The organism is Prevotella sp. Sow4_E9_plate, assembly GCF_052116205.1.
Lineage (GTDB): Bacteria > Bacteroidota > Bacteroidia > Bacteroidales > Bacteroidaceae > Prevotella.
Genome location: NZ_JBQKLN010000002.1, coordinates 115,344 through 173,014, shown reverse-complemented (window position 1 = coordinate 173,014; position 57,671 = coordinate 115,344). Strand labels below are relative to the sequence as shown.

General features: G+C 47.2%; 46 protein-coding genes, 1 tRNA gene and 1 pseudogene (2 of these 48 cut by a window edge). 26 read left to right on the top strand and 22 right to left on the bottom strand.

The window, feature by feature from the left end:
- The 3 genes from ACTQ53_RS01605 to ACTQ53_RS01595 form a co-directional block, all read right to left on the bottom strand.
- Window positions 1-395: the beginning of a TonB-dependent receptor gene (locus tag ACTQ53_RS01605; protein WP_441931775.1), read on the bottom strand. 1,660 nt of this gene lie to the left of the window's left edge; the window shows 395 of its 2,055 coding nt (coding positions 1-395); it begins with the start codon at window positions 393-395; its stop codon lies off the left edge, out of view.
- Window positions 396-507: 112 nt separating this feature from the next.
- Complete coding sequence (locus ACTQ53_RS01600; RefSeq protein ID WP_441931773.1) at window positions 508-894, bottom strand: LytTR family DNA-binding domain-containing protein; 387 nt, start codon at window positions 892-894, stop codon at window positions 508-510.
- Window positions 895-1,567: 673 nt separating this feature from the next.
- Entirely contained in the window at window positions 1,568-1,720 is a 153-nt protein-coding gene (locus ACTQ53_RS01595) for a hypothetical protein (RefSeq protein WP_294967932.1), read from the bottom strand.
- A gap of 161 nt (window positions 1,721-1,881) precedes the next feature.
- On the opposite strand from ACTQ53_RS01595, the gene ACTQ53_RS01590 reads away from it, so the two are divergent.
- The 9 genes from ACTQ53_RS01590 to ACTQ53_RS01550 all read left to right on the top strand — a co-directional run bounded on the left by ACTQ53_RS01590 (window position 1,882) and on the right by ACTQ53_RS01550 (window position 16,464).
- The gene (locus ACTQ53_RS01590; protein ID WP_441931800.1) at window positions 1,882-3,648 is read left to right on the top strand and encodes an ATP-binding protein; all 1,767 of its coding nucleotides are present in this window, start codon (window positions 1,882-1,884) and stop codon (window positions 3,646-3,648) included.
- 5 nt (window positions 3,649-3,653) lie between these two features.
- On the top strand, window positions 3,654-5,153 hold the full coding sequence (locus ACTQ53_RS01585; RefSeq protein WP_441931772.1) for an AraC family transcriptional regulator: 1,500 nt from the start codon (window positions 3,654-3,656) through the stop codon (window positions 5,151-5,153).
- A 185-nt stretch (window positions 5,154-5,338) separates the two neighbouring features.
- A complete protein-coding gene (locus ACTQ53_RS01580; protein WP_441931770.1) occupies window positions 5,339-8,452 on the top strand; it encodes a SusC/RagA family TonB-linked outer membrane protein in 3,114 nt (1,037 codons plus the stop codon).
- Between the two features lie 31 nt (window positions 8,453-8,483).
- Window positions 8,484-10,220, top strand: coding sequence for a RagB/SusD family nutrient uptake outer membrane protein (locus tag ACTQ53_RS01575; RefSeq protein ID WP_294967926.1), 1,737 nt, complete (start codon window positions 8,484-8,486; stop codon window positions 10,218-10,220).
- Between the two features lie 44 nt (window positions 10,221-10,264).
- Window positions 10,265-11,983 carry a DUF4980 domain-containing protein gene (locus tag ACTQ53_RS01570; RefSeq protein WP_441931768.1) on the top strand — a complete coding sequence of 573 codons (1,719 nt, stop codon included), beginning with the start codon at window positions 10,265-10,267 and terminating at the stop codon, window positions 11,981-11,983.
- A gap of 165 nt (window positions 11,984-12,148) precedes the next feature.
- Window positions 12,149-13,300: an MFS transporter gene (locus tag ACTQ53_RS01565; protein WP_294967923.1), complete on the top strand. Its 1,152-nt coding sequence runs from the start codon at window positions 12,149-12,151 to the stop codon at window positions 13,298-13,300.
- A gap of 50 nt (window positions 13,301-13,350) precedes the next feature.
- Window positions 13,351-14,241 carry a carbohydrate kinase family protein gene (locus tag ACTQ53_RS01560; protein WP_294967922.1) on the top strand — a complete coding sequence of 297 codons (891 nt, stop codon included), beginning with the start codon at window positions 13,351-13,353 and terminating at the stop codon, window positions 14,239-14,241.
- A 403-nt stretch (window positions 14,242-14,644) separates the two neighbouring features.
- Entirely contained in the window at window positions 14,645-16,018 is a 1,374-nt protein-coding gene (locus tag ACTQ53_RS01555) for a hypothetical protein (RefSeq protein ID WP_441931766.1), read from the top strand.
- Window positions 16,012-16,464 (top strand): HD-GYP domain-containing protein, encoded by a 453-nt coding sequence (locus ACTQ53_RS01550; protein ID WP_441931765.1) that lies wholly within the window; start codon window positions 16,012-16,014, stop codon window positions 16,462-16,464. Before ACTQ53_RS01555 ends, ACTQ53_RS01550 begins: the two co-directional genes overlap by 7 nt.
- A gap of 669 nt (window positions 16,465-17,133) precedes the next feature.
- Here the strand turns inward: ACTQ53_RS01550 and ACTQ53_RS01545 are convergent.
- The 5 genes and pseudogenes from ACTQ53_RS01545 to hflX all read right to left on the bottom strand — a co-directional run bounded on the left by ACTQ53_RS01545 (window position 17,134) and on the right by hflX (window position 25,289).
- Window positions 17,134-18,786, bottom strand: a complete 1,653-nt coding sequence (locus ACTQ53_RS01545; protein ID WP_441931764.1) for a fumarate hydratase — start codon at window positions 18,784-18,786, stop codon at window positions 17,134-17,136.
- A 13-nt stretch (window positions 18,787-18,799) separates the two neighbouring features.
- Window positions 18,800-19,171: pseudogene (locus ACTQ53_RS01540) on the bottom strand (four helix bundle protein).
- Window positions 19,172-19,220: 49 nt separating this feature from the next.
- The gene (locus ACTQ53_RS01535) at window positions 19,221-22,127 is read right to left on the bottom strand and encodes a M16 family metallopeptidase (protein ID WP_441931763.1); all 2,907 of its coding nucleotides are present in this window, start codon (window positions 22,125-22,127) and stop codon (window positions 19,221-19,223) included.
- Between the two features lie 35 nt (window positions 22,128-22,162).
- Window positions 22,163-24,019, bottom strand: coding sequence for a DUF4954 family protein (locus tag ACTQ53_RS01530; RefSeq protein WP_441931761.1), 1,857 nt, complete (start codon window positions 24,017-24,019; stop codon window positions 22,163-22,165).
- Between the two features lie 22 nt (window positions 24,020-24,041).
- Window positions 24,042-25,289, bottom strand: coding sequence for a GTPase HflX (hflX, locus tag ACTQ53_RS01525; RefSeq protein WP_217760787.1), 1,248 nt, complete (start codon window positions 25,287-25,289; stop codon window positions 24,042-24,044).
- Window positions 25,290-25,835: 546 nt separating this feature from the next.
- Between hflX and ACTQ53_RS01520 the strand changes: the two genes are divergently transcribed.
- Entirely contained in the window at window positions 25,836-26,012 is a 177-nt protein-coding gene (locus ACTQ53_RS01520; protein ID WP_294967911.1) for a hypothetical protein, read from the top strand.
- A 74-nt stretch (window positions 26,013-26,086) separates the two neighbouring features.
- Here ACTQ53_RS01520 and clpB read toward each other — a convergent pair whose 3' ends face one another.
- Window positions 26,087-28,603 (bottom strand): ATP-dependent chaperone ClpB, encoded by a 2,517-nt coding sequence (gene clpB / locus ACTQ53_RS01515; RefSeq protein ID WP_294967909.1) that lies wholly within the window; start codon window positions 28,601-28,603, stop codon window positions 26,087-26,089.
- A gap of 407 nt (window positions 28,604-29,010) precedes the next feature.
- Between clpB and ACTQ53_RS01510 the strand changes: the two genes are divergently transcribed.
- The 6 genes from ACTQ53_RS01510 (at window position 29,011) to rodA (ending at window position 35,651) form a co-directional block, all read left to right on the top strand.
- Window positions 29,011-29,604 (top strand): IMP cyclohydrolase, encoded by a 594-nt coding sequence (locus ACTQ53_RS01510; protein ID WP_153124553.1) that lies wholly within the window; start codon window positions 29,011-29,013, stop codon window positions 29,602-29,604.
- A 129-nt stretch (window positions 29,605-29,733) separates the two neighbouring features.
- Complete coding sequence (locus ACTQ53_RS01505; protein ID WP_006847875.1) at window positions 29,734-30,756, top strand: rod shape-determining protein; 1,023 nt, start codon at window positions 29,734-29,736, stop codon at window positions 30,754-30,756.
- 85 nt (window positions 30,757-30,841) lie between these two features.
- A complete protein-coding gene (gene mreC, locus ACTQ53_RS01500) occupies window positions 30,842-31,720 on the top strand; it encodes a rod shape-determining protein MreC (protein WP_294967904.1) in 879 nt (292 codons plus the stop codon).
- Between the two features lie 54 nt (window positions 31,721-31,774).
- On the top strand, window positions 31,775-32,272 hold the full coding sequence (gene mreD, locus ACTQ53_RS01495; RefSeq protein WP_294713812.1) for a rod shape-determining protein MreD: 498 nt from the start codon (window positions 31,775-31,777) through the stop codon (window positions 32,270-32,272).
- Between the two features lie 17 nt (window positions 32,273-32,289).
- On the top strand, window positions 32,290-34,140 hold the full coding sequence (mrdA, locus tag ACTQ53_RS01490) for a penicillin-binding protein 2 (RefSeq protein ID WP_294967902.1): 1,851 nt from the start codon (window positions 32,290-32,292) through the stop codon (window positions 34,138-34,140).
- A gap of 47 nt (window positions 34,141-34,187) precedes the next feature.
- Window positions 34,188-35,651, top strand: coding sequence for a rod shape-determining protein RodA (gene rodA / locus ACTQ53_RS01485; RefSeq protein WP_441931759.1), 1,464 nt, complete (start codon window positions 34,188-34,190; stop codon window positions 35,649-35,651).
- Window positions 35,652-35,718: 67 nt separating this feature from the next.
- On the opposite strand, the gene ACTQ53_RS01480 is transcribed toward rodA, so the two are convergent.
- The 4 genes from ACTQ53_RS01480 to ACTQ53_RS01465 all read right to left on the bottom strand — a co-directional run bounded on the left by ACTQ53_RS01480 (window position 35,719) and on the right by ACTQ53_RS01465 (window position 39,825).
- Window positions 35,719-36,204: a gliding motility lipoprotein GldH gene (locus tag ACTQ53_RS01480; protein ID WP_217760783.1), complete on the bottom strand. Its 486-nt coding sequence runs from the start codon at window positions 36,202-36,204 to the stop codon at window positions 35,719-35,721.
- Window positions 36,201-37,550, bottom strand: coding sequence for a regulatory iron-sulfur-containing complex subunit RicT (locus ACTQ53_RS01475; protein ID WP_294967898.1), 1,350 nt, complete (start codon window positions 37,548-37,550; stop codon window positions 36,201-36,203). Before ACTQ53_RS01475 ends, ACTQ53_RS01480 begins: the two co-directional genes overlap by 4 nt.
- 91 nt (window positions 37,551-37,641) lie before the next feature.
- A complete protein-coding gene (locus tag ACTQ53_RS01470; RefSeq protein WP_295346781.1) occupies window positions 37,642-38,829 on the bottom strand; it encodes a DNA polymerase III subunit delta in 1,188 nt (395 codons plus the stop codon).
- A gap of 39 nt (window positions 38,830-38,868) precedes the next feature.
- Window positions 38,869-39,825 (bottom strand): methylenetetrahydrofolate reductase, encoded by a 957-nt coding sequence (locus ACTQ53_RS01465; protein ID WP_441931758.1) that lies wholly within the window; start codon window positions 39,823-39,825, stop codon window positions 38,869-38,871.
- Between the two features lie 159 nt (window positions 39,826-39,984).
- Here ACTQ53_RS01465 and xylE point away from each other — a divergent pair, with 159 nt between their 5' ends.
- Window positions 39,985-41,436, top strand: coding sequence for a D-xylose transporter XylE (gene xylE / locus ACTQ53_RS01460; protein ID WP_441931757.1), 1,452 nt, complete (start codon window positions 39,985-39,987; stop codon window positions 41,434-41,436).
- Between the two features lie 172 nt (window positions 41,437-41,608).
- Here the strand turns inward: xylE and ACTQ53_RS01455 are convergent, their stop codons facing one another.
- The 4 genes from ACTQ53_RS01455 to ACTQ53_RS01440 all read right to left on the bottom strand — a co-directional run bounded on the left by ACTQ53_RS01455 (window position 41,609) and on the right by ACTQ53_RS01440 (window position 44,508).
- Entirely contained in the window at window positions 41,609-42,259 is a 651-nt protein-coding gene (locus tag ACTQ53_RS01455; protein ID WP_294967892.1) for a DUF4840 domain-containing protein, read from the bottom strand.
- Between the two features lie 250 nt (window positions 42,260-42,509).
- A tRNA-Lys gene (locus ACTQ53_RS01450) sits at window positions 42,510-42,582 on the bottom strand.
- Between the two features lie 66 nt (window positions 42,583-42,648).
- Window positions 42,649-43,857, bottom strand: coding sequence for an AI-2E family transporter (locus ACTQ53_RS01445; protein WP_294967890.1), 1,209 nt, complete (start codon window positions 43,855-43,857; stop codon window positions 42,649-42,651).
- 69 nt (window positions 43,858-43,926) lie between these two features.
- A complete protein-coding gene (locus ACTQ53_RS01440; RefSeq protein WP_153124531.1) occupies window positions 43,927-44,508 on the bottom strand; it encodes a thymidine kinase in 582 nt (193 codons plus the stop codon).
- Window positions 44,509-44,603: 95 nt separating this feature from the next.
- Here ACTQ53_RS01440 and rsmI point away from each other — a divergent pair, with 95 nt between their 5' ends.
- Together rsmI and ACTQ53_RS01430 are read left to right on the top strand one after the other, a co-directional pair.
- Entirely contained in the window at window positions 44,604-45,341 is a 738-nt protein-coding gene (gene rsmI / locus ACTQ53_RS01435) for a 16S rRNA (cytidine(1402)-2'-O)-methyltransferase (protein WP_153124529.1), read from the top strand.
- A 148-nt stretch (window positions 45,342-45,489) separates the two neighbouring features.
- Window positions 45,490-46,341, top strand: a complete 852-nt coding sequence (locus ACTQ53_RS01430) for a Cbp1 family collagen-binding glycoprotein adhesin (protein ID WP_294967889.1) — start codon at window positions 45,490-45,492, stop codon at window positions 46,339-46,341.
- 92 nt (window positions 46,342-46,433) lie between these two features.
- Here the strand turns inward: ACTQ53_RS01430 and ACTQ53_RS01425 are convergent, their stop codons facing one another.
- Window positions 46,434-46,880: a nucleoside deaminase gene (locus tag ACTQ53_RS01425; protein ID WP_153124525.1), complete on the bottom strand. Its 447-nt coding sequence runs from the start codon at window positions 46,878-46,880 to the stop codon at window positions 46,434-46,436.
- 103 nt (window positions 46,881-46,983) lie between these two features.
- Here ACTQ53_RS01425 and ACTQ53_RS01420 point away from each other — a divergent pair, with 103 nt between their 5' ends.
- The 3 genes from ACTQ53_RS01420 to pyrH all read left to right on the top strand — a co-directional run bounded on the left by ACTQ53_RS01420 (window position 46,984) and on the right by pyrH (window position 48,925).
- Window positions 46,984-47,361, top strand: coding sequence for a YraN family protein (locus ACTQ53_RS01420; RefSeq protein WP_441931756.1), 378 nt, complete (start codon window positions 46,984-46,986; stop codon window positions 47,359-47,361).
- Window positions 47,362-47,432: 71 nt separating this feature from the next.
- On the top strand, window positions 47,433-48,170 hold the full coding sequence (locus tag ACTQ53_RS01415; protein ID WP_218416917.1) for a biotin--[acetyl-CoA-carboxylase] ligase: 738 nt from the start codon (window positions 47,433-47,435) through the stop codon (window positions 48,168-48,170).
- A 44-nt stretch (window positions 48,171-48,214) separates the two neighbouring features.
- Window positions 48,215-48,925, top strand: coding sequence for a UMP kinase (gene pyrH / locus ACTQ53_RS01410; RefSeq protein ID WP_153124519.1), 711 nt, complete (start codon window positions 48,215-48,217; stop codon window positions 48,923-48,925).
- 79 nt (window positions 48,926-49,004) lie between these two features.
- Here pyrH and pssA read toward each other — a convergent pair whose 3' ends face one another.
- Together pssA and ACTQ53_RS01400 are read right to left on the bottom strand one after the other, a co-directional pair.
- Complete coding sequence (pssA, locus tag ACTQ53_RS01405; RefSeq protein ID WP_441931755.1) at window positions 49,005-49,733, bottom strand: CDP-diacylglycerol--serine O-phosphatidyltransferase; 729 nt, start codon at window positions 49,731-49,733, stop codon at window positions 49,005-49,007.
- Window positions 49,734-49,736: 3 nt separating this feature from the next.
- Window positions 49,737-50,429: a phosphatidylserine decarboxylase family protein gene (locus tag ACTQ53_RS01400; protein ID WP_153124515.1), complete on the bottom strand. Its 693-nt coding sequence runs from the start codon at window positions 50,427-50,429 to the stop codon at window positions 49,737-49,739.
- 165 nt (window positions 50,430-50,594) lie between these two features.
- Between ACTQ53_RS01400 and dnaE the strand changes: the two genes are divergently transcribed.
- On the top strand, window positions 50,595-54,305 hold the full coding sequence (gene dnaE, locus ACTQ53_RS01395) for a DNA polymerase III subunit alpha (RefSeq protein WP_295346764.1): 3,711 nt from the start codon (window positions 50,595-50,597) through the stop codon (window positions 54,303-54,305).
- Window positions 54,306-54,355: 50 nt separating this feature from the next.
- Window positions 54,356-54,670, top strand: a complete 315-nt coding sequence (gene trxA / locus ACTQ53_RS01390) for a thioredoxin (RefSeq protein WP_441931754.1) — start codon at window positions 54,356-54,358, stop codon at window positions 54,668-54,670.
- Window positions 54,671-54,941: 271 nt separating this feature from the next.
- Here trxA and tsaE read toward each other — a convergent pair whose 3' ends face one another.
- Complete coding sequence (gene tsaE, locus ACTQ53_RS01385; RefSeq protein ID WP_293629680.1) at window positions 54,942-55,352, bottom strand: tRNA (adenosine(37)-N6)-threonylcarbamoyltransferase complex ATPase subunit type 1 TsaE; 411 nt, start codon at window positions 55,350-55,352, stop codon at window positions 54,942-54,944.
- A gap of 69 nt (window positions 55,353-55,421) precedes the next feature.
- Entirely contained in the window at window positions 55,422-56,990 is a 1,569-nt protein-coding gene (locus ACTQ53_RS01380; protein WP_218417755.1) for a T9SS response regulator signal transducer PorX, read from the bottom strand.
- Between the two features lie 189 nt (window positions 56,991-57,179).
- Here ACTQ53_RS01380 and ACTQ53_RS01375 point away from each other — a divergent pair, with 189 nt between their 5' ends.
- Both ACTQ53_RS01375 and ACTQ53_RS01370 read left to right on the top strand, forming a co-directional pair.
- Window positions 57,180-57,455 carry a LysO family transporter gene (locus ACTQ53_RS01375; RefSeq protein ID WP_217760773.1) on the top strand — a complete coding sequence of 92 codons (276 nt, stop codon included), beginning with the start codon at window positions 57,180-57,182 and terminating at the stop codon, window positions 57,453-57,455.
- On the top strand, window positions 57,452-57,671 hold the beginning of the coding sequence (locus ACTQ53_RS01370) for a lysine exporter LysO family protein (protein WP_441931753.1). It continues 383 nt past the right edge of the window; the window shows 220 of its 603 coding nt (coding positions 1-220); it begins with the start codon at window positions 57,452-57,454; its stop codon lies beyond the right edge, outside the window. The genes ACTQ53_RS01375 and ACTQ53_RS01370 overlap by 4 nt, the downstream gene beginning before the upstream one ends.

Here is a 57,671-nt window from a genome sequence, read left to right as displayed (position 1 = left end):
CCTGCCATCACAACATCTAAGGCATCCATAGTCTTGAAGTTGTCACTTTTCCCGAAACTGTAAGTGCTGGCAGATATTACAACTTCTTGGATTGCCGTAGCTTTTTCTTTCATTTGGATAGAAAGATTATGTAACTTGCAGGCATCTGTAGTCTGTATATATTCTTCAAAACCAATCATGGTAATCTTGATAGACGCTTCTCCGGTTTTTGATGTGGAAAAGGAAAACCTGCCCAGAGAATCTGTCAGGCATCCATCAATTGTGCCCATGATGAAAACATTGGCACCAGCAAGCGGTTCCTGACCGCTTTTTACCATGCCTGATATGATGGTCTGTGCAGCCAGGTTGCAGACTGAAGTCAGCAGCAATGCGATATGTATTATTCGATGTTTCATGCCGCAAAGATACTGCATGAAACTGGAGTTACCAAATTCTTAGGATATACAACTAAAACTTATGATAGAAAGCTAGTTAAGATGCCGAATAACTAAGTTGAAGGACAAATAACTATGTAAGATAAGTCTTTAACTTGGGCACAAATCTTCGGGAAACGGGTATGATGTTTGTGCAATTTCCGAGAGTCAGTTGATAACCATTTGAGTTGCCTCGTGCCGAAGTGATATTATTCACATTGACAGCAAAAGAACGGTGACATTGGAAAATGTTCTCAAACTCTTTCAACTCTTCAAGAGCATGGGTTAGTGTTGTATGGATATCAACAGCAACAACATTACCTTCTTTTAGAAAACAGACGGATACATTGTTTTTCTGTGCTTCCATATAAAGTAGATCGTTGATGGCAATCGACAGATCGTTTCCTCTTACGTTAGTATCATGGATGGTAATAGATACTTTTTCCTGTTCCTTTGTTGTATTGCGCAACAACTCTTCCATTCTCTCTCGTAATGTTCTGTTGTATTGCATTCCGATAGATAATGTCGTAAGGAATATGCCTATGATAATAGTCCAATTTAGAAACAAGAGAAACAGACTGAATGTAATCGTATAATGAAACAAGTATGAGAATAGGAGGAAATTACCGAAGGCAATGATGAAAATCAGTCCGAGTATAGCTACTCCTTCATGCCAGATACGCCAGGGCTTGATAGTTTGATGCAAATACTTCAATATCGTTGCAGCGTATGTTATGTGGCATCCAAAAGTTACCAGTCCGAATAATGTAGCAACAAAGCATTTGTTACCTTGATATAAGCAGAGTCCAAATGGCTGCAGAAAATATAAAATTACCCAAATGATGAAGCCAAAGATGCTACTATCTTTTAGCAAGTGTTTACTCTGTTTAAAAGGATATGTTCGAGTTAGAAACGACATGTTGAATCTGATTTATTTAATTAACGCAGCACTATCATTTATCTTCTTTATCAGGGTGTACCTAAGCTACTCTGTTGGTGCACCGGGATGCTTGCCATATCCAGACATTTTGTTTATTATCGTGCTGTAAAAATAAAACAAAGTTCTGAATGACACTGCAAAAGTACAAATAAAATTTGAGAAACGCACTTTTGGAGACGTTTATTTTGGCAATGAAGCATTTTCTTATGATGTCTCAGGACTTTTTTTTCTTGATGACATCTGTAACTTTCTGCGCCTTCCCTGGTCCGAAGGTGTAATAGATAGCCTCTTCCTCATCACATACCTCGCCTTGCGAATTGGCAAGGGTGAGATGGATGATAACAATAACGCAACTTATATGATGCAAGGAAGCAATTTTATATTATGGGCAACAAGAAAGTCGTATGGTAGGAACGTGTGTTTCGGATAAAATATAATAAACGCCGCAATTTGTAAACGCAAACTGTGGCTTTTTCGTTTTTTTATGCTATCTTTGCACACAGATAGTGTTTTTAAGGATAGATCATGATGGAACAGCAAGTTAAACAAGTACCTTATGGGGTGGCAGATTTTGCTACGGTAATAGAGCAGAATCTATATTATGTGGATAAGACGATGTTTATCCCAGAGCTGGAGAAGCAGCCTCGCAATCTCTTCTTCATCCGCCCTTGTCGTTTTGGTAAGAGCATATTCTTGAGTATGCTCTATTCTTACTATGACTGTACGCAGAGCCATAAGTTCCAGAGTCTTTTTGGAAATCTGTGGATAGGCCAGCATCCTACTCCTTTGCAGGGAAAGTATCAGGTGCTGTTCCTCGATTTCTCCCAGATTACGGGTAATATCGATAAGCTTGAGACTAAGTTTAATTCTTATCTCAGCATCAACCTTGATGCTTTTGTCCGTCAATACTCAGAATATTATCGGGCAGAGATGGAAGAAATCCTGGCGCAGGAAGATTTTGAGGAAAAGATGGAACTGATATTCAAGGCTGCCAAGGCGCACCAGTATCATCTGTATCTCATCATAGATGAGTATGACAACTTCACGAATGTCATACTCAACGAACGTGGTGAGAATGTGTATCATGCGATTACCCATGCCGACGGCTTTTATCGTGATGTCTTCAAGAAGTTCAAGGGTAATTTTGAGCGTATCTTCATGATGGGTGTGAGCCCTGTAACCCTGGATGATGTGACGAGTGGATTCAATATAGGTTGGAACATTTCTATCAAGCCGGAGTTTGATGAGATGCTGGGCTTCTCTACCACTGATGTGGTGGAGATGTTTACCTATTATAAGGAGCATGGTAGTATTCCTGCCGATAGTGATATTGATGCCATCGTCAATGATATGAAGCCATGGTATGACAATTATTGCTTTGCAGAAGAAGCATTGAAGAAGAAAACTCGTATGTTTAATTGTGATATGGTTCTTTATTACCTTCGTAATTACATGGATAACGGATGTTCTCCTCGTCAGATGATAGACCCGAATACCCGTACCGATTACGGCAAGATGAAGAAACTCTTGCAGTTTGACAAGCTGGATGGAGAGCGTAAGGGCATTATCCGCAAGATAGCAGAAGAGGAGCAGATTGTTACCCAGCTTTATGAGTCGTTTTCTGCGTATCAGATTCCAAAGGCAGAGATATTCCCAAGTCTTCTGTTCTATTATGGCATGTTGACCATCAAGGGAACTCGTGGATCCAAGCTCATTCTGGGCATTCCGAACAATAATGTCCGCAAGCAGTATTATGGTTATCTGGAAGAGGAGTATCAGGCAAAGGCTTATGTGGATGTCAACCAGCTCACCGATTACTATTATGATATGGCATACGATGGTAAGTGGGAAGAAGGATTGCGCTTTATGGCGGATGCCTATGCCAAGGTTTCTTCGGTGCGTGATGGCATTGAGGCTGAGCGAAACCTGCAGGGATTCTTTATGGCTTATCTGAATCTGAATGATTATTATATCACGGCTCCAGAGTTGGAGTTGAATCATGGCTATTGTGATTTCTTCCTTTTGCCAGACCTTACCCATTATGCCAGTCAGCATAGCTACATTCTGGAGTTGAAGGTTCTTTCGAAGAAAGATTTCTCTGCGATAGTTGAAGGTGAGTTCACGGAAGATGGCAAGCCTATGACCAAGGCAGAGAAACAGTGGCGTGAGGCTCTAGATCAGATTCATCGATATGCCGAGGCTCCAAGGGTTGAAGCTTTGCGCCAAGGTACAAAACTCCATCTCATCATCATGCAGTTTGAGGGGTGGGAACTTAAACGGATGGAAGAAGTATAAATTCAATGAAAAGAATCAATATTATCTTAATAGTACTATCTTTTAGTATGCTCTTTCTTCTTGGTGCTTGCACCCAGAAGAATGTGGTGATAGGTGTGTCGCAATGTTGTAGCGGCGTTTGGCGCGAGAAGGTGAATAATGAGATGCGACTGGCGCAGTATCAATATAAGAATGTGGATTTGCTGTTTACTACTGCAGAGAATGACGGGCAACGTCAGGCTCGTCAGATAGACAGTATGATAGCCAGGAAGGTAGATTTGATCGTTGTTGCCCCTGATAACGTGAATGATGTAACACCTGCCATCGAGCGAGCTTATCGTGCGCATATCCCGGTTATTCTCTTCGACAGAAAGGTAAAGACACCCCATTATACAGCTTCCATCGGTGGCGATAATGTAGAAGCGGGTAGGGAAGTAGCCCGCTTTCTTGCCAGTAAACTGGATGGAAAAGGTACCATTGTTGAGATTACGGGCTTGAAAGATGCTTCTCCTGTCATTGAGCGCCATCGTGGTTTCCACGAGGTGATGAAGAATTGTCCGGGAATCAAGGTGGTTACCCTGGACAGTAACTGGAAGTTGGAGCGAGCCCAGGAGTTGATGAAGCAATATCTGGATAAGGGCGGACATGCGGATGGCGTGTTTGGACATAGCGACCTGGGAGCCATAGGAGCCTTTCTGGAAGCAGAGAGACGAGGCATTGATAAGCAGATGCTGATAGTAGGCATTGATGGATTGCCTGGAGAATGGGAAGGAGTGGATAGAGTGAAGAGAGGGCAGTTTGCTGCTTCTTATGTCTATCCTACCCAGGGCGAAAAGATTATGGAATTGGCGATGAATATCCTTCAGGGTAAACCCTATAGGAAGGATAATGTGATGAAATCATTCCTTGCTACCCCTGAAAACTGCGATGCCATCGCCCTACAATATCAGGATCTGGAAGCCAAGATGAAGAATCTGGATCAGATTTCTGACAGTCTTGATTCTTATTCAGAGGTATCCCGCATCCAGAAATGGATGCTTGTGGTCGCCTTTATTGTAGTTCTGATTCTGTTCTTTGTCATCTACTATATGTATAAGGTATATAGAAAGAAGCTGCAGAAACAGAAAGTTGTGGCTCGTGGCTTCATCGAGAACAAGGAGGGCTGGGCTGCTGAACTGAATCACCTGGATGAGAGTGATCGTTACTTCATGGACCGTTTCAAGAAGAAGATACTTGAGAATATGGGCAATGCTGATATGAAGATGGATGATTTGGGAGCCCAGATGCAGTTGAGCAAGGTGCAGCTCTATCGCAAGGTGAAGGCTATGACAGGAAAAACGCCTGCCGAGCTCCTGAAAGAGATGCGCCTGCAGAGAGCCTATACTCTCTTGCAGCAAACAGACAAGACAATCTCTGAAGTTTCGGCAGAAGTAGGCTTTGCTGCTCCTGGCTATTTTTCATCATGCTTCAAGAAGCAGTTTGGTGTTCTTCCTACCGATTTTAGAAATGAACAGGCATTTAATTAGGAATAGTTTTCTAACTCCTTTAAAATAAGTACTTTAAAATCTTGACGAAAGATTCGAAAATCGTTTCATGTAACATAATTACTGTTACAGGAACGATTTTTTCTATTTATATAACAGTCTTTTCTCTAATTTTGCGGCAGAAATCAAGCAATAACAATTTTTGAAACTTAAAACGTTATAATAGTATGAACAATCTTTCAAAATTACTAATGAGCTCTGCGCTCTGTGCTGTTTGCACCGTAGCTAGTGCACAACAGGTAAATGTAAATGGCATCGTAAAGGATGCTGCCGGTGAGACAGTCATTGGAGCGTCTGTTATGGTGAAAGGCACAAAGACTGGTACTGTTACCGACTTTGATGGTAACTTTCATGTAGAATGTGCTCCTGGTTCCACACTTGTTATATCTTATATTGGATATAAGACGCAAGAAGTAAAGGCTTCAGACAATATGGAGGTAACACTTCAGGAAGATGCCAACGACTTGCAGGAAGTAGTTGTAACAGGTTATACCACTCAGAAGAAGGCAGACTTGACCGGTTCCGTGGCTGTGGTTTCAACCAAGAACCTGAAGACAAGTTCAGAGACAGACCCGATGCGTGCTTTGCAGGGTCGTGTTCCTGGTATGACTGTTACTACTGATGGTTCTCCTATTGGTTCTGGAACCGTGCGTATTCGTGGTATCGGTTCTTTCAACTCTTCTCAGGATCCTCTTTATATCATAGATGGTGTGCCTACCAATATGGCATTGAATACCCTCAATACGAATGATATCGAGAGTATGCAGGTTTTAAAGGATGCCGCTTCGGCTTCTATCTATGGTTCCCGTGCATCGAATGGTGTCATCATCATCACCACCAAGAAAGGTAAGAAGGGTAGCAAGGTGGCTGTTGACTTCTCTGCCAACCTGACTGCACAGTTCTATTCCAACCAGTCGAAGATGAAGCTGATGAACTCCAGCCAGTATGCTACTGCGATGGCTCAGGCAGCCTTGAACGATGGACTCGATCCTGTGGCTTATGCAGCCAACTACGGTATCGACTTGAATGCGGCCTCTGGAACTCCAATCACCGTTTGGAATCCATCTACCAACCAGTATCAGAACTATACTATCAATGGTCGATACGACGGCTTCATCAATGCCAAGAAGACCATGCGATTCTCCGATACCGACTGGCTCGATGAAATCTCTCGCACAGGTTTCTCGCAGAACTACGACCTCTCTGTATCTCATGCCAATGACAAGCATAGCGCTATGTTCTCCTTGGGATACAAGAACAATGAGGGTGTCTTGAAATATACCAATTTCGAGAATATCTCAGCTCGTTTGAACACCTCTTGGAATTTAAACAAGATCGTAACCGTAGGTGAGAATTTGACATTGACTTATACCTCTCAGGTAGATTGCCATCCGATGGAGAATGCCTTGAAGATGCCTTCTATCGTTCCGGTTTACGAAGAAGATGGCAAGACCTTCGCAGGTCCTGTGGGTAGTATGGCCGACCGTCAGAACCCTTGTCGTGAGCAGTATCAGAACCGCAACAATCACCTCGACTACTGGCGCATCTTCGGTAATGCTTTCGTAGAATTGAAGCCTGTCAAGGGATTGACCCTGCGCTCTAACTTCGGTTTGGATTTCAAGACATCGTTTATCAATGCGATGACGAATACTTATCATTCCGATATCGTCAACAACGACATCGCGAAGACAACCTTGTCAAACAACAATGAGACTAACTGGACATGGTCTAACACAGCCCAGTACGTTGCCCAGATTGGTAAGCACAACATCGATGTACTCGGTGGTATGGAAGTTTCCAAGCAGTCGTGTATCGATTTCTCTGCCTATTCAGAAGGTTATGCGCTGGAAGATAAAGATTATATGTGGCCAAATGCTGCCACGGGAACGATGCGTAACTCGGGTGCAAAGTTTGGTTATCGCCTGGCTTCTTTCTTTGGAAAGGTGAACTACAACTGGGATGATCTCCTCCTGGCTTCCTTTACTATCCGTCATGATGGTTCATCCCGATTTGGTAAGGCACATCGCTGGGGTACTTTCCCTGCTGCATCACTCGGCTTCAGATTCTCTAATCTCCTGAAGAAGGATTGGTTGGATGATGCCAAGCTGCGTCTTTCCTGGGGTCAGACAGGTAACCAGGCTATCGACAACAATGCACAGTTTGGTCTTTATGTAGTGGATTACGGATTAGACCGTGTAACCTCTACTGCATACGATCTCTTCCTGCAAGGTTCAGGTACCTTCCCTTCTGGCTATCGTGCCACACAGTTGGCTAACTCTAACTTGAAATGGGAGGCTGCTACCCAGTATAACGTAGGTTTGGATTACACCCTGTTTGGCAACACCCTCTATGGTACAGTGGATGCCTATATTAAGAATGTAAAGGATATGTTGATTAATCCTGCTTATCTGGGTGCAACAGGTGAAGGTGGAAATTCATGGCAGAATGGTCCTTCGCTCCGCAACTGGGGTATGGAGTTCACCGTGGGTTATCGCAAGACCTTGGCTAATGGACTTGGCATCGATGTGAACGGCAATCTGGATTTCTTCCGCAACAAGGTTACTTATTTGCCAGAAACAACAACAGGTGCTTACGCTCACACATCTAAGGAAAACCTGGTGCAGAGTGGCAAGTCATATGGTTCTATCGTAGGTTATGTAGCCGATGGAATTTTCCAGACTCAGGAAGAAGTAGATAAGTCTGGACAGCCAAACGCACGTGTCGGTGGATTGAAATACAAGGACTTAGATGGTAAAAATGGAATTACTTCAGATGACCAGACTTGGATTTTCGACCCAGTGCCAGCCTTCTCTTATGGTTTGAATATTGCTCTCAACTACAAGGGCTTTGATTTCAGTATGTTCTGGCAGGGTGTCTATGACCAGGATGTGTATAACAACCAAAAGTTCCAGACCGACTTCTGGGCTATTACTGATGGTGGTTCTAACAAGGGAACCCGTTTGCTCGATGCCTGGAATACCAACAATACCGGTTCTTCTATCCCACGTCTGAGCACCATGAACACAGCCGATGAGGGTCGTGCTTCCTCTTACTACGTTGAGAATGGATCTTACTTGAAGTTGCGCACCTTGCAGGTGGGTTACACCATCCCAAGCAGCATCCTCTCTAAGTTGAAGATGACCAGTGCCCGTGTCTATCTCTCAGGTCAGAATCTTTTGACCATCAAGAGCAATAGCCTGACCTGTTCAGACCCAGAGAATCCAAACTGGAACTATCCACTTTCAACATCCGTATCATTCGGACTTCAGGTAGGTTTCTAAAATGTTTCATATTTTTAAAGAGAATTTTAAGATGAAAAAGTTATATACAATGGTGCTTGCAGCAGCACTGGTAGGAACATTCACCAGTTGTGATGATTTCCTGGATTACACCCCAACAGCTGTGGTTGATGAAGACAAGGCTTTCAGCGAGCCAGACAAGATGGTAAACAGTGCCTATGCGATGTTGGGCGACTGTTGGTATTCTTACCCATTCAACCTTTGGCCATACGGTGACCTTTCTTCAGACGATTGCTTGAAAGGCGGTGGTGGTACCGGTGACACCGGTTATCACGATGTGGAAATCTGGAGTACCTTAACCTCTACTAAGGGCGAACTCGACGAGTTATGGTATCGACTCTATTGTGCCGTTTCCCGTTGCAACCGTGCCTTGGTTTCTTTACAGCAGAATGGTGAGAGCACACTGGGTGCTGAGGTAACCAAGCAGCGTGAGGCTGAGGTTCGCTTTCTCCGTGCTCATTTCTATTTCAAGTTACTTACCATGTATCGCCAGATTCCTTGGATAGACGAGAAGGTTTATGAGGATAAAGCAACAGAAAGCACATCAAACACTCAGTTTACTTACGAGGAATTGTGGCAAAAGGTGATTGCTGACTTCCAGACAGCATACGATGTACTTCCTGCTAAGCAGAAGGATGGCGGTCGTGTCAACAAGATTGCAGCCGCAGGTTATCTGGCTAAGTGTTATCTTACCATTGCCTGGGGTGATGGCTATGAGGCAACCGATGGTGTTGACCATATTAATAAGGAGTATATGCAGAAGGTTGTCGACTATACTGATGTGGTGAAGAATTCAGACTATGGTTACATGGCAGACTTTGGCGATATCTTCCTGCCTGACAATAAGAACAGCAAGGAGTCAGTTTTTGCTGTCCAGACTTCCGACTATAGCGAGGACCATACCAACTTCGGACGTGCCAACTGGTCTAATATGCTGAATGGCTGTTGGGGTATTTGGTCTTGCGGATGGGATTTCCACAAGCCTTCACAGGACCTGGTGAATGCCTTCAAGACCAAGAACGGACTTCCTGAGTTTGATGACTACAACAAGACTTGTGATTATCCTGTAAACGGTGAGCCTAATAGTCAGAAATGGGATCCACGTTTGTTCCACACCGTTGGAATGCCTACCTTCCCATATAAATATGAGTCAGAATACACGATGACTACAGCCAACTCTCGTACGCCAAACGTTTACGGTTACTATACCTCTCTGAAGGAAGTACCACAGCGTTCAAAGGGTGAAACTTACAATGGCTCTTGGCAGGCGTTTGCGATGAACGACTATGTGCTCCGTTATAGCGACATTATGCTGATGCGCGCTGAGGCTTTGATAGAGTTGGGCCGTCTGGCTGAGGCTCGTACCATCATCAACGATATCCGTCAGAGAGCCAAGAATTCTGTGGATAAGCATATTGAATATGCCAAGGATCAATGTGATATAGCCCTCTATCCGGAGTCTTATTTCCAGGATAAGGAGACGGCAAGAAAGTGCCTGCGCTGGGAACGTCGTCTGGAAATGGCTATGGAGAACGGCCGCTTCTTCGACCTGCGCCGCTGGGGCATTGCTTCTGAGACATTGAACAAGTATTTTGCATCAGAGCAGAACGATAAGTATGGAGAGCAGACATACGCTCAATACCTGAAGGATGCCAAGTTTACTCCAGGCAAGAACGAGTTCTATCCGGTTCCATATAACCAGCTGTATTACATTCCTGGTCTGTATAAGCAGAATAAGGGATACGAGTAATTACCTATCGGTATTTTTAGATAATAATTTCAGACACTTAGACAATGAAAAAGATATTTATTTCGGCGCTTGTTGCTCTTTGCGGTTTCACCGCCAGTTATGCCCAGCAGGCTTCCTTCTTGAGCAATAACCACTGTCTCTACCGCATCAGCCAGGAGAGTCAGAACCAGAAGTGTCTCTTGCTTCCTGTGCAGGAAAATGCAGAGATGGCCAATATTAAGGTGATAGCTGACAACAAGCAGGTGAAAGCCATCAATGTGAAGTTGGCTAAAGACCACGTAGATTATTTCGTACCTCTCTATATGGATGAGTTTGCTGGCTTGAAAGGCCTGGCTCTCGATATCCATGTCAATGGCGATTATAGCAAGGAAGGACTGAATGCCCTCGCTTGCTGGAAGGAGATGAAGTTCTCTGATGCTTTCGATATGAAGAATCGCGAGCAGTATCGTCTGGATTTCCATCACACTCCTGCTTACGGATGGATGAACGACCCTAATGGTATGTTCTATAAGGATGGTGTATGGAATCTCTATTTCCAGTATAATCCTTACGGATCACAGTGGGAGAATATGACCTGGGGACATTCTACATCTACCGACTTGGTACATTGGAAGTTCCAGGGTGCCCCTATCCAGCCAGATGCAATTGGTACCATTTTCAGCGGTTCTGCCGTTGTGGATAAGAATAATACCGCTGGTTTGGGCAAGGGTGCTGTTGTGGCTCTCTACACTTCGGCTGGTGAGAACCAGACACAGAGCATGGCTTACAGCACAGATGGTGGCAAAACCTTTACCAAATATGAAGGAAATCCTATTCTTACCAGCAATGTGCCAGACTTCCGTGACCCACACATGTTCTGGAACGAGGACATCAAGAAGTGGAATATGATTCTGGCTGCCGGTCAGCACATGGAAATCTATACTTCTGATAATTTGAAGGACTGGAAACTTGAAAGCTCTTTCGGTGAGAAGTATGGCAACCATGGCGGTGTTTGGGAATGCCCAGACCTGATGAAGTTGAAGGTTCGTGGCACCGATAAGGAGAAGTGGATGCTCATCTGCAACATCAATCCTGGTGGTCCGTTCGGAGGTTCTGCTACCCAGTATTTTATCGGTGATTTCGACGGTCATAAGTTTACTTGCGACAGCAAGCCTGAGGTAACCAAGTGGATGGATTACGGAAAGGATCATTATGCTACAGTTACTTTTGATAACGCCCCGGAAGGTCGCCGTGTGGCTATCGCCTGGATGAGCAACTGGCAGTATGCCAACCAGGTTCCTACCCAGCAGTACCGTTCAGGCAACTCTATTCCTCGCGACTTAGGTCTCTTCGAGTATAAGGGTGAAACGTATTGCAGTGTGGTTCCATCTCCAGAGATGACAGCTGCAAGAAGCAAGAAGGCTGGCAAGAAACTCACAGAATCTTGCGAGATGGTAGTAAACCTGAAGGGAAATGCCACTATCACCTTGAGCAACGACAAGGGCGAGAAGGTAGTGATGAACTACGATGCCAAGGCAGAAACCTTCTCAATGGATAGAACCAAGAGCGGTAAGATGGATTTCAGCAAGGACTTCGCTGCAGTCACCAAGGCTCCAACCTATGGCAATATCAGCCAGCTGCGCATCTTCATCGACAAGAGCAGCATCGAGGCACTGGATGCTGACGGCAAGATGTCCATGACCAATCTCGTGTTCCCAAGCAAGCCTTACAACAAGGTTACTGTAAAGGGAAAGGGTAAGTATCAGATTTACGACATCAAGTAACCTCATCTGTTAAGAACTGAATCTATAAGATAATTGTTTCTTAGCGTGTTACTGATGTAACAATGCAACATAAATGGTAGCCGATGAACGATATTTTATGATATATAGTATCGTTTATCGCTACCTTTGCACCAGCAAAATATAGAAACAATAACGCTAACAATTATGAATAAATCATCAAAATTGACAATCATCCCGGTGATGCTCTGTTTCTTCGCCATGGGATTTGTAGATTTGGTAGGTATCGCCTCCAACTACGTAAAGGAAGATCTCAACCTCAATGATTCGACAGCCAATCTGTTCCCTTCATTGGTATTCTTCTGGTTTTTGATATTTTCGGTTCCAACAGGAATACTGATGAATAAGATCGGTAGGAAGAAGACTGTAGTCCTGTCTTTGCTCGTTACCGTCATCTCACTCCTTTTGCCCATTTTCGGCGAAAACTTTGAGCTGATGCTCGTGTCGTTCTCATTGCTCGGCATCGGAAATGCCTTGATGCAGACCTCCCTGAACCCTCTGGTTTCAGTGGTTACATCAGGTCAGAACCTGGCATCCACATTGACCTTCGGTCAGTTTGTCAAGGCGATAGCTTCCTTCCTGGCTCCATACATCGCTATGTGGGGCGCCATGGCAAGCATTCCAACCTTCGGTCTGGGCTGGCGCATTCTCTTCCCAATCTATATGATTATCGGTATTGCTGCCACCTTCTTCCTGGCTGGCACACCCATCACCGAAGAGAAGCAGGATGGAGGAGCTTCGGGCTTCATGGATTGCCTGAAATTGCTTGGTAAGCCAATCGTATTACTTTCTTTCATAGGTATCATGTGCCATGTGGGTATTGATGTAGGTACCAATACCACAGCTCCTAAGATTCTGATGGAGCGTTTGGGATGGAGTCTTAATGATGCAGCTTTCGCCACATCGCTCTATTTCATCTTCCGTACCATCGGATGTTTCACCGGTACAGCCTTCCTCCGTATGATGAAGACCCGCACTTTCTTCATCATCAGCGTTGTGATGATGGCTTTGAGTATGATAGGCATGTGGGTAGGAACAAGCCATTATGTGCTCTACATCGCTATTGCCCTCGTGGGATACGGCAACTCTAACGTCTTCTCCATGATTTTCTCTCAGGCGCTGCTTGCTTTGCCTGATAAGAAGAACGAGGTGAGCGGATTGATGATCATGGGACTCTTTGGTGGTACCATCTTCCCATTGTTCATGGGATTCGCCAGCGATGCTATCGGTCAGACTGGTGCTGTGGCTGTCATGGCAGTAGGTGTAGTTTATCTCTTCACTTATATCCGCAAGTTATAATCATCTTCATTCGCAATCTTTTATACTATATCTAATAATAAGGTGTAATTATGGAAACAAAGAATTTAAATACAAAATATTGTGTAGGTTTGGGTGAGATACTTTTTGATGTTCTCCCTAGTGGTTCTCAACTCGGCGGTGCTCCTGCCAACTTCGCTTACCACGCTGGTCAGCACGGCTTGCATTCTGTAGCCGTCAGTGCGATAGGTAAGGATGTCTTGGGCGATACAGCCCTTCGTATTCTCGATGAGAAGAAGTTGAAGTATGTGATGCCAGTGGTAGATTATCCTACCGGTACCGTTCAGGTGCAGCTTGACAAGGAGGGTGTTCCTACATACGATATCAAGAAGGGTGTGGCTTGGGACAATATCCCATTCACTGATGATATCAAGGAGATTGCTGCCAATGCCGGTGCTGTTTGCTGGGGCTCTCTGGCTCAGCGCAGTGAGGTTAGCCGCAAGACCATCTATACATTCCTTGATCATACTCCAGAAGATTGTCTGAAGATCTTCGATATCAATCTCCGTCAGAACTTCTATACTCCTGAGGTGATTACCGAGAGCTTGAAGCGCTGCAATGTTTTGAAGATTAACGATGAGGAGTTGATTACCATCGGTCGCCTCTTCGGTTATCCAGGTTTGGATATCGAGAACAAGTGCTGGTTGATTCTCGGCAAGTACAATCTCGATATGCTCGTATTGACCTGCGGTGTGAACGGCAGCTATGTCTTTGCCCCAGGCGTGAAGTCATTCCAGGAGACTCCAAAGGTAGAGGTGGCTGATACTGTAGGTGCAGGCGATAGCTTCACCGGTACTTTCTGCGCCAGCATCCTGAAGGGCAAGACCATCCAGGAGGCACACGAATTGGCTGTAAAGGTGAGTGCATACGTTTGTACCCAGAATGGTGCAATGCCTCAGATTCCTGAGGAGTATATCAAGTAAGCCCCCGTGTTGGTCAAAACATAATAATATATAGGTAGAGTTAGTAATGAATAGTTGATAACAGTTAGTTAACTACAGCTGCAACCTGCTCGCGAAGAGTAGGTTGCAGTTTTTTATTATGGTGTGTGAGCATGATGGCGAAGTTTGTTTTGCCAAGGCATGAATAGCAACGGATATAGTTTAAAAAAGATAAATAAACCGAAAAATTTGGTGTTCTGAAAGAAAATCGATATATTTGCACTTTCTAAGATAGCATAATAAACTTAAGTAAAAGTATTTTTTGATTTTGAGGCAGTTGTTTTTTGTAATGATATTCTGGTTGGTTGGCATCCCCGTTTTCTGCCAGACCCCAGTGCGTTCCGATAGTACTGAAATCCCTGATTTCGAGAGGTGTTTCAGACTGTTGGAAGAGAATCGCAGTGTCTATAACCGATACAATGACAGCATCTTCCTGTTCAAGGACCATGTGGCATGGACCAATTTCTTCAAGCGCCGTGCCCTGAAGAATACGCATCTCTTCCTGGTTAACAGGGAGATTATCAACATCGTTTTCGATTACTTCAAGCAAGACCGTAAGCAGATTCCCCATGAAGCTTACCAGCAGTTGTGCGACGGCTTGCAGCGTCTGTATATGGAGGAAAAGGTAGACCCGTTCCTGGGCAATCAACTCTGTGATATTCTTCTGGAATATTATGGAAGCGGAAGATGTCCAGAGGCATCGAACTTTGCCGGATTGGTGGATAACTTCAAGGGCGAATTCCTTTATGAAATCCATACTCTGGGTAAGGAACCTGATGCCTTGAAGAAATCCTACGAGTATCTGAAGCGTGCCGTGGCGGAAGACCGGTATCGATCGCCTAATCCTGTGGAGTCTTCCCTGATGGCGCTTGAAAATCTGACGGTTACCAACTGGCTGATTTACAAGATGCAGACCGTGAAAGAACGTCGTGCCTATGTGCTTGAACTCAGGAGATTGCTCAGCTTGCCCCATACCTGCCAGCTGATGAGTGAGGAGGATTACGGTCGCCTGAACGAAAAGGCGAAAAATACTGAGGAAAGTCTGGTCCGTAATGTTTATCTGGCTGATTCTACCGTCCTGGAAAAGCAGTTTGCCGACTCCCTGATGCAGGTGATTGTTGCACGGAATCTTGCCAATCCTCATCTGTCGGAGCTCTCCTATTCCCGTACCCTGGTGATGCAGGTGAAGATGGGACAGATCACGGCGACGGAAGCGATGGGAAAGGCTGTCAGGAGAAACCGTAATGGTATGAAGAAGAAATTCAGTACTGCCCGTTATGACTACCGTCAGCTTCAGACCGCCCTGCAGCCTTTCATGAACTATTTCTATCTGAACGACCTGTCTGATGTTTCCTACCGCAGGAAGCGTGCTGCCGTCAAGCGGATGTATCGGGACATCATCACCATCTATCACCATCGTCTGGACCAGCAGATGGAGAATTCGTATGTGAAATATCTGAATGTCCTTGCTACCTATCCCCGTGCCATCAAGTACCTGAAGGAAGTGGAGCGCATCCGCAACTTCAATGAGTTGAATGTGGCTACCCAGGTCACCACCTATGCCCATTCCGTACATGTGGCGATGATAGCCAAGAAGCTGATGGAGGGCATTCTGGCCTATCAGCCCAATTTGTTGGGAGGAGCGCTTGGTGAGCGCCATCATGGTAAAGTCTTCCTGGATCCTAAGGAGTGTCTCAACTTCATCTATCAGGCAGCCCTCTATCATGACATTGGCAAGAATGCATCATCTCGGTGGTGAACAACGACTACCGTCCGTTGACGGATGAGGAGTTCTCCATCATCAAGACCCATCCTTCTTTGGGAGCCGAGTTGCTGAAGATTGCTCCTTCGCTCTATGAGAAGTTTCGTGATACCACCTTGGGTCATCATAAGTGGTATAATGGCAAGGGCGGCTATCCTGAGGATTTCGACAACACGAAGTCGCCTAAGCGCATCCTGATAGACATCATCACTCTGAGCGACTGCATGCAGGCTGCTACCGAGCGCGTAGGCAGGAATTACAAGGATGGCAAGACCTTCGACATGGTGATGGAGGAGTTCCGCAGGGATGCCGGTACGAAGTATAATCCCGACCTGGTGAAGTTCATCGATTCCCATGAGGACGTGGCCCGTGATCTGGCAGTTCTCGTCGGTGATGCCTGGGTGGATATCTACTTCAACATCTATAGTAAGTATATGAGATAATGTCCATTTAGCTTCACTCCTCAGATTGGCGCCTTGTCCTCCGAATGATGGTGCAGGAAAAAATCCCGTGCTTTCTCTAAAACACAGTGCAAAGATACGACTTTTTCCCGGTACTGCCAAAAAACGGCCTGCAGGATTTTGTTAAACGGATTTAACATTTCTGGAGAATCCTGTTAATAAAAACAAGTCGTAATTTTTGAGATAAGAAAACTATATTCTGTAAATAGTTTCTCTATGTTTTGTACATCCCAACTCTACGTTTGTCCTTTGCGCCCTCTTCCCCGATTTTCCCCCAAAAGTGGTTACGGTTACAGAAGTTACAGTTTTTCATGAGTCAGTTTCCTTTCCCCTCTTTAGAAGAAGATAATAATAATATATATTATATATTATTATTATCTATTATTATTACTTACAATCTGTAAGTACTCGAAATCCCTTGTACCCCCTCCGCTGAAAACTGTAACTTCTGTAACCGTAACCACTATAACCGTCTTCGCCCACTTCCGAAAATGACGTAGAAATTTATTAATTATGACAAATTCAAAAAGTCAGAAGGTGGGGGGCAGCAAGGCTGCTTGCCCTGCCAAGTGTGGTGCGCAGTCTTATCATAAAAAAAGCTCAGGGCAAAACACCCTGAGCTTACTATTGTCATGATTTTTCTTAAATCATTTACTTCTGGCATTCCTTGCATGGAGTCCAAGGCTTCAACTGCTTGAAGAAGTCGTTGCCCTTGTCGTCTACGAGGATGAATGCTGGGAAGTCCTCTACGGTAATCTTCCAGATAGCCTCCATACCGAGCTCTGGATACTCTACGCACTCGATGCTCTTGATAGAGCTCTGAGAGAGAACGGCAGCTACACCACCGATAGTACCGAGGTAGAAACCACCGTGCTTCTTGCAAGCCTCTGTAACAACATCGCCGCGGTTACCCTTGGCAATCATTACCAAGCTAGCGCCGTGATCCTGGAACTCATCTACGTATGGGTCCATACGGTTGGCTGTAGTAGGTCCCATAGAGCCACATGGATAACCCTCTGGAGTCTTGGCTGGACCAGCATAGAGGATAGGGTGGTTCTTGAAGTACTCTGGCATCTCCTCGCCAGCATCCAAGCGAGCCTTGAGCTTAGCGTGAGCGATGTCACGAGCCACGATGATGGTACCCTTCAGGTTGACACGGGTGCTTACAGGATACTTGCTCAACTCAGCACGAACTGCGTCGATACCCTTGTCGAGGTCGATTTCGATACCCTTGGTACCCTCACCTGGGTTGCGGAGCTCCTCAGGAATCAGCTCTGTTGGATTCTCATCCATCTTCTCCAACCAGATACCGTCCTTGTTGATCTTAGCCTTGATGTTGCGGTCGGCAGAGCAGCTTACACCCATACCGATAGGGCAGCTTGCACCGTGGCGTGGCAAACGGATGACACGGATATCGTGAGCCAGATACTTACCGCCGAACTGTGCACCCAGACCAATCTTGTGAGCCTCTTTGAGGAGCTTGTTTTCCAGGTCGATGTCGCGGAAAGCACGACCGGTCTCATCACCTGTTGTAGGCAATTCGTCGTAATATTTGATAGAAGCCAACTTCACGGTAAGGAGGTTCTTCTCTGCTGAAGTACCACCGATAACGAAGGCGATGTGGTAAGGAGGACATGCAGCTGTACCCAGGCTCTTCATCTTCTCTACGAGGAATGGGAGGAGTGTGCCCTCATTCTGGATAGTAGCCTTGGTCATAGGGTAGAAGTAGGTCTTGTTGGCAGAGCCACCACCCTTAGCTACCATCACGAAGCGGTACTCGTCGCCCTCTGTAGCCTCGATATCAATCTGAGCAGGCAGGTTGCAACGGGTGTTTACCTCATCATACATGTTGAGAGGAGCGTTCTGAGAATAGCGGAGGTTGTCCTGTGTAAAGGTGTTGTATACACCCAGGCTCAAAGCCTCTTCGTCCTCGAAGTCAGTCCATACGCGCTGACCCTTCTCACCGTGGATGATAGCAGTACCTGTATCCTGGCAGAATGGGAGAATGCCCTTAACGGCAGTCTCAGCATTGCGGAGGAACTGGAGTGCTACGTACTTGTCGTTCTCTGAAGCCTCTGGGTCGCTGAGGATCTTAGCCACCTGGAGGTTGTGCTCACGACGGAGCTTGAACTCTACGTCGTGGAAACCCTGCTGTGCCAGCAAGGTAAGAGCTTCCTTAGAAACCTTGAGGATAGTCTTACCCTCGAACTCTGCTGTGCTTACGCCTTCCTTAGAGATAAGGCGATACTCTGTCTTGTCCTCTCCAATCTGGAACATTGGAGCATACTTAAAATCTGGAGTCATATTAATTTATAATTTATAATTTATAATGAATAATTATTTTTTCTCTTGTTTTTAAAATACTTGTAAGTATTTTTAATAATTCTGTACAATCGGCATTGATGCTTTCGAATTGTTTGTCGTCAATATATTCACTTTCGTGAAGAGTCTCTAACTAAAATTCGGTTTCTGCTGCTTCTTTAAGTGAGATACTTAATTTTGCGTAAAAATCAGCTTTGGATTGAGCTACGCTAGCTTCTTTCGCATTGGCACCGATACTGGTGCCGCTGCGAACAATCTGTTTTGAAAGAATATATTCTTTCTTTTGTTCACATAAATATTTATACAGTTTTATGATTCTTAGGGCAAACTGCTTTGATTTTATGAGAATTAAATTATACTCTTTCATAACTGCTGAATTTATACATTATTAATTGTACATTATTAATTATACATTATCAATATCCAAAGATTTCTTCCTGGCTCAATCTCTTGATAGGAGCAATCTTCTCCAGACTCTTCATGTCAAGATTCTTCTCATCACCGAGGATCACCATGCGGTATGGCTTGCCTACGATATTCTGCTTCTCGAAGTTCGTGATGTCCTGGAGAGTCAGAGAAGGGAGCTGCTCGTAGTAGAGCTTGGTTACATCATAGTCGATACCCATCAGCTTGGCATTGAAGTAGGCATTGATGACGCCAGCCTTGGTAACGCGACGGCTCTGGATAGACTTCATCAGGTTCTGTTTGGCAAGATTGAAGGAAGCCTCGTTCTGTGGGAGATTGTCGGTAATCTCATCGAAGACGTGGATGCAGTCCATCATCTTGTCATTCTGGGTGATGACGTGACGCATGAAGTAATCCTTCTCGTCCTTGCGAACTGGAGTGTAGTAGGCAGCACCGGCATTGTAAGCCAGACCGCGGGTCTCACGAAGCTCCTGGAAGACGATGGTATTCATGCCGCCACCATAATATTCATTGAAGAGAGAAATCAGGGCACCGTCCTTCACATCGCTCTTCTTTCCGGTGTTCTGGTAAGAACGCAGATAGATGTTCTTGGCATCGTAAGGAGCGATATAAATCTCGTTCTGCTTGATTTCCTCCATCTTGTACTCCTTGCCCTCAGGAACGGCAGCAAGCTTCTTGGCTGTCTTGTGCTCCTTGGCGAGCAGGGCTTTGAGCTGCTTCTCGCTGTAAGGACCGTAGTAAGCCACGGTGTGCTCGATGTTGTTCAGTCCACCCAGAAGATTGACGAGTTCCTGAGGATCCATCTTGCGCAGGTCTGCAGTCTTGATGGCGTTGCGGATTGGGTTGTAGGCACCGTAGGTGCTGTAGCTCCAGAGATGGCTGAAGTTTGACTGCTGGTTGGTCTTGGCATCCTGCTGTTGCTTCTCGATGAGGTCGATGAACTGGTTCCATGAGGTCTTGTCTGCCTTGGCATGGTGCAGGATTTCCTCCGTCAGCTGGAGAGCTGCAGGAAGGTTCTCGTTCAAACCGTTGAGGCTGATCTGCAGAGTCTTGGAACCCTGGGAGACGCTGAAGTTGCAAGCTAGCTTGTAGAAAGCCTGCTTGATGGCAGAAACGCTCTTCTTGTCGGTTCCGATATAGTCGAGATACTGGGCTGCATAGCTGTAGCGGATATCATCCTCATCGCCGAACTCGTAGCGGAATACGAGGTTGAAGAGGTCGTCCTGGGTGTTCTGCTTGTATACGAGAGGCAGCTTTCTGCTGGTCTTGCCTACGGTAAGATCCTTCTTGAAATCGAGGAACTGAGGCTGGATTTCAGGCACCTGGGCGTTCTTGATTTCCTTGACGAAAGCACTCTCATACTCGCGGTTTGCCGGAATAGGAGTGATGGCTGGCTTCTCAATCTTCTTCAAGGTTGTATCCTCGCCCATGCGCTTGTAGACGCATACGAAGTTGTCGTCGCGCAGATATTTGTTGGCGAAATCCACGATGTCCTGCTTGGTCAGCTTGCTCTGACGTTCCAGCTTGCCGGCTACGTCTTCCCATTTCTCGTCGTTGATGAAGGCGTCTACCATGATGCTGGCACGGTTGTCGTTGCTGTCGAGACCTCTGTAGAAGTTCAGCTTCTTGTTGGCGATGACCGAAGGCAGGAGGTCGTTGTCGAATTCTCCACGGCGCAGCTTCGCCATCTCCTGGAGCATGAGACTGCGTACCTCTTCCAGCTTCTGACCCTTGTTAGGATTACCGGCAAGGATGAAGGCAGAATAGTCGTGCAGACCGTAGACGAAGGCTCCGGCAGAAGCCAGCTTCATCTGCTGCTCCAGGTCAACCTCCATCAGTCCAGCCTTACCGTTGGAAAGCATGTCTTCGATGACATCGAGCACATCGCTCTCCTTGTCGTTGGCGCCCTTGAATTTCCATGCGAGCATCACGTTCTCAGCCTCCTTGCCCACTACGGCTGTATCCTTGACGGCAGTAATGTCCGGCTGCAGGCTGAACTCAGGACGGGAGAGATTCTCGTTCTTCTTCCATGAACCGAAGTACTTGTCGATGATGGCGATGGTCTGGTCTGGGTCGAAATCACCTGCCAGGCATATAGCCACATTGTTCGGTGCATAGTAGCGATGGAAATAGTTCTGGATATTGATGATGCTAGGGTTCTTGAGATGCTCCTGCTCACCGATGGTGGTCTGGGTACCGTAAGGATGGGTAGGGGTGAGAAGCTTCCAGAGGGCAGCAAACTCCTTGGTGTTGTCGCTAGCCATGGAGATGTTCTTCTCCTCGTATACAGCCTCCAGCTCGGTATGGAAACCGCGGATCACCATGTTCTGGAATCGGTCGCTCTGTACCTTAGCCCAATTCTCTATCTCGTTGTTCGGGATGTTCTCTACATAGCAGGTCACATCGTTGGAAGTATAGGCGTTGGTGCCCTGGCTTCCGATGCTCGCCATCAGCTTGTCGTACTCGTTCGGGATGTTGTACTTGGCTGCCAGCTGCGAAACCGAGTCGATTTCGTGATAAGCCTGCTTGCGCTGTGCAGGGTCGGTCAGCTTGCGGTAGCTCTCATATCGGCGAGTGATTTCGTCGAGATAAGGCTTTTCCTTGGCATGGTCTGTGGTTCCGAACTTCTGGGTTCCCTTGAACATCAGGTGCTCCAGATAGTGGGCAAGACCGGTTGTTTCGGCAGGGTCGTTTCTGGAACCTGTCTTCACTGCGATGTTTGCCTGCAGACGAGGCTTTTCCTTGTTGACTGACATATACACCGTCAGACCGTTGTCGAGGGTATAGATGCGTGTCTTCATCGCATCACCGGGGATGGTGGTGTAATGATAATCCTTAGCTGTGGCGCTGAGGCTGCCCATCAGGACAGCTGCCAGCAAAACGTGCTTGATCTTCATTTCTTAATTATAAATTGTTAATTCTTCATTATGAATTAATTCTCGTATTCCACTTCCTGGTCCAGACTGTTGACGAAGTTTCTGAAAACCTCTTCCTCCACATCGCCCATGGCATACTCCTTCTCGGCATCCTTCTTGATTTCCGCTATCCATGAGCGGCGTGCCTTGATATAGTCCTCGTGGATGCGGTTGGCATCCTCCAGGGTAATCTCGGAGATGTGGTAGTAGTCGCAGATCATCTTGTAGGTCCATGCCCACTGGTATTCGCGATAGTTGGCATCAATCTCCTCGAAGCGGCTGATGAGCTCCTGGATGGTTTCGATGGTTCCATCCTTCAGGTCGGAGATGATGCGCTCTTCCTCGCTAACCGGCAGGAGGAGTCCGGAGAGGTCATCCCAGTCGCTGGTTCCTATCTCCGTGGTAGGAGGGGTGATGGAAGGGTCGCGCTTCAAAACTCGCTTCAGCACGGCACCCATGTAGATGCGCAGGGCGATATCGTAGTATTTGATGCCCTTGTGGAGCGATGTAGCCGGGATGATGTATTCGTGGTAGAGGTACTGCGAAACGTTGTCGCCCGTCACCTCGCGCAGGTTCTCCAATATCTTCTTGCCCTTCAGGATTTCGCCTACGGAGAACGGAGAGAGCCAGTCGAAGTTGACGATGCTCTTGCGGTTTTCCGGTGCACGGAGGTCGCGCTTAGGCCATTTCTTGATGTCGCGGTACAAGCCCACGGTGGTGATGTTTCTGCCCGGAATGAGGAACATCTTGTCGCCATCGGCTATCAGATAGGCGAATGGCAGGTTGCGGGTGTTAGGGTGGTGCATCAGCTTGCCGAAGCATACTGAGAACGAACCCAGGGTGGCTGGCATCAGCAGATAGGCACCGCTGGCTGTCTTCGAACCGCGCTCCAGGATGCCCCAGTGCATTGGCCCCATCTTGTAGGCATGGTTGGAGAAGTTGGTGGCTGAACCGGCATTATAGAATGAGAACATTCCGCCGATAAGCAGACTGCTCTTGTGATGCGATGCTGTGAATGGACCACAGAAGGCGGCGCACGCCTCACCGTTGCTCATATAGCTGTTGGCAAAGAATACGGAGGCTGAGGCTGTGAAACCGTTGCTCAGCTGGCAGGCTTCTCCCACGAAGCAGTCCTGTATCTTCACGCTGTTGATAACGCTGGAACCCTCGGCGATGATTGAGTTCTCGATGATGACTCCCGTGCCGACATATACGTTGCCGTGAACCGAACCGAGCAGCGTACAGTCGCTGAGTCGTGAGGCACCGTTTACCTCGCAGAGGTCGTAGATGACACAGTTGGTAATCTCCTTGGTGTTGACAATCTTCACGTTGTTGCCTATCTGTCCGCGTTCCGGCATCTTGTTGTCGATGTCGGTCTTGATGAGCTGTCTGATCTTCTCCTTCAGTTCCTTGTCGGAGAAATGCTTCACCATGAAGGCGGCAAGCTGACTGTTCAGATCGCTGAAGAGAATGACGTTGCCTTCTCCCACCTCGTTGAGCACGCTCACCAGGTTGCCCTCACCGTAGGTTGCTCCCTCGGTGGTTTCCATGGTAGAGATGTTCGAGATGTAGCAATCATCCCCGATGTTGTAGTTGTTGATGAAATTGCCTACGTTCTCGATGAGGCAGTCATCACCTATAGTTACATTGCGCAGGGTGGCATTGTTGATGCCAGAGTGCTTTACGAAGCCTTGGCTCACCTCTACATTCTTGTTGAAGGCGCCGATGTTCACTTCGCCGTAGAGCATCACGCGGTGCATGAAGTTCGGTTTGAAATCTTCTGAGACATTGATGGATGTCCAGTCTTCAGCCCAGCAGTCGTTGCTCTTGAGTACCTCGATTTCCTCGGAGGTTAGGGGTCTGTAGTCATTCATATTGTTGATACGTTTTTATAGTTTATTCATAATCCTGGTACAGGAAGTCGTTGTATGGATACTTCTGTACGTGGAGCTCTCTTACTTTCTTGTACAACACCTCACGGAACTCGTCGATGTTCTCCTTGTTCTTTGCCGAGATGAACAGGCAGTCATCGTTGAGCTTTGCCATCCAGGTCTTCTTGAGGTCTTCCAGCGGAATGTTTTCCTTCTCCATAGGGGTGAGGTCGTCTTCCTCCTTCTCAATCCAGGAATAGTTGTCTATCTTGTTGAAGACAATCATCGATGGCTTGTCGGCACAGTCCAGTTCCTTCAGCGTGTTCTCTACCACCTGTATCTGCTCTTCAAAGTCAGGGTGGGAGATGTCTACTACATGGAGCAGCAGGTCTGCCTCACGGGTCTCATCCAGGGTGCTCTTGAAGGAGTCCACCAGGTCGGTAGGCAGCTTTCGGATGAATCCTACGGTATCTGCGAGGAGGAACGGCAGGTTGTCTACCACCACCTTTCTCACGGTGGTATCGAGGGTAGCAAAGAGCTTGTTCTCAGCAAACACCTCGCTCTTCGAGAGCAGGTTCATGATGGTACTCTTGCCCACGTTGGTATAGCCCACGAGAGCCACGCGGATCATTCTGCCGCGGTTCTTGCGCTGGGTGTTCTTCTGCTTGTCGATTTCAGCCAGTCGCTCCTTGAGCAGGCTCATTCTGCCCAGGATGATACGGCGGTCCATCTCGAGCTGGGTTTCACCCGGTCCACGCAGACCTACCGATCCCTTTCCGCCACCTGAGCCGGAACCACCACCCTGGCGTTCCAGGTGAGTCCAGAGTCTTTGCAGACGAGGCAGCATGTAGCGATACTGTGCCAGCTCTACCTGGGTCTTGGCAGCTGCCGTCTGTGCACGCATGGCGAAGATGTCGAGGATGAGCGAAGTACGGTCCAGAATCTTCACCTGCAGTTCCTGCTCGATATTTCGGATTTGCTTGGCAGAGAGTTCATCATCAAAGATAACCATACCGATTTCTCTGTCTTCCTCCTCTTCTTCCTTGATATATTGCTTGATTTCCTCGAGCTTACCCTTGCCCACATAGGTAGTCTGGTTAGGCGAAACCACCTTCTGCGTGAATCGCTTCACGGTGACCGCGCCAGCCGTATCGGCAAGGAATTCCAACTCGTCGAGATATTCCTTGGTCTTGGCTTCGTCCTGTGTCTTGGTAATCAGACCCACGAGCACAGCGGTTTCCGCCTTGACTTCTGATATTACAAATTCTTTCATTTACGTATACGTGTCTATTATATATATAATTAGGTGCAAAGATACTGTAAAATGCAGACAATACAAAATAAAACCGAATGTTTTTTGATTTTTTATTGCTAATGGTCCCTTATCGGTAGAGCAAAACTTGCAAACGTTTACGTTCTTTTTTGCATAAAAAACAGTCTTTTTTTTGATTTGCATCAATTTTATTATTACTTTTGCACCCAGAAAGAAAAACTGATTTTCAAAGATATAAATCATAACTACATAAAAAATACAACTGCTGAAACATTCAAAAACTTCAAGAGCCTCGACGTGATGTCGGGGCTTTTGGTTTTCATTTCGTTTCATTTTCTTTCATTATGCTTTCTTTTTCATGCCTTTATCGATTTTTGAACAAAATGTGCACTTCTTTGCTCAAAAAGTATACCCCCGCAGCTTAATTTTTGCTTATCTTTGCAACTAAATGGTTTGCATCTGAGGAAGAAAACTGAAGCTGATTCGCTTTTCTTGGGTGTATTTCCGACAACTGACAGAATTATTAAATCTATAAATACAGACAAGATGAAGCAAAAAATTGGTATTGCTGGTATTTATTTGCTCGGTGCTCTCGCAGCACAGGCGGGCAACTATACAGTCAAATCGCCTGATGGTAAATTGGCAGTGAATGTATCGTGTGAAGGGGGCAAGGGTTTGCTGTCAAGCATAAAAAAGGTTCCTTCGAAGGATGTTACTCCTTGAAGGAACCTTTCTTGTGTATATATTATAGAACCTATTGAATCTTATGGTTCTCTTGAGACTTCCGGAGGGAAGCTTTAGTCATTCTTGAAAACCAAACCGTGATCCTTGACGTAATCGATGGTGATTGGCTTCTCACGACTTACTTCCTCTGAAAGAATCTTCTTGCTCAAATCGTTCAAGACGTAATCCTGGATGGCACGCTTTACTGGACGGGCACCAAACTCTGGATCGTAACCTACCTCGGCAAGATAACCGATGGCAGCTGGAGTCCAGCGGAGATCGAAGCCCTGAGGCTCCAACATCTTCTTGGCTCTGTTCATCTGCAACTCCACAACCTTGGCAATCTGATCCTTGGTCAATGGCTGGAAGGTGATGATGTCGTCGATACGGTTCAGGAACTCCGGACGGAAGGTCTTTCGCAACATCTCACGGCTTGCGTTGGAAGTCATGATGATGATGGTGTTCTTGAAGTTTACCACACGGCCCTTGTTGTCGGTCAATCGGCCATCGTCCAATACCTGGAGCAGGGTGTTGAAGACATCAGGATGAGCCTTCTCAATCTCATCAAAGAGAACCACACTATATGGCTTGCGGCGAACAGCCTCGGTCAACTGGCCACCCTCATCGTATCCTACATACCCCGGAGGCGCTCCAATCAAACGGGTGACACTGAACTTTTCCTGATACTCACTCATATCAATTCGCGTCATCATTGACTCGTCGTTGAATAGATACTCAGCAAGCGCCTTGGCAAGCTCGGTCTTACCTACACCGGTGGTGCCGAGGAAGATGAAGCTGGCGATAGGACGTTTAGGGTCCTGCAAACCGGCACGGCTGCGGCGAACGGCATCGCTTACGGCTGTGATAGCCTCGTCCTGGCCGATGACTCTCTTGTGGAGCTCCTCCTCCAGATGGAGCAGTTTCTCGCGCTCACTCTGCATCATTCGGCTTACTGGTATTCCGGTCCAGCGGCTTACTACCTCTGCAATATCATCGGCAGTCACCTCTTCACGGATCATAGCCTCACCGCCCTGGGTGCTCTTCAGCTGCTCCTGAATCTTCTTGATATCCTCTTCAAGGGCTACCAGCTTAGAGTAGCGAATCTCGGCTACACGCTCGTAATTGCCTTCACGCTCCATGCGCTCAGCTTCGAACTTGAGATTCTCCATCTCCTGCTTGTCTTGCTGAATTTTGTTGACGAGAGCCTTTTCGCCTTCCCACTTTGCACGGAAGTCATGTTCCTTATCCTTCAACTCTGCAATCTCCTTGTCGAGCTGCTGAATCTTAGGCTGGTCGTTCTCACGCTTAATGGCCTCACGTTCAATCTCTAACTGCTTCAAGTGGCGGGTGATCTCGTCCAATTCCTCTGGTACGGAATCACGCTCCATACGGAGCTTGGCGGCGGCTTCATCCATCAGGTCGATGGCCTTATCCGGGAGGAATCTATCAGAAATATATCTCTCTGATAATTTGACTGCTGCGATACAGGCGTCATCCTGGATACGAACCTTGTGGTGGTTCTCGTAACGCTCCTTGATACCACGGAGAATGCTGATGGCATCTACCTCGTCTGGTTCATTCACCATCACGGTCTGGAATCGGCGCTCCAGAGCCTTATCCTTCTCGAAGTACTTCTGATACTCGTTGAGGGTTGTGGCACCGATGGCTCTCAATTCGCCACGAGCCAAGGCTGGCTTCAGGATGTTGGCTGCATCCATGGCACCCTCGCCACCGCCAGCACCTACCAGGGTATGAATCTCATCGATGAAGAGGATAATCTGACCATTGGCATTGGTTACCTCCTTGATGACGCTCTTCAAACGCTCCTCGAACTCACCCTTGTATTTGGCACCGGCAACCAGTGCACCCATATCGAGCGAATAGAGCTGCTTGTTCTTCAGGTTCTCCGGTACGTCGCCACGAACGATACGCTCTGCAAGTCCCTCTACGATAGCGGTTTTACCTGTACCAGGCTCACCGATGAGGATAGGGTTGTTCTTGGTGCGGCGAGAGAGAATCTGGAGCACACGGCGAATCTCTTCATCACGTCCGATAACCGGGTCGAGCTTGCCGCTGCGAGCCTGTTCTACCAGGTTCTTGGCGTACTTTTCAAGACTCTGATAGTTCTCATCGGCACTCTGGCTCTTCACGTTCTGACCCTGTCGCAAAGCCTGGATGGCTGCGGTAAGGTCCTTTTCGTTGGCACCCGCATCCTTGAGGATTCGGGCAGCGGTAGAGTTGCTCTTGAGGATAGCGAGGAGGATAGGTTCCACGCTTACGAATTCATCTCCCATCTTCTTGGCGATGTCCTCGGCGTTGATCAGTATCTGGTTGGTATCGCCCGAGAGGTATGGCTGACCGGCACCCTGCACGCGAGGCAGATGCTGCATCTCCTGCTGAAGGAGCATGGCAATCTGATTGCCGTTCATGCCCAGCTTCTGGAAGATATAGTTGGTTACATCAGGTGCTTTCTCGATGATACCGCTGAGAAGATGTACCGGTTCGATGGTCTGCTGACCATTTCTCTGCGCTATGTTCACAGCGGCCTGCACCGCTTCCTGCGCCTTGATTGTAAATTTGTCGAATGTCATATCTTAATCTCCTTTCTAATTGTTATTTTCTACTTATGTTATGGATGCTTCAGCCTTTGTGGGTTTTCTGCTTCGGGAAAGCTTCGGCCTTTTGGACTTTCAGCTTCTAAAACCTCAGCCCCGTCCGGCTTTCAGCATCGCAAACCCAGGAAGCGAATAGTGTGCCCTGTTGGGCTTTTTCTGTGTTTTTCTGACGTTTTGTCTGATTTTTCCAGAAACTCGTCTCTTTTTTCTCGGTTTCTCTGTCAAAATGTCTGAGCCATTTCTTGATTTACCGCAAATTATTAAATAATAGCTTTAAATTGTGATAATAGCTCTTAAATATTTGCGTATTTCAAATGTTTTTCGTAACTTTGCAGCGATTTAAAAAATAGATTGAAGTCTAATTCAAAATAGATAAATAGTTAATGGCTGAAACAAAGAAAATTAAGACAGCTTTGGTGTCTGTCTTCCACAAGGATGGCTTAGACGAGTTGCTCGCTAAGCTGAATGAAGAGGGTGTTAAGTTCTTGAGTACTGGTGGTACCCAGAAATTTATTGAATCTCTTGGTTATGAATGTCAGAAAGTAGAGGACGTTACCACATATCCATCTATCCTTGGTGGTCGTGTGAAGACTCTTCACCCAAAAATATTCGGTGGTATCTTGGCTCGTCGTGACAACGAGGGCGATCAGGAGCAGATGAAGGAGTATGAAATTCCTTCTATTGACCTCGTGATCGTTGACTTGTATCCATTCGAGCAGACTGTAGCTAGCGGTGCCAGCGATGCAGACATCATCGAGAAGATTGATATCGGCGGAATCTCTCTGATCCGTGCCGGTGCCAAGAACTTCAAGGATGTAGTCATCGTACCTAGCAAGGCAGAGTACAGCGTGCTTCTCGATATCTTGAAGAAGAAGGGTGCTGAGACTGACATTGAGGATCGTAAGATGTTTGCTGAGCGCGCATTCGGTGTAAGCTCTCACTACGATACTGCTATTCACGCTTGGTTTGCCAAGTAATCTCTCTCATGTAGAGACAAGGCTGAATCCGAGGTGTCTCTGAAAAATGCTTTCGGAGGCTTCTCGGATGTGTCTTTATATACGATGAAATTTTAAGCTTAGAATATTTTTAGTATTACATTACAACAAATGGGATTTTTTTCATTTATTCAGGAAATCGCAATGGACTTGGGTACTGCCAATACCATCATTATCAGTGATGATAAGATTGTAGTGGACGAACCTTCCGTTGTAGCCCTCGACCGCAGAACAGACAAGATGATTGCTGTGGGCGAGAAGGCTAAGATGATGTACGAGAAGACTCATGACAACATCCGTACCATCCGTCCTTTGCGAGATGGCGTTATCGCCGACTTTACTGCCTGCGAGCAGATGATGCGTGGACTCATCAAGATGGTTCACACAGGAAGCCGTCTGTTCTCACCTTCTCTCCGTATGGTTATCGGTGTACCTTCTGGTTCTACCGAGGTGGAGCTTCGTGCCGTGCGCGACTCTGCTGAGCATGCCGACGGTCGTGATGTTTATTTGATTTTTGAGCCTATGGCTGCTGCTATCGGTATCGGTATCGACGTAGAGGCACCAGAGGGTAATATGATAGTTGATATAGGTGGTGGTAGCACCGAGATTGCAGTAATCTCTCTGGGTGGTATCGTATCCAACAACTCTATCCGTACTGCAGGTGATGATCTTACTGCAGACATCCAGGAGTATATGAGCCGTCAGCACAACGTGAAGGTTTCTGAGCGTATGGCTGAGCGTATCAAGATTCATGTAGGTTCTGCATTGACCGACCTGGGTGATGAGGCTCCAGAGGACTTCATCGTTCATGGTCCAAACCGCATCACCGCTCTCCCTATGGAGGTACCTGTATGCTATCAGGAAATCGCACATTGTCTGGATAAGACAGTGGCAAAGATAGAGAACGCTGTGCTCTCAGCATTGGAGAACACACCTCCTGAGCTTTATGCTGATATCGTGAAGAACGGTATCTGGCTCTCTGGTGGTGGCGCTTTGCTCCGCGGTCTCGACAAGCGACTCCAGGACAAGATCAACATTCCATTCCATATTGCAGAGGATCCTTTGCACAGTGTGGCTAAGGGAGCAGGCATTGCATTGAAGAATGTGGATCGCTTCTCATTCTTGATGAGATAATAAGAATAAAATAAGGTAAGTTCCGCATTTGGACATTAATTCTATAGTGCCCATTTGCGGAATTTTAATCATATATAAGTAGTATATGCACAACCTTTTAGAGTTTTTACAGAAATACAACCATTGGTTTCTCTTCCTGATTCTTGAGGTGGTGAGCATGGTGCTCTTGTTTCAGTATAACAGCTATCAGGGTAGCGCATGGTTTTCTACAGCCAACGTCGTAACGGGCAAGCTCTACGAATGGAATTCGAACGTTGAGACTTTCTTCTCGCTTACCAAGGTGAACCAGGAACTGACACAGCGAAATGTGTATCTGGAACATCAGGTGAAGCAGCTTTCCGACAGTCTGGTCAGCCTGACCAAAGACAGCAGTTTCCTGAAACGTGACCAGTTTGCCATGCTGAAGAGCTATAGATTGATACCAGCCAAGGTGGTGGACAACAGTATCGATAAGCCAGGCAATCTCATGACCATCGACAAGGGACGTGCTGAGGGCATTCATAAGGATATGGGTGTGGTCAGCGGAACCGGTGTCGTGGGCATCGTTTATATCGTGGCTGAGCATTACAGCATCGTGATTCCTGTGCTCAATGTAAAATCGAATATCAGTTGTACCATCCAGGGCAGAGGATATTTCGGATATCTGAGATGGAAAGGCGGCTCTTCTGAGTTGGCTTATCTGGAAGATGTGCCTAGACATGCGCACTTTAAATTGGGCGACTATGTGGTGACCAGCGGATATTCGGCTGTGTTCCCTCCTGGCATAAGAGTGGGCAAGATTCTGCACGTTTTCAATTCTGCCGACGGACTCAGTTATCGTGTACAGTTGCGACTCTCTACCGATTTCGCCCGTCTTCGTGATGTCTGCGTCATCGATGATGCTGCCATGAAGGAGCGATTGGAGATTCTGCGTGCTGCCCAGGATAGCATCAAGCCAGATGGTAGTACTGGAGATAATAATTAATATAAAATATAGTAAGAGGAGAAAAACTCAGAATTTAGAGGAGATATATTGGCAATGAGTATAGATTTAATGAAACGACTCGGCATCTTCGTGGTGCTGGTGCTGGTGCAGGGATTGGTGTTTAATCACATTCACCTTTTCAACTGCGCTACCCCCTTGCTGTATATCATCATGGTGCTCCATTTCCGCAGAAACCACCCTCGCTGGGCGGTGCTGCTCTGGTGCTTCATGATGGGACTTTGTATTGACGTGTTCGCCAATACCCCTGGTGTTGCAGCTGCTTCCATGACTCTGGTAGGCCTGCTGCAACCGTATCTTTTCGAACTCTTCGTGCCTCGTGATAGTGCCGACGACCTGGAGCCGTCGGTGCGAACCATCGGTATGGGTTCGTATTTCCTGTATGTATTAATTATAGTACTCGTTTATAATCTCTTGTTTTTTACACTCGAAACATTCAATTTCTTCAATTGGATGCAGTGGCTCATGTGTATTGGTGGCAGTACGGTCATCACTATGGTGATGGTCATGGCCATCGAGGGCTTCAGAAAATAATATATTAAATAAGGTGTATGATAGATTACAATCTTGAAAAGCGTAGATTTGTTATTGGGGGAGTGGCCATAGCTATTGTGGTCATTTACTCCATTCGTCTGTTTACGCTTCAGATTATGAGCGACGACTATAAGAAGAATGCCGACAGTAATGCCTTCCTGAAACAGATTGAGTTCCCTTCCCGTGGAGCTATTTACGACCGTAACGGCAAGCTGATGGTGTATAACCAGCCTTCTTATGACATCATGGTTGTGATGAAGGAACAGGAAGGAAGACTCGATACCTTGGACTTCTGCAATTCCTTGGGAATTACAAGGGAACAGTTTGACAAGCGTATGGAAACCATCAAGGACCGTTCCAAGAATCCGGGCTATTCCAGATATACGCAGCAGCTCTTTATGAGCCAGCTGTCTGACAAGGATTTCTCGGTATTCCAGGAAAAGATGTTCCGTTTCCCTGGCTTCTATGTTCAGAAACGAAGCGTGAGAGAATATACCTATCCTTACGCAGCCCATGTGCTGGGTGATGTGGGAGAGGTCTCGGAAAGCGATATTGAGGAGGACGATTACTATCAGCCTGGTGACTATATCGGAAAGCTGGGACTGGAGAAACATTATGAAAAGCAGCTCAGAGGCCAGAAGGGCGTGAAGATTATGCTTCGAGATGCCCACGGACGAATACAGGGCAGTTATCAGAATGGTAAGCTTGACCAGAAGCCGATTGCAGGTAAAGACCTTACCCTGGGTATCGACATCAATCTGCAGGCACTCGGGGAACGGTTGCTCCAGGGCAAGATTGGAAGTATCGTGGCAATCGACCCTCGTACCGGTGAAGTCCTGGCGATGGTTTCTTCACCAACCTACGACCCTCGTAAGCTGGTGGGTAAGAACAGAGGAAAGATGCATAAGTGGCTCTCCAAGAATCCTTGGAAACCGCTCCTGAACCGTAGTATCATGGGACAGTATCCTCCGGGTTCTACCTTCAAGACCACGCAGGCGTTGACTTTCCTGACCGAAGGTATCATCACTCCAGGTACAGCCTTCCCATGTAATCACGGATTCTCTTACAGAGGATTGCACGTAGGATGTCACGGTCACCCATCGCCTATTGCGCTTGTGGATGCCATCAGTACTTCCTGTAACGGTTACTTCTGTTGGGGACTTTACTACATGATAGGTAATAAGAGTAAGTATGGTTCTGTTCAGAACGCCATGACAACCTGGAAAGACTATATGGTGAGTATGGGATTCGGCTATAAGCTGGGTATTGACTTGCCGGGTGAGAAGCGAGGACTGATCCCGAATGCACAGTTCTATGACAAGGCTTACAAGGGATCATGGAACGGACTTACCATCATCAGTATCTCTATCGGACAGGGTGAGGTGAACCTGACACCGTTGCAGATAGCCAACCTGGGTGCTACTATTGCCAACCGAGGTTATTACTATGTGCCTCATGTGGTGCGCAAGGTAAAGGGTGAACCGCTCGATACGCTCTACACCCGTAGGCACGTAACCAAGGCTTCGCGCAGAGCTTACAACTATGTAATTGCCGGTATGAGAAGTTCTGCCTTGAAGGGAACCTGTAAGATGCTTTCCCGTTACGATTTCGAGCCTTGCGGCAAGACGGGTACTGCCCAGAACCGTGGTCATGACCACTCTGTATTCATGGGTTTTGCACCAATGAACAACCCGAAGATTGCCATTGCGGTATACGTAGAAAATGGTGGATGGGGTGCCGACTATGGTGTGCCTATCGGAGGCTTGATGATGGAGCAATATCTGAAGGGTAAACTGTCGCCTGCTTCTGAAAGTCAGGCTGCCCAGATGCAGGCACGCAGAATTGCATACGGTTCTAGCAGTAGATAAGGGAACAATTTATAATGTATAATTCATAATGTATAAATTATATTATTATGAGCGATAATAAACAACCTAGTGTGCTGCGTTCGCTCGACTGGTGGACGATAGGCATCTATCTGGCACTTCTGGCTTTTGGCTGGATCAGTGTCTGTGGTGCCAGTTACACATACGGTGACAATGAAATCTTCAGCTTAGGTGCTCGTTCGGGTATGCAGATTGTATGGATTGGAACATCGATAGCATTGGGTTTGGTTCTTCTTTTGCTCGATGACCGGATTTACGATACATTCTCGTATGTGATCTATGCGGTACTGATATTGCTGCTTTTTGCCACGATATTCAATCCGCATAGCATCAAGGGTTCGCATTCGTGGCTCGTCCTGGGACCGCTCCGACTGCAACCTGCCGAGTTCGGAAAGTTTGCCACGGCTTTGGCTGTAGCGAAATTCATGTCGAGCTATGGATTCAATATCCACAACATGAAGCATTTCATGGCGGCAGTAGGTATCATCATGCTTCCTATGGTATGTATCGTGGGACAGCGTGAAACGGGTTCGGCGCTGGTTTATTCAGCCTTCTTCCTGATGCTCTATCGCGAAGGAATGCCGGGTGCCGTGCTTTTTACGGGAGTTTCGATGGTGGCTTATTTCGTGTTGGGAGTGAAGTATGAGAACGTGATGATGTGGGATACCTATACCTCGGTGGGCAAGTTTGTGGTGCTTTTGCTGGTACAGATCTTTACTTCGGGTATGGTCTATTCGTATACGGGCAATAAGAAACATGCGCTTATCATCCTGGGCTATTCCCTGGGTATTACGCTGATATTTGCCCTTTTCTCCACCTATGTCATTCCGTTCGATATCGTGTGGATACAGCTCCTGCTATGTGCGCTGATGATAGGATTCCTGGTTTACCATGGTTTGAGAACGAGATTCAGAAACTATTTCCTCATCTCGTTATTCTCTCTCGGTTCTATCGCCTTCTTCTATAGTGCCGACTACGTACTGAATAATGTGATGGAGCCTCACCAGCGAGTTCGTATCAACGTGCTTCTGGGTCTGGATGAAGACTTGGCGGGTGCCGGATATAATGTTCATCAGAGCGAGATTGCCATCGGTTCGGGAGGTTTGCAGGGTAAGGGATTCCTGAATGGAACCCAGACTAAGCTCAAGTTCGTGCCAGAGCAGGATACTGACTTCATCTTCTGTACGGTAGGAGAGGAGGAAGGATTCCTGGGTTCGGCAGGTGTTTTGCTGCTCTTCCTGGGGTTGATATTGAGACTGATACACCTGGCAGAGCGACAACCTTTCAAGTTCGGACGAATATACGGCTATTGCGTGCTGAGTGTTTTCCTGTTCCACCTGTTTATTAATGTAGGAATGGTGCTGGGACTGACGCCTGTAATCGGTATTCCGCTGCCGTTCTTCAGTTATGGCGGTAGTTCGCTTTGGGGCTTTACCATTCTGCTCTTCATCTTCCTGAGAATAGATGCAGGTAGAAATCTGGTAAGAAGCTAGAATCTGGTAAAGAGCTAGAATTCTGCTAAGAAACTGGGATAAAAGAACAATGACCAATGGGAAATCCTCATTGGTCATTTTTTGTTATCTTCACTCCGATATCGCTTACGCCAGGCAGAATCTCGCGCTTCATGTCATGACGCACAGTGATATGGATAGAGTCTCCCTGATTCAACCTGTATACGTTGATAGGGAAGTTGTACTGATAGTAGCTGATGCCTTGCCCTTTGCTTACACCGTTCTTGTCTATCAGCTGACAGTTTACGGTGTCTGTCTTGCATGCGCTGGGCACATGCTTGTTGTTGTGGTAGATGTTCTGCTCCACGATGAGGGTAAGTCCCATGAAAGGATAATTACCCGTGATGCGGAGCCCCAGGCTCTCGTTGTAATAGCCGCCTTCCAGAAGAGGTGGAATCTCGAACGAGAGCGTGTCGTTCTTCTCCCATCCTGCAATCGGGGTATGCGCATAACTGTCGAATACGGTAGAATGCTTGCAGGAAGGGAGCGACATGGTTGCTACCATTACCAATATCAAATATATCAGTCGTTTCATTTCTTGTCTTCTGGCTTTTTATCACCACCATGCTGCTGGCGTGGCTGACGATTGCGATTGTCGCGACGGCGATTGTTGTTGCCGTTCTGATGACGGTTGCCCTGACGGTTCTCGCCTTGCTGCTGTTTCTCGCCCTGCTGACCGTTCTGCTGCTGTCGGTTCTCGCCCTGCTGGCCGTTCTGCTGCTGTCGGTTCTCGTTCTGCTGCTTGTTTGCCTTATTGTCTGCGTCCTGGCGGTTACGATTCTTGTTATTTTTCTTTTTCTTTTTCTTCGACTTGTCGAAGCGGCTCAAGTCTGATTCGTTGAGCAAATCGATAGGCTTGGAAGATTCCTTGATCTTTCCGTTCTCCAACAGGCTGAGAGGCTTTTCGCCATTCCGGTTCATCTCGATGATTTCCTTGGCACGTGCTGCGGTAATAGTTTCGAGGTTTGAAGCCAGATTCTTATCAGAAGAATAGGTGATGAGACCAGCCAGAATATCTACCTTGAACTGATGGAATTCGCCATCGGCAGTCTGCAGAACAGCATCCTTTGGAGGCATCTTGCGACTTGCTTCTACATAGTTGTCTACCTCATAGTTGAGACAACATTTCAGCTTGGCGCACATACCTGCCAACTTCTGAGGGTTGAGCGAGATGTCCTGATAGCGTGCGGCATTGGTGCTGACGCTCACAAAATTCTTCATCCATGTAGCGCAGCAGAGTTCGCGACCACAAGGACCGGTACCACCGATGCGGCCTGCTTCCTGACGGGCACCAATCTGCTTCATCTCGATGCGTACGTGGAAGGTATCAGCAAGCACCTTGATGAGCTGACGGAAGTCTACTCGCTCATCGGCGATATAGTAGAAAATAGCCTTGTTGCCATCACCCTGATACTCTACGTCTCCGATTTTCATCTTCAATCCCAGGTCCAGGGCAATCTGTCTGCTCTGAATCATGGTAGCATGCTCGCGGCTCTTTGCTTCCTTGCATTTGTCGAGGTCTACCTGCTTGGCAATGCGATAGATGCGCTTGATGTCGTCCTGCGACTTGAGATTTGCCTTCTTCAGCTGCAGTTTCACGAGTCTACCGGTGAGTGTAACCACACCGATGTCGTGACCAGGGTTGGCTTCTACAGCCACTATGTCGCCCTTTTTGAGGTCGAGGTTATTCACATTATGGTAATATCCCTTTCGGGTATTCTTGAATTGCACTTCTACGAGGTCGGTGCTCTCGGCGTTACCTGGCACGTCTGCGAGCCAGTCGTATGTGTTCAGCTGTCTGTCCTGTCGTCCCACCGCCTTGCAGCAGAGTCCTCGGTCGCAGCCGTTCCACAATCTGAATTTCATATTCTTGTAATCCACGATAAAATCTATTTTATAATATTATTAATGTATATTGATAGGCTTACGCCCTTTGGTTCTCTTCATTTTTCCGCTCTTCTTGATTCTATCCTCACTTCCTGATGAGCAGTACGATAATCTTGAGTGCCAGGTCGAAGAATACAATCTTAGGATTGGCATTCTGCCCGATGAACCGTTTGCTCTCCTCGAAGAGGTTGGATATGTCGATGATGTTCGCCTCGTTGATGAAGCGGGCGAAGTTCCTGGCGAAGTTTTCCTCTTCCTGCGTCATGTAGCTCAGTTCTGCCTGTCGGAAGTTGTACATGAAGCTTTCCCTGAGCATGTGCATGAAGTAATCGAGCATTCTCTTCTGCTTCTCTCTTCCGAAGGTGGAAACCACTTCGCTCCATTTCTTCAGGTCGTGAATATTTCTCATGTAGGCGAGTCGCATCAGCATGATAAACATGTCGAGATGCTGTCTTTTCTCATTGCCGGCATTGAGTTCTTCCAGTGCTGCATTCCAGTTGCCGTTGGCGATGCGGGCTATCCGGTGTGCCATGTCGGGTTCCAAAGCCCTGCGTTCTATCAATGCCTGCTCGATGTCTTCTGTAGCAATCTTCTTGAAATCGATGCGCTGGGTTCGGCTTCTGATAGTTTCCAGAAGAAGTTCAGGCTGTTCGCTAACGAGCAGGAAGAGGGTTTGGCGAGGTGGTTCTTCCAGGAGTTTCAATATCTTGTTGGCACTCTGCTGGTTCATTCTTTCCGGCAGCCATATCAGGCTGATCTTGTAACCGCCCTGGCTCGACATCATGATGAGTTTCTTGGCAAGAGCATCACTTTCTTCGGCGGTGATGATGGCTTGCTTGTTTAAGTCGGCATCGCTTTTGCCCATCTTCTGCATCCATTCACCAATCAGCACGTAAGGTCCATCCTTGAGCAGCATCTCGCGCCATTCCTTGATGAAATCATCGCTAACCGGAGTATGGTCGCTGCCCATATCGGACGTCTTGATGGTTGGGTAGGTGAAGTGAAGGTCGGGATGTTCCCATTTGTTGAGCATCGGAGAATCTCCAAGCAGATAGCTGGCGAAAGCCAGTGCCATCGCCAGTTTACCGCAACCTTCCGGTCCGCAAAACATCAAAGCATGGGGGATGCGGTTCTCCTGAACCATCTCCATCAGACGGTTCCATACTTCTTGCTGACCTATCACTTCCTTCTTTAACATTGAACTCTTTTTACTTTGAACTTTGAATTTTGAACATTGAACTTTATGATTAGTAGCCTGAAGTTTTTGCTCCAGGCACCTAACCTTTACCTTCCTGTAGCAGGTTCCTCTACCCTAAAACAGAGTTTTGGTAATCTGCTTTACGCTTTCCACAGCCGAAACGGTGAAGAAATGTATATTGTTGTAGCCGTGCTCGAACAGGTCTTTCACCTGGGCGGTTGTCCATTCGATGCCGAGAGCTTTGGCATCTTCATCCGTCTTGCACTTTAATACCTCCTGCGCCAAATCCTCAGGAATGTCGCAATGGAAGGTCTTTGGTACCACAGTGAGCTGGCTCAGCTTGGCAAATGGCTTCAGGGCAGGGATGATAGGAATGGTGATACCTATCTTCCGAGCCTTGTCTACAAAGTCATAGAATTTCTGGTTGTCGTAGAAGAGCTGGGTTACAGCGTATGCTGCGCCCAACTTCTGCTTCTCCAGCAAGTGCTGCATATCCATTTCCAGATTAGGAGCTTCTTCGTGCTTCTCCGGATAGCAAGCTACGCCGCAGCAGAATTTCTCGCCAAGATGCTTGATAGGAGTACCGTCGCAGAAGAAACCTTCGTTGAATTGGTTCACCTGCTTCAAGAGGTCGGTTGCATTCGCATGACCATTCAGGGTTGGGGTGAATACTCTATCATCCTTAGCCTTATCACCGCGAAGTACCAGAATATTGCTGATGCCCAGAAACTGGAGATCGAGCAGCTCGTACTCAATGTCTTCCTTGCTGACGCCACTGCAGATGACGTGCGGAATGACAGGAATATCGTACTTGTTCTGGATGGCAGCTGCAATGGCAACGGTACCCGGACGTCGGCGTACACGCTGGCGCGACAACAAACCGTTTTCCAATTCCTTGTAAACGTATTCGCTGTGATGTGTCGTAATGTTGATAAACCTAGGGGCATAATCCTTCAAGCTGTCGATGGTACGGAACAAGGCTGCTGTTCCGTTACCCTTGAGTGGAGGCAGAACTTCGAAAGAAAAGCCTCGCTTATTGCCCTCATTTTGTAGAAAACCTGCTATATTCATATGACGTAATCTCTGTTGAAATTATAATTTGGTTGCAAATTTACAAAAAAAATAGGGGAAAAGTGCACTTTATACGTAATATTTTAAGAGAAGAGGCGTTAATATATAGAATATTTTCGCTGAACTACAAAAACAAAACAGATTCAAACCTAAAAAATAATGGAACAAAAACAAACGGGCTCTAAAGCCTATCTTATCTCAATTGTGATGGTCGCAGTATTAGGCGGCTTGCTTTTCGGTTACGATACCGCAGTGATATCAGGTGCCGAAAAGGGCTTACAGGCATTCTTCATGGGTGCAAGTGATTTCGTATATACAGATTTCTGGCATGGATTTACCAGTTCCAGTGCTTTGATTGGCTGTATCATAGGTTCGGCACTTTCCGGAGTGCTTGCTTCTAGCTGGGGACGTAAACTCTCGCTGATCTTTGCGGGTGTGATGTTCTTCATCTCTGCATGGGGTTCTATGTGTCCTGAAAGTTTAGTCTTGCCAAAGGGAGAACCAAATCTAACCTTGCTTATCGTCTTCAATCTTTATCGTGTTATTGGTGGTATTGGTGTAGGCTTGGCTTCTGCTGTTTGTCCTATGTATATTGGTGAGATTGCCCCAAGTAATATCCGTGGTATGTTGGTTAGCTGGAACCAGTTTGCCATCATCTTTGGTCAGCTGGTGGTTTATTTCGTCAACTTCTTTATCCTTGGCGATCATATAGCTCCTGCTATTCAGAGTGTGGGTAATGGTATGAATGAGATTCTCAATGGTGGCGAAGCTGCTTGGGCTATCGAGACTGGTTGGAGATACATGTTTGGTTCAGAGATGATTCCTGCAGGTTTGTTCGCCTTGCTTATCTGCTTTGTTCCTGAGACTCCACGTTATCTTGCTATGGTAGGTCAGGATGCGAAGGCAGAGCGTATTCTTGCCCGTATTAATGGTGCTGCAGAGGCAAAGAAGATTCTGGATGAAATCAAGAATACGGTAACCGAGACGACAGAAAAGCTGATGACTTACGGTTTTCTCTGTATTTTCGTAGGTGTGATGCTTTCTGTATTCCAGCAGGCTGTAGGTATCAATGCGGTGCTTTACTATGCACCACGTATTTATGAGGCAATGGGATTTGACAATCCTATGGTGCTTACCGTATTCAATGGTATTGTGAACCTCAGTTTCACTTGTGTTGCTATCTTTACTGTAGAGAAGTTGGGTCGCAAGCCTTTGCTCATTGCGGGCTCTCTGGGTATGGCTTTGGGTGCTATTGGTGTGGCAATAACCTTTGGAAATCCTAATATGCAGCTTTTCTGCATGGTTTCCATCATGGTTTATTCTGCATCGTTTATGTTCTCTTGGGGACCTATCTGCTGGGTACTTATTGCCGAGGTGTTCCCTAATACCATCCGTGGTGCAGCTGTAGCTATCGCTGTAGCTTTCCAGTGGATTTTCAACTGGATTGTTTCTACATCGTTCGTACCACTTGCCAATAGCATGGGTTATTGGTTCACATACGGTTTGTATGGCGTTATCTGTATCCTTGCTGCTGTCTTTGTATGGAAGTTGGTTCCTGAGACAAAGGGTAAGACTTTGGAGGATATGACCAAGCTTTGGAAGAAAGATTAATTGATAGTGGTAATATTAATAAAAAAGTAGGCGCGATAGTCAATCCCGACTGTCGCGCCTTTTATTTAGTTTTCATACTGAGTGATTTCAGAACATATATTTGTAAGTTGTTTTATAAGAGAGTATTAACTATATTCTTTTTTACTTTTGATTCTTGTTTCTAATCTTATTTTTATTTCTTGAATGCATTGCGGCAAGCGAATTGTACATAGCTGTTGCCGGATACAGAGTTCTTGAGATAAGATGTCTGTGCTCCGTCAACCCAAAGCTGGGCAAGATAGAACTGGAATCCTAACTGTCTTGGCTCGTTCAGTGTGCAGTAGCCATAATACATCTGGTTAGGCGCAAAGGCAAACTGTACCTTGTGGCTCTTGTTGTCCGTACCGTAAGTCAGGTTCAGCTCGATTACGCTAGGACATGCCAGGAAGTAAGCCATAGCTGATGTACTGTTTGGTGCAACCTGATACTTGCATGTAATGGTTCTTGGCGCTTCCTTTGCGAGAGCTTCAGCCAGATTTTTGTTAGAGATGTGCTCTGCGAGCTGAGCGATAGGGAAGTTGGTCATAGTGATTGTACTGTCACCGTACATGCTTACTCTGCAAGATACTGCAACAGAGTCAATCTGCTTGTTTACATTGGCTTCATTCTTCTTCTCAAAGAGAAGCATCATGTTGTTGTATGAACCTACAGCCATTGCTGTCTGAAAAGACTTCTGCTGTTCGAGAGTCAATGGTGTGTAGCTGTCGCCATCAGTGTTACAGGAAGTGAAAGAGAATGCAGCAACGAAAGCTGCCAAAACAGTGAGTAATCTAAATTTCTTCATTTTGTTTTCTAATTTATTTTGCTATAATATTGTTTATTATCAGTATTTCCGTATAATAAAACGAGACTTTACATGAATCTTGCATCTGTGTTTGTTAAGAAATATTAAAAGGCTCTGTTTTTTATTCTTTTTATTCCTTCTGATGTGCAATGGTTGTCTTGCAGGATATCCCAGCTTAGTCTGGGCGTCTCAGTTAAATGTATACGAAAAAAGGACTTGCCATAACGGAAAGTCCTTTTTCTGAGATCTGTGACTCGCATGGGGCTCGAACCCATGACCCCAACATTAAAAGTGTTGTGCTCTACCAGCTGAGCTAGCGAGTCAATCTCCAACCTTTGGTTTCAAAATCGAGTGCAAAGGTACGACATATTTTTCAAATAACCAAATATTTAGTCGTTTTTTTGCTGTTTTTCTTCATTTTCGCTCTCTGGGATAGCTTTTTCAGCCAATTTTCCACTCATTTTGAGGGAATGAGCTATCTCTTCCGCATTTTGCTGAATCTCATCAGGCGGAGTGTCTGGAGTTTGGTATTGCGGCTTTTCTCTCGTCACATACCGCTGCCAATAAGCTATGAGCAGGGTGGTGAGAGGTAGTGCGATAATCAGACCGATGAAGCCCAGCAGGGCACCCCAGATGGAAAGACTTAATAGCAGAATAGCTGGGTTCAAGCCCATCGCCTTGCCCATAATCTTTGGTGTAACCACCATATCCGTAATCACCTGAACCACGCAGAATACCAGGAAGGCAAGTCCGAAGACCATCCAGAAGTTTTGACCGGTATCTGCCGCCTTGAGCATGGCAAGGAAGGCGGTAGGGATGAGGGCGAAGGTATGAAGGTAAGGTACCAGGTCCATGATACCTATAAGAATGCCCAGACCGATAGCCATCGGGAAGCCGATGATGGTAAAGCCAATACAGAACATGATACCCATGCAGAGGGCCACCATTCCCTGGCCGCGGATGTAGTTGTTGAGCTCTCGTTCTACATCTTTCATCAGCTCTTGCCAGAAAGGGCGGTTCTTCTTAGGGAAGATGCGAACCCAGTTGGCGGTTAATGTCTCATAGTCGAGCAGGATAAAGAACATATATAATAAGGTAATCATGGATGCCACGATGCTGATGATGATGTTTGCCGTTTGTCCTACAACGGAGAACAGCTTGGGCATCGTTGTCTTGAGGGCATCGCTGAAGTCCTTGCTCTTCAGGAAATGTTCTATCTGTGCCTGATTTTCCTGCAGCCACTCCTTGATCATCGCCGTCAGGTTGTTGGTGTGGGTGGTTTGGTGCAGCCAGCGGGTCAAGACTTCCCCTAGTTTGTCAAACTGGTCGATCATCGGTGGAATGATGAGCCACAGTACGCCACCGATGACTGCGATGGCAGCTCCCATTGCCAGTATGATGGACAGGGCACGAACCTTGATGTGGAGTTTGTTCTCGATAAACTTCACGACCGGATAGAGCAGGTAGGCAAAAAACCATGCTATGACGAATGGTAAAAGTACCTCGCTCAAGTAATTGGTGATATATAACACCGCAAAGACGATGAGCGTAACGCCTGCCCATCGTATAAACTTATCGAATGTAATCTCCTTAGGCATATTACTTTGAATTTTGAACTTTGAGCTTTATGATTAGCAAAGGCTTTTGAATTCTTCACTCTTCACTTTTCACTCCTCCTTGTGGAGGGCTTTCTGATAGCAGTCGCGGCAGAGCGGCTCGTATTCATCCTTTTCACCCAAAAGCACCCGCTTTTCGTTATGCACCAGTCGATGGCTCACGTAAGCCAGGGCTCCGCATTTCACGCAGATTGCATGAACCTTGGTCACTTCGTCTGCAATGGCGCAGAGGGCAGGGATTGGTCCGAAGGGAACGCCCTTGAAGTCCATGTCGAGACCGGCAACGATCACACGGACGCCACGGTTGGCAAGCTGGTTGCATACATCTACCAGGCCATTGTCTAGGAACTGGGCTTCATCAATACCGACCACGTCGATATCAGAGGCCAAAAGGAGTATAGATCCTGAGGACTCGATAGGAGTAGATCGGATAGAGTTCAGATCATGGCTCACTACGTCTTCCTCGGAGTAACGAGTGTCAAGCGCAGGTTTGAAGATTTCTACCTTCTGCTTGGCGAACTTCGCACGCTTCATTCTTCGAATCAATTCCTCTGTTTTTCCAGAGAACATTGATCCGCACACCACTTCAATTCTTCCGGGGCGATGTGCCTCCCCAATTAGATTTTCTGTCATTTCGGGGACAAAATTACTAATAAGGTTTTAAAAAATGCAAAGAAAACGCATTTTTTTTTGCTTAGAAAGATTAATTAACTACATTTGTACCCTATATGGGCATATTGTATATCGTACCTACTCCTGTTGGTAACATGGAGGACATGACAATGCGAGCTATCAGGGTCTTGAAAGAAGCTGATTTGGTACTCGCTGAGGACACTCGGACATCGAGTGTCCTACTGAAGCATTTCGATATTCGAAATCGATTAGTTGCGCATCACAAGTTTAATGAGCATGGCACTTCGGCTTCCATCGTTGAGCGGTTGAAGGCTGGTGAGACCATCGCTCTTATCAGTGATGCAGGAACACCAGGCATCAGCGATCCGGGTTTCTATCTGGCTCGCGAGGCGGCAAAGGCGGGCATCACCGTTCAGACCCTTCCGGGACCTACGGCTTGCATTCCAGCCATCGTGTCGTCGGGATTGCCTTGTGATAGATTCTGCTTCGAGGGTTTCATTCCTCAGAAAAAGGGCAGACAAACCTATTTGGAATCTCTCAAGGACGAAGTGCGGACCATGATATTCTATGAGTCGCCTTATCGTGTGGTGAAAACCTTGCAGCAGTTTGCCGAGAATTTCGGTGAAGACAGGCAGGTGAGTTGTTGTCGGGAAATCTCCAAGATACACGAGGAGAGCGTAAGAGGAACCCTCGCTGAGGTCATCGCCCATTTTGAGGAGGTGGAGCCTAGAGGTGAGTTCGTCATCGTGCTGGCTGGTAAGGATCCTAAACAATTAAAAGAGGAATTGAAGGAAAAAAAGCGTGAAGAACGTAGAAAAAACATGAATCAGTAAATAAATTCGTGTTTAAATATAATAAATGCGGGTTTATCACGTAATAATAATGAAGCGACAGCGTAATTACTATGTATGGAAGGCGTATACACGCATTCTTTCATGTAGTATAAATACGAATTATTAAATCATATTAAGGAGACAGATTATGAAAAAGCTTTTTTTAGTAGCATGCGTAGCAGCATTTTGTTTGACTGGTTGTAACAACGGCAAGAATGATTCTGCTGCTCAAAACACTGCTCAGGCAGATTCTCTTAATGGCATTATTGCACAGAAAGACAGTGAAATTAACGATTTGCTGGGTACCTTGAACGAAATCGAGGAAGGTTTCCAGCAGATTAGTGAGGCTGAGCATCGCGTTAGTCTTGCTAAGGATGGCGAGGGTGTCAACAAGAAGCAGAAGCTCAAGGAAGACATCCAGTTCATTGCTGACCGTATGAAGCAGAACCGTGAACTCATTGCCAAGCTCCAGAAGCAGCTTGCCAACGGTACCTTGAAGGGTGCTCAGCTGCAGAAGACCATCGAGGGCTTGCAGAAGCAGTTGGAGGAGAAGGATGCACAGCTCCAGACTCTGCGTGAGGAACTTGACAAGAAAGATATTCATATTGCTGCACTCGATGAGACTGTAAATAACCTCAATACCAAGACCAACCGTCTTACTGCTGAGAGCAATCAGAAGACTGAGACTATCAATGCTCAGGATAAGCAGATCCATACCGCATGGTATGTATTCGGTACCAAGAAGGAGCTGAAGGAGCAGAGTATCATTCAGGACGGTAAAGTCATGACTGGCAACTTCAACAAGAATTACTTCACCAAGGTGGATATCCGCAACCTCTCAGAGATTAAGTTGTACTCTAAGTCAGCTAAGTTGCTTACTATCCACCCATCAAGCAGCTATTCTCTGGTTCGTGATGCCAACAAGCAGTATACTCTCCACATCACCAACTCACAGCTCTTCTGGAGCACCAGCAAGTACCTGGTTGTTTTGGTTAAGTAATCAGTAGAAATAAGGTAATCATCCGGAGATTGAATTATCATCCGGATTTTACAATCAAGTGATAAGCCGGGAAGAGATAGAGAAAAAGATTCCTATCTCTTTCTGGCGAAGAATTCCTGCATGAGTGCCCGGCACTCATCTTCCAGTACGCCCGATGTAACTGTAGTCTTAGGATGCAGTGCATCGGGCGCATATTTTGTATACCCCCTCTTCTCATCTCCTGCTCCGTATACTACCCGGCTTATCTGTGCCCATCCCAATGCTCCGGCGCACATGACGCAAGGTTCTACGGTGACATAGAGCGTGCAGTCCTTCAGATATTTCCCGCCCAGCATGTTGGCGCCCGATGTGATGGCCTGCATTTCGGCATGGGCTGTGACATCGGTCAGCATCTCGGTAAGATTGTGGGCACGGGATATAATCCGGTCCTTGCATACGATGATGGCGCCCACCGGTATTTCGTCTTCATCAAATGCCGCTTGTGCCTCTATCAGGGCACGGCGCATGTAGGCTTCGTCTTTTTTCTTGATATCTTCCATTGTTTTTAGTGCAAAATTACATAAAAAAGTTTGAAGTGTGAACTATTTTTATTATTTTTGCAAGGTAAAAGTATCTTTTGATGCAAAATAAAGGAAATAGACTATGGCAGAGCATAATGAATTAGGTGTATGGGGAGAAGACGAGGCGGCTCTTTACCTTAAAGGCGAAGGCTATGTTATCATCGACCGGGACTGGAAGATAGGTAAGAGAGACCTGGATATCCTGGCTCTTTCGCCAGATGGAAAGACCTTGGTGGTGGTAGAGGTGAAGACCCGTTCCGGTGATGATTACCAGCGGCCGGAGGAAGCCGTTGATGGCAGAAAGATGCGCAATCTGGCGATAGCTGCCAATGCTTATGTCAAGGAGCATCAGGTGGAGAAGGAACTGCGCTTCGATATCATCTCTGTGGTAGGTGTAGGCCATCAGGTGAAGTGCCTCGAACATCTCAAGGATGCCTTCAATCCGATGCTGATACTGTAATCATTTCATGAGGGGTGTACCTATGTATATAAGTACGGTCTATACATTATCTATATTAGGAAAAAGATAAAATGGAAAAGAAGATAATAAGATTGAAGGAAGTGGATTCTACCAATCACTTCCTGAAGGAATTAAGTTCATACGATGAGACTGCACTCACCATTGCCGTGGCTGATTTCCAGACAGCCGGCAGGGGACAGGGCACGCATACCTGGGAGAGCGAGGAGGGCAAGAACCTCCTGTTCAGTATGTTGGCTTGCCCTGTGTGGGTGCCGGTTCGTCAGCAGTTCCTGCTTTCCGAGGTGGGAGCCCTTGCCATCAAGGATGCCCTGGATTCCTATGCTGACGGGTTTACGCTGAAATGGCCTAACGATGTGTATTGGAACGACAGGAAAATCAGTGGTACGCTGATAGAGACGTCTATCGATTCCAGGGGCATCAAGCGCTGCATCTTCGGCATCGGCATCAATATCAATCAGATGGAGTTCAGGAGCGACGCGCCTAACCCTGTATCTCTGGCTCAGATCCTGGGGCATGAGGTGGATAGGGAAGAGGTGCTGCAGAAGGTGATTGAGGCTTTCTGCAGATACTACGAACTCCTGCGCCGTGCCGACTATATGGATGTGTCGGGCATCTACCATCTTTCGCTCTACCGTCGCAAGGGCTATCATTGGTATGAGGACAAGGATGGCAAGTTCGAGGGAGCCTTCGTTGAGGTTGAGGACGATGGTCATCTTATCCTTCACGACAAGAAGGGAGTGATCCGTTCGTATGCATTCGGCGAAATCAAGTTTCTGATAAATACTTAATCCCTGAAGTAAACATTAAACAATAAACATTTAACAAAATATTTATGGCAAAGTTTAAAAGAATTCTTTTGAAGTTGAGCGGTGAGAGCCTGATGGGCAAGCAGAGCTTCGGTATCGACCCTGAGCGCTTGAGTGATTATGCTAAGCAGATCAAGGAAGTTCACGAGATGGGTGTGCAGATTGGCATCGTTATCGGCGGTGGAAATATCTTCCGTGGATTGAGTGGTAGCCAGAAGGGCTTCGACCGTGTGAAGGGCGACCAGATGGGCATGTGTGCTACAGTTATCAATTCTCTTGCTTTGAGTAGTGCGCTCGGAGCTTTGGGCGTCAAGAATAAGGTGCTCACAGCCATCCGCATGGAACCAATCGGTGAGTTCTATACCAAGTGGAAGGCTATCGAGGCAATGGAGGATGGCTATATCTGCATCTTCTCTGCCGGTACAGGCAGTCCTTACTTCACTACTGATACCGGCTCTTCTCTCCGTGGTATCGAGATTGAGGCTGATGTCATGTTGAAGGGTACCCGTGTGGACGGTATCTATACTGCCGACCCGGAGAAGGATCCTACCGCAACCAAGTTTAGCGACATTACATACGATGAGATTTATACAAAGGGCTTGAAGGTTATGGACCTGACAGCTACTACCATGTGTAAGGAGAACAACCTTCCTATCTACGTATTCAATATGGATGTTGTAGGTAACCTGAAGAAGGTGATGGACGGTGAGGAGATTGGTACGCTTGTGCACAATTAATCTGCCAGTCCCGGCAAACGATAAAAGGCTTACATCCCTGTCTGGGGAGTAAGCCTTTTGTTTTATCTGATTAAATCCTTTATTTCTTTCTCATGAATAGGATGGCAGAGAGGAGAACATACATCAGGATGATGATCCACCAGCCCTGCAGGAATCCTCTTGCGCCCTCGTCTGCTACCGAGAGGGCAAGAATTGCCACGGCAAAGCCTGCGAAACCATATTTCACCTCATTGCCCTTGAACGACCACTGCTTGAACTTCAGGGCAAACAATGGCATCTCGCATACCAGCAGGTAGCTGGTGATGAGGATGAGAGCCAGGACGAGATATACCGACCAGCTCAGGTTTGTAAGCCAGGCAGGATTGAATACTACCAGCGACCCCCAGAACAGGGCGTTGGCTGGAGTAGGAATCCCGATGAAAGAGGTGGTCTGGCGCTCATCAAGATTGAACTTTGCCAGTCGCAATGCCGAGAAGGCTGCGATGATGAAGGCTGCATAAGGCAGCCATGGGCGCATCGGCTCCAGAAACTCTGGGTATTCCATCACCTGTAGATGAGAGAATACGATGGTGGCAGGCGCCACGCCGAAGGTTACGTCGTCAGCCAGCGAATCCAGCTCCTTGCCGATAGGTGATGAAACGTGCAGCAGGCGTGCGCTCATACCGTCGAAGAAGTCGAAGGTGGCTCCAATGATTATCCACAACAAAGCCATCTCTGGATTTCCACCGAAGGCAAACGATGTAGCAATGCAGCCTGATATCAGGTTGCAGCATGTTATCGTGTTAGGGATATGTTTCTTCATGCTCATTTTTTATTTCAATTTTGCAATGATGGTTTGGTCACCCGTGGTAGACTGTCCCATCTTCACACATACTTCTGTTCCGAGAGGCAAGTAAACATCCACACGTGAACCTAGTTTGATAAAGCCAAGGTGCTCGTCGATATAGCACTCTTCGCCTTCCTTTGCATAAGTTACGATACGGCGCGCTACGGCACCGGCAATCTGACGGCACAATACATCTACGCCCTCAGGGGTAGTAATCATGACGTCTGCATGCTCGTTTTCCTCGCTTGCCTTAGGCAGCCAAGCCTTGTGGTAGTTGCCATCCACATGCTTTACGAATTTCACCTTTCCGTCTACCGGGAACCAGTTGGCATGTACGTTCCAAAGGCTCATGAAGATGGAAATCATCAATCGCTTGTCATTAAAATATGGCGCATTATCTACTTCTTCTATTACCACAATCTTGCCATCGGCAGGAGCTACGACGAGCTTCTCTGTATCCTCTACGTTCAGGTAGCGGATAGGGCAGCGATAGAAATTGAGCACGATGCAGTAAACCACACCGAAGACAACCAAGAAAATCCAGAATGGAATTTTGGTGTCAAAAGCTCCCCATAATATCGCCGCAATGGCTACTAACGCTATCGCTCCGCCCACCAGCTGATCAGTGCCTTCGCGATGCAGTCTTATCTTTTTCAGTTTCTTTATTTTTTGTCCCATAAGGTAGGATTAAGTTTTTATTGGTGCAAAGGTACTGTATTTTTGTCGTTTTAGCAAATTTTTTGGGCGTTTCTTTTATGTTTTTCAATTTTTTCTCTTTTTTCTTTTGGAATATCAACTTTTAGCCGTAACTTTGGACTCAAATTTTGAAATTTAGAACGTATAATGGAAGATTTTGTTCATTTACATGTGCATACGCAGTATTCCATCCTCGACGGTCAGTCTAAGATTCCGCATCTCGTTGACAAGGCCATCAAGGACGGCATGAAGGGTATGGCTGTTACCGACCATGGTGTGATGTTCGGTATTAAGGAACTCACGGATTATTGCGCCAAGGTGAACAAGGATCGCAAGAAAGAGGGACTGGAGCCCTTCAAGCCTATCATTGGCTGTGAGATGTACGTGGCCCGCCGAAGAAAGGAAGACCGTGAGAAGGACAAGGGCGATATGAGTGGTTACCACCTCATCGTGCTTGCCAAAAACTATAATGGATACAAGAACCTCATCCAGCTGGTCAGTAATGCCTGGGTGGATGGATACTATATGCGTCCGCGAACCGACCGTGCCGACCTGGAGAAATACCACGAGGATCTGATAGTCTGTTCGGCATGTATTGCCGGTGAGGTTCCGTCTAAGATATTGCATGGCGACATCGAGGGAGCCCGCGAGGCTTGCGAGTGGTATCATAATCTCTTTGGCGACGACTACTATCTGGAGCTTCAGCGCCACGAGGTGAAGGAACCGCTTCCTTTCCTGGCCAACCGCGAGGCTTTCCAGCTGCAGCAGAAGGCCAACAAGGTGCTTATAGAGATGGCTAGGGAATACGGCATCAAGCTCGTATGCACCAACGACTGCCACTTCGAGGACAAGGAGACGGCTGAGGCCCACGACCACCTGCTCTGTATAGCTACCGGCAAGGACCTGGACGATCCTAACCGTATGCGATATTCCAAGCAGGAGTGGTTCAAGACCCGTCAGGAGATGAATGATGTCTTCTCGGATATTCCCGAGGCACTGTCTAACACGCTGGAGGTGCTTGACAAGGTGGAAATCTATAGCATCGACCACGGACCAATCATGCCTTTCTTCCCCATTCCGGAGAGTTTCGGTACCGAGGAGCAACTGCGCCAGAAGGTATCAGAGGAAGACCTTTACAAGGAATTCACCAGCGATGAGAACGGCGAGAATCAGCTGCCGCCGGAGGAAGGACAGAAGGTGATCGACCGTCTGGGCGGCTACGACAAGATATACCGCATCAAGTTTGAGGCCGAGTATCTGCGCCATCTTGCCTACGAGGGAGCCAGGCAGCTCTATGGAGATCCGCTGCCGGCGAACGTGGACGAGCATGTGAACTTCGAGCTCCACGTGATGAAGACCATGGGTTTCCCTGGCTACTTCCTCATCGTGAGCGACTTCATTAGGGCGGCTCGCGAGGAGCTGGGCGTGATGGTGGGTCCGGGCCGTGGTTCTGCGGCTGGTTCCGTGGTGGCCTATTGCCTGGGCATTACCAAGATTGACCCTTTGAAGTACGACCTCCTGTTTGAGCGTTTCCTGAACCCTGACCGTGTCAACCTGCCTGATATCGATACCGACTTTGATGATGATGGACGAGGCAAGGTCTTGCGCTGGGTAATGGATAAGTACGGTCATGAGAACTGTGCCCACATTATTACATACGGTTCGATGGCAACGAAGAACTCCATCAAGGACGTGGCCCGAGTAGAGAAGCTGCCGCTCGACAAGGCGAATGCGCTCTGCAAGGCGATTCCAGACCGACTGCCTGACGGCGCGAAGATGAATCTTCCCAATGCCATCAAGTATACGCCGGAGCTGAGAGAGGCAGAATACTCCACCGACCCCCGCGAGAGCAATACCATCAAATATGCCAAGATGCTGGAGGGCACCATCCGTGGCACGGGTATCCATGCCTGCGGATTCATCATCTGCCGAGACCCTATCAGCAACTGGGTGCCTGTATCTACTGCCGATGACCCTGATTTTCCGGGACTGAAGACGGCAGTAACCCAATACGACGGTCACGTCATCGAGACCACCGGACTCATCAAGATGGACTTCCTGGGCTTGAAGACCCTCTCCGAGATGAAGGAGGCATGCAAGGTCATCAAGCAGACCACGGGCGACGTGGTAGACCTCGATGCCATCCCTATCGATGATGAGCTGACCTATCAGCTCTACCAGCGCGGACAGACCATCGGAACCTTCCAGTTTGAGTCGCCTGGCATGCAGAAGTATCTCCGCGAGCTGAAGCCTACGGTGTTTGAGGACCTCATCGCCATGAATGCCCTCTACCGTCCGGGTCCTATGGACTATATCCCTGACTTCATCGCCCGCAAGAACGGTAAGCAGGCGATTACCTACGATATCCCGTGCATGGAGAAGTATCTGAAGGATACCTACGGCATCACGGTCTATCAGGAGCAGGTGATGCTCCTTTCCCGTCAGCTTGCCAGCTTCACCCGAGGTGAGTCTGATGCCCTCCGTAAGGCGATGGGTAAGAAGAAGAAGGCAATCGTAGATGCAATGAAGCCTAAATTCATCAAGCAGGGACAGGAGAACGGACACGATCCGAAGGTGTTGGAGAAGATATGGAGCGACTGGGAGAAGTTTGCTTCCTACGCCTTCAACAAGTCGCATGCCACCTGCTATTCGTGGGTAGCCTATCAGACGGCTTATCTCAAGGCTCACTATCCTGCCGAATACATGGCAGCGCTGATGACCCGCCGCTTTGCCCAGATTACCGAAATCACCAAGCTGATGGAGGAGTGCCAGTCGATGGATATCAAGACGCTGGGACCTGACGTGAACGAGAGTTACCGTGCCTTCGGTGTGAACGAACATGGCGAAATCCGATTCGGTCTTTCTGCTATCAAGGGTATGGGAGCTCCGGCTGCCGATGCCATCGTGGCAGAAAGGGAGAAGAACGGTCCCTATAAGACCATCTTCGATTTTGCAGAACGTGTAGACTTCTCCTGCGTTAACCGCAAGGCTTTCGAGACCCTGGCGCTGAGTGGCGGTTTCGACAGCTTCGGCATCCGCCGTGAGCAGTTCTTCGGCAAGAACAGCAAGGGTGAGACCTTCCTCGATACCTTGGTGCGCTATGGCCAGCTCTATCAGCGCGAGCAGCAGGAGGCGGCTACATCGCTCTTCGGAGGAACCGAAGCAGTAGAGATAGCCACTCCGCCTATTCCTGAGGTGGAAGGCTGGAGCACCATCGAGCGACTGAACAGGGAGCGCGAGCTGGTGGGCATCTATCTCTCGGCTCATCCGCTGGATGATTATGAGATTATCCTCAAGAACCTCTGCAATACCCATTGTGCGGAGCTGGGCGACAAGGTTGCGCTTGCCAAGAAGGAAGACATCGTCTTCGGCGGCATCATCACCGAGGTGAAATCCAAGTTTACCAAGACCGGAAAGCCTTGTGGATTCGTTACCCTCGAAGACTTTGAGGGGTCGGGCGAACTGGCACTTTTCGGTGAGGACTGGGGCACCTGGCGAGGCGTCATGGTGGAGGGAAGTACCATCTTTGTTACGGCAAAGTGCGTAGCCCGCTATGGCAACAGCAACTATCTCGACTTCAAGATCAGTACGGTAGAATATCTGCAGACCGTGAAGGAGAACAGATTGGAGAAGTTTACGATTTCCATCGACAGCTCTATCGTTGATGATACGCTGGTGAACGACCTCAAGACGCTGGTTGAGAACGATGAGGGCCATGCGCAGCTCTTCATACAGATTCATGACTCTGAGACCAACACCAACTTTACGATGCGTGCACAGGACAGGGCGATAGGAGTGAGCCGGGAACTGATTCAGTTCGTGAACGACAACCCGAAGATGTCTTATCAGATTAACTAGTTAATATACTCAGATAATATTAATCATAAATAAAATAAAAAGTACAGAAAATGGAAGTAACAATTACAACAGAGAATTTTGAGAGTTACAAGAATGGCGAGTTGCCATTGGTAGTAGATTTGTGGGCTACATGGTGTGGTCCTTGCCGTCAGATTGCTCCTATCGTGTCAGAATTGGCTGAGGAGTTTGATGGTAAAATCGTTGTTGGTAAGTGTGATGTAGAGGAGCATGACGACATCGCTATGGAGTTTGGTGTTCGCAACATCCCTACTATCCTCTTCTTCAAGGGTGGTCAGCTGGTAGACAAGTTCGTAGGTGCTACATCAAAGGCAACCCTGACAGAGAAGTTCCAGGCTCTCTTGTAAAATCCTGAAAGCAAAATGGTTAAAGGCATCTGGCTGGAGATTTTCCGTCTCTGGTCAGGTGCTTTTTTGTTGGCAGAAGGTGACGAGTGACTTTGTCACTTTTTGCATGCCCGCTGGGTAGCGTTACGAGGGGGCTGTAGCTGCACGGCGAGGGGCGGGCAACTGCATCACGAGGGGTATGAAAATACGTCCCGACGCAGACCGTGCTACGTCGGGACGTACTGAGAACTGCGTCGGGACGTAGTAAAGTCTGCGTCGGGACGTATTTTTCTTACCATTCTACGCTTCTGCTGCCATCCTCCTCGGCGGTGATAGTCACCTTGGTGCAGTCTTCTGGCAGGAGGTCTTCTATCAGCTCCGGCCACTCCAGGAAGCAGAGGTTTCCGCTGTAGAAATAGTCCTCATAGCCCATATCGTATACCTCGTCCAGCTTCTTGATGCGATAGAAATCGAAGTGATAGACAGGGTCGCCATTACCAGCGGTATATTCGTTGACGATGGCAAAGGTAGGAGAGGTGATGACGTCATCTACTCCCAACTCTTCGCAGATAGCTTTGACAAATGTTGTTTTTCCGGCACCCATCTTGCCATAGAAGGCAAAGACCTTGCCGTCGCCCATGTTATCCAGAAATTCTCTGGCAGCTACATGGATGTTGTCTAATGAATCAATCTTAATCTTCATATATTTACTTTGAACTTTGAATTTTGAACATTGAACTTTATGATTAGCTAAGGCTGCAGGAGTCTTTGCTTATCTCTTTCTCGGTGTCAGCGTGATGAGTGGAATGAGCATTTCCTCCATCGAGATGCCACCATGCTGGAAGGTGTCCTTGTAGTAAGACACATAATAATTATAGTTGTTCGGATAGGCGAAGAAGGCATCACCGTAGGCGAAGACATACGCAGTGCTCAGATTAGGAGCAGGCAGCTGTGCCTTGTGGGGCTCCTTGATGGTGAATACTTCCTTGGCATTATACGCCAGGTTCTTGCCCAGCTTGTAGCGCAGGTTGGTGTTCGTATTGCGGTCGCCTACAATCTTGATGGGCTTCGATGCGCGGATACTGCCATGGTCGGTGGTGATGATTACCTTGAAATCGCTCTGGGCAAGCCGCTTGAACAGCTCTGCCAGTACCGAGTGGCGCAGCCAGCTCCGGGTGATGCTGCGGTAGGCTGATTCCGTATTCGCCAGCTCCCTTACCATCTTGGATTCGGTTCGTGCATGCGAGAGCATGTCGATGAAGTTGATGACGAGCACATTCAGGTCGTTGCCCTTGCATTCATTGTAATGCTCCAGGAACTTGTCGGCTCCAGCCGAATCGTTCACCTTGTGATAGCTGAAGCTGTAGTGCTTGCGATATCTGTCCAGCTGCGTCTGGATGAGCGGCTTCTCGTTGAGGTTCTTGCCTTCCTCTTCGTCTTCGTCCACCCACAGTTCCGGAAACATTTCGGCTATCTTGTTGGGCATCAGTCCGCTGAAGATGGCATTCCGGGCATACTGGGTGGCTGTGGGCAGGATGCTCATATACATGTCTTCCTCGATGTCGTACATGTCGCCGATGTCTTTCGCCAGCATCTTCCACTGGTCGTAGCGGAAGTTGTCTATCACGATGAGGAACACCTTTTCGTCCTTGTCGAGCATCGGGAAGAGCTTGGTCTTGAAGATGTCCGGACTCATCACGGGTCTGCCTTCCACCACCTTGCCCAGATTCTTCGGGTCTACCCAGTCCATATAGTTCCTGGCGATGTATTTGGCAAAGCCGATGTTCGCCTCCTCCTTCTGCATGGAGAGCATCTCGGTCATCGAACTGTCGGTATCGCTCAGTTCCAGCTCCCATTTCACCAGCCGGCGGTATACTTCCATCCAGTCTTGAAAGTTGCGGCAGTCCATCATCTGCATGGCTATCTGCTGGTAGTCCTGCTGGTATCCGCTCTGCGTTACCTCCGTCACGATGTCCTTGCGGTGTATATTCTTCTTGAGCGACAGGAGAATCTGGTTCGGGTTTACGGGCTTGATGAGATAGTCGGCTATCTTGGAACCGATAGCCTGGTCCATGATGTTTTCTTCTTCACTTTTTGTACACATCACAACGGGTGTGGCTGGCTGGATGTCCTTGATATGCTGCAAGGTCTCCAGTCCGCTCAGTCCCGGCATCATCTCGTCGAGGAGGATGAGGTCGAAGGTCTGCTGCCTGCATTGGTCGATGGCATCGGCCCCGTTGCTCACCGTCACCACCTCGTATCCTTTCTTTTCCAGAAAGATGATATGGGCTTTGAGAAGCTCTATCTCGTCGTCTACCCAAAGTAATAATCCGTTGCTCATAAATGTATCTTTTTTTAAGATGCTAAAGTACAAAGAATTCTTGAATGGAGAACGATTCTTGCTATTAAAGTATGTTAATAGGGCTGAAAGTGTTGTATTCTTGGGTTAGGATATAATATAAAGACCGGGAATCCGTTATTATTATTTAGTAATGAATAAACGAAAAATAAACGAAGAAAGAAGAAAACAATGCTCAAGATTGTAATGATTATGTTGTGCGGAATAGGTACGGGATATCTGCTTCGCAACAGGAAAATGAGTTTTATTGGCCGGGTTATCACGGCGCTGATATGGGTGCTGCTGTTCCTGCTCGGTATCGAGGTGGGGGCTAACCCGCATATCGTCAATGGTCTGCAGACTCTGGGTCTTGAGGCCATCGTGCTGACGATAGCCGGAAGTCTGGGTAGTGCAATCTTTGCCTGGGCATTGTGGAGATACGTCTGCAGAAAGGAGGCTGGGAAATGAAAGGTAGTCTGATTATCGTGGGTTTCTTCGTGCTGGGCATCATCGTGGGCTTGTGTGATGTGATTCCGTCCAGCTTCCCGGCGAGCGACGTGAGCTATTATGCGCTCTGCTGCCTGATGTTCTGCGTGGGTATCAGCATCGGTTTCGATACCTCTATATTGAAGAGTTTCAGAAAGGTGAATCCCCGGCTGATGATGCTGCCGGTGATGACCATTC

Coding starts and splice junctions, on each gene's coding strand:
- ACTQ53_RS01600 (WP_441931773.1), bottom strand. CDS start 894: ATGGAAGAGTTGTTGCGCAATACAACAAAGGAACAGGAAAAAGTATCT.
- ACTQ53_RS01590 (WP_441931800.1), top strand. CDS start 1,882: ATGGAACAGCAAGTTAAACAAGTACCTTATGGGGTGGCAGATTTTGCT.
- ACTQ53_RS01585 (WP_441931772.1), top strand. CDS start 3,654: ATGAAAAGAATCAATATTATCTTAATAGTACTATCTTTTAGTATGCTC.
- ACTQ53_RS01580 (WP_441931770.1), top strand. CDS start 5,339: ATGAACAATCTTTCAAAATTACTAATGAGCTCTGCGCTCTGTGCTGTT.
- ACTQ53_RS01575 (WP_294967926.1), top strand. CDS start 8,484: ATGAAAAAGTTATATACAATGGTGCTTGCAGCAGCACTGGTAGGAACA.
- ACTQ53_RS01570 (WP_441931768.1), top strand. CDS start 10,265: ATGAAAAAGATATTTATTTCGGCGCTTGTTGCTCTTTGCGGTTTCACC.
- ACTQ53_RS01565 (WP_294967923.1), top strand. CDS start 12,149: ATGAATAAATCATCAAAATTGACAATCATCCCGGTGATGCTCTGTTTC.
- ACTQ53_RS01560 (WP_294967922.1), top strand. CDS start 13,351: ATGGAAACAAAGAATTTAAATACAAAATATTGTGTAGGTTTGGGTGAG.
- ACTQ53_RS01545 (WP_441931764.1), bottom strand. CDS start 18,786: ATGACTCCAGATTTTAAGTATGCTCCAATGTTCCAGATTGGAGAGGAC.
- ACTQ53_RS01535 (WP_441931763.1), bottom strand. CDS start 22,127: ATGAAGATCAAGCACGTTTTGCTGGCAGCTGTCCTGATGGGCAGCCTC.
- ACTQ53_RS01530 (WP_441931761.1), bottom strand. CDS start 24,019: ATGAATGACTACAGACCCCTAACCTCCGAGGAAATCGAGGTACTCAAG.
- hflX (WP_217760787.1), bottom strand. CDS start 25,289: ATGAAAGAATTTGTAATATCAGAAGTCAAGGCGGAAACCGCTGTGCTC.
- ACTQ53_RS01520 (WP_294967911.1), top strand. CDS start 25,836: ATGAAGCAAAAAATTGGTATTGCTGGTATTTATTTGCTCGGTGCTCTC.
- clpB (WP_294967909.1), bottom strand. CDS start 28,603: ATGACATTCGACAAATTTACAATCAAGGCGCAGGAAGCGGTGCAGGCC.
- ACTQ53_RS01510 (WP_153124553.1), top strand. CDS start 29,011: ATGGCTGAAACAAAGAAAATTAAGACAGCTTTGGTGTCTGTCTTCCAC.
- ACTQ53_RS01505 (WP_006847875.1), top strand. CDS start 29,734: ATGGGATTTTTTTCATTTATTCAGGAAATCGCAATGGACTTGGGTACT.
- mreC (WP_294967904.1), top strand. CDS start 30,842: ATGCACAACCTTTTAGAGTTTTTACAGAAATACAACCATTGGTTTCTC.
- mreD (WP_294713812.1), top strand. CDS start 31,775: ATGAGTATAGATTTAATGAAACGACTCGGCATCTTCGTGGTGCTGGTG.
- mrdA (WP_294967902.1), top strand. CDS start 32,290: ATGATAGATTACAATCTTGAAAAGCGTAGATTTGTTATTGGGGGAGTG.
- rodA (WP_441931759.1), top strand. CDS start 34,188: ATGAGCGATAATAAACAACCTAGTGTGCTGCGTTCGCTCGACTGGTGG.
- ACTQ53_RS01480 (WP_217760783.1), bottom strand. CDS start 36,204: ATGAAACGACTGATATATTTGATATTGGTAATGGTAGCAACCATGTCG.
- ACTQ53_RS01465 (WP_441931758.1), bottom strand. CDS start 39,825: ATGAATATAGCAGGTTTTCTACAAAATGAGGGCAATAAGCGAGGCTTT.
- xylE (WP_441931757.1), top strand. CDS start 39,985: ATGGAACAAAAACAAACGGGCTCTAAAGCCTATCTTATCTCAATTGTG.
- ACTQ53_RS01455 (WP_294967892.1), bottom strand. CDS start 42,259: ATGAAGAAATTTAGATTACTCACTGTTTTGGCAGCTTTCGTTGCTGCA.
- ACTQ53_RS01445 (WP_294967890.1), bottom strand. CDS start 43,857: ATGCCTAAGGAGATTACATTCGATAAGTTTATACGATGGGCAGGCGTT.
- ACTQ53_RS01440 (WP_153124531.1), bottom strand. CDS start 44,508: ATGACAGAAAATCTAATTGGGGAGGCACATCGCCCCGGAAGAATTGAA.
- rsmI (WP_153124529.1), top strand. CDS start 44,604: ATGGGCATATTGTATATCGTACCTACTCCTGTTGGTAACATGGAGGAC.
- ACTQ53_RS01430 (WP_294967889.1), top strand. CDS start 45,490: ATGAAAAAGCTTTTTTTAGTAGCATGCGTAGCAGCATTTTGTTTGACT.
- ACTQ53_RS01425 (WP_153124525.1), bottom strand. CDS start 46,880: ATGGAAGATATCAAGAAAAAAGACGAAGCCTACATGCGCCGTGCCCTG.
- ACTQ53_RS01420 (WP_441931756.1), top strand. CDS start 46,984: ATGGCAGAGCATAATGAATTAGGTGTATGGGGAGAAGACGAGGCGGCT.
- ACTQ53_RS01415 (WP_218416917.1), top strand. CDS start 47,433: ATGGAAAAGAAGATAATAAGATTGAAGGAAGTGGATTCTACCAATCAC.
- pyrH (WP_153124519.1), top strand. CDS start 48,215: ATGGCAAAGTTTAAAAGAATTCTTTTGAAGTTGAGCGGTGAGAGCCTG.
- pssA (WP_441931755.1), bottom strand. CDS start 49,733: ATGAGCATGAAGAAACATATCCCTAACACGATAACATGCTGCAACCTG.
- ACTQ53_RS01400 (WP_153124515.1), bottom strand. CDS start 50,429: ATGGGACAAAAAATAAAGAAACTGAAAAAGATAAGACTGCATCGCGAA.
- dnaE (WP_295346764.1), top strand. CDS start 50,595: ATGGAAGATTTTGTTCATTTACATGTGCATACGCAGTATTCCATCCTC.
- trxA (WP_441931754.1), top strand. CDS start 54,356: ATGGAAGTAACAATTACAACAGAGAATTTTGAGAGTTACAAGAATGGC.
- tsaE (WP_293629680.1), bottom strand. CDS start 55,352: ATGAAGATTAAGATTGATTCATTAGACAACATCCATGTAGCTGCCAGA.
- ACTQ53_RS01380 (WP_218417755.1), bottom strand. CDS start 56,990: ATGAGCAACGGATTATTACTTTGGGTAGACGACGAGATAGAGCTTCTC.
- ACTQ53_RS01375 (WP_217760773.1), top strand. CDS start 57,180: ATGCTCAAGATTGTAATGATTATGTTGTGCGGAATAGGTACGGGATAT.